The sequence below is a fragment of the Gordonia sp. (in: high G+C Gram-positive bacteria) genome, from assembly GCF_052106715.1.
GTDB lineage: Bacteria > Actinomycetota > Actinomycetes > Mycobacteriales > Mycobacteriaceae > Gordonia.
Window position 1 is genome coordinate 57,672 of record NZ_JBQEDL010000001.1, and the last position, 43,244, is coordinate 100,915.

Genomic DNA, 43,244 nt, shown 5'->3' on the forward strand with positions numbered 1-43,244 from the left:
AAGATTCAACGTCGCTGTCCGCATTTGAAGGCTGATCTGAGCGCGTTCGGGGTCGTCGAGGGCGAGAAGCTGACGTGCAACCTGCACGGATGGCAGTGGGACCTGGCGAGCGGACGATGCCTGACGTCCAAAGGCCACGAATTGCGCTCGGAGCGTATCGAGTCTTGAGGTGATGAAAGCGCCCCACACCGACCGAAACGCGGAGCCCGGTTGGGCGCCCGGTGAGGCGCCCGACCGGTCGTACGGCGGCCGGTCGCTCCCGGATCGGCGTGCCGACCGTCGCAAGAGGTTCCGTGACGCCGGCCTCGAATTGTTCGGCACGGTCGGCTTCGCGCGGACGACGATCTCTGCGCTGTGCGCCGAAGCGGGTCTGTCGCGCCGTCAGTTCTATGAGGAGTACTCGGGCAGCGAAGAACTGATGGTCGAGATCTACGACGAGATCCAGTCGACCACACGCGACCGTGTCGACCAGGCCGTACTCGCCGCAGATCACGCCGATCTCGACGTCGTAGCCTATGCGGCGATGAGCGCGTACATCGACAGCGTCGCCACCGATCCGCGGTCTGTCCGATGCCTGTTCGTCGAGGCGGGCGGGATCTCCGAGACCATGGAGAAGCATCGGATCGCGGGACGCGACGACTGGTCGAAGTACCTGGTGAGCGCGATCGGGATGTTGCCGGGCACGAGACGCTGGACGATCGACTACCGTGCGACGGCCTTCATCGGCTCCACGACCGCGGTGATCCATCGGTGGGCGACGTCTGACGAGCGACCCGACCGGGCCGAGATCGTCGCCCTGCTCGCGCATCTGTTGGTGCAGTTCGCTACCGATGATGACCCCGCCTGAGCCGATGGCCCGACCGTCTGGTGATAGGGGTTACCGCATGATACATTTACGCGCGTGTGAGACGCGGCAGTCTCACACGCGCCGGTCGCCGTGCCTTTCACCGGCGACCCGTCGGACTCGGTCCGGGTGGAATTGGGGCTCTTGGGAGGGAGCCACTCGGATCGTCAGAGCGCGGCACGGATGGGGGTACGTCCCGCCACCGTGTCGCGCCCCCTCGATTCGGGGCCCCGTCACAGACCCAACCAGCCGAGATGATCACTGAGCAGCGCGTAGCCCACGAACGCGACGATGTCGATCACCGAGTGCGCGACGATCAACGGCCACAACCGGTTCGTCTTCTGAAACCAGCGGCCGAACACCAGCCCCATCACGACGTTGCCGAGCCCGCCGCCGACCCCTTGGTACAGGTGGTATCCGCCTCGTAGGAGCGACGATGCGATGAGGCTTGTACCGTCCCGCACCCCCAACTGCTTGAGCCGAACCATCAGGTAGCCGACGACGATCACCTCTTCGGCGACTGCGTTGCCGACCGCGACGAGACACAGCATCAGCAGCCGCCACCACGTGGTGTCATCCGACGCAGGCGACAGTTGTGCGTTGACACCGAAGGCGGACGCTGCCGCGACGAGCGCGAGACCAGGGAGCCCGATGAGGGCCGCCAGACCGAGACCGGGCGGCACATCGCGCGCGGTCAACCTGCCCACACCGACCGCGGACGGCCGGAAACCACTGCGCCACAACAAGTAGACGCCGAGCGCACCGGTCGCGAACAGTTTCACGATCCGCATCGACTGACGAAGCACGTCGATCACGACGTTGGACGACGTCTCCGGATTGAGCGCGACCGTCGTCTGTGAGACGCCTGCTCCGAGCTGCATCTCGATCAGCGACAGAAGAGCGTAGAGCGCCGAGAACCCGAAGGTGAAGATCCCAACGAGCACCATCTCCACGATGATCGCCCGCCGCTCGGCCGGATCGTCGACTCGGGTCAGCTGCACCCTGTCACATTACGGCGGGGTGGTCTGTGGGCGCTCAGCAGAAGGACTGGTGATCGAGTTCAGGATGCAGGGCCAGCGCCTGGAGCGCAGCCGAAAGATCGGCGATACGACTGACGGGGCGGCTGAACGGGAGACGGACATCGGAGTCCGAATCGGCGGACTCGATGCGGAAGGTCAGGCCGAATCGGTCCAGCCGAAGGGGGCGGACGCGCCCGCACCGCATTGCGGGCGGAATCCGACGTGCCAGCTGATGAATGAGGTCGGCGTGGTCGCTCTCCAGGTGTGCAAGCCAGTCGTTCTCGTACGCCCAGAACATGTCGGGTTCGGCGCAGGCCAGGTCGTCGATGTCCACTGCCCCGGCACCGACCGCCGTAGCGATGACCGCCGTCTCCAACGCCATGCGGACCATCGAACACCCATGTCCGACATCGAGAAGCCGCTCATCGGGATGATCACCCGCGATCTCGACCGCGAGCTCGCGCTGCAGATCCGTCGGCACCTCGTGCAACGACCCGGTCAGCCACACCAATGACCGCACACGTTCACGCAATGGCAGCGGGGCGCAGTCGATCACCTCGACGACGGCCGACGACTCGTCGGTGTCGACCGCGACGGCCAGAGCGGGCGCATCGTCGGCGACCAGCAGAAATGCATCGCCCTCGAAGAGATGGATCATCGCGACGGTGTCCGGCGCGCCAGAGCCGTCCACAGAGAGCGTTCCGCCCTGCGCCCGACGGCAGGCCGTCTGGATCATCTCGGCGTCGCATGGGGCAACGATCGTGGCCATAGGATCCTCCAGCATCTTCCGGGTCACCGAATCAATTCCGATATAGGCAACCCTAACTTACGTATGCCTAACCTAGTTCGCAGTCGGCGCTGCGTCAACGCTTCGGCTCACGGCGAGCGCATCCACTCCGGTGCTCGACTACTGTGGAGCCGTGCCAGTCTTCGCTTACTTCGGTCCCGCGGGCACCTTCACCGAGATGGCTCTCGACGCGATCCTCGCCACCCGTTCTGACGCCGACGTCGACAAGCGTGCACTGTCGAGTCCGCTCGCGGTGATCGCCGCCGTCCGGGCGGGCGATGCCGACTTCGGTTGCGTGCCGATCGAGAGTTCGTTGGAGGGCGCCGTCCCGGCCACCATGGACGCGCTCGTCCCCCACGACGGGCAGCGCCGCGTCCAGGCGTATGCCGAGGTCGCGCTCGACATCGCGTTCACCGTCGCCGCCCGCGAGCCGATGGCCGCCGACGCGGTGGCGACGGTCGCCGCCTATCCGGTCGCCTCCGCGCAGGTCCGCCGCAGCGTCGCCGAACGGTTCGGTAACGCCGAGTTCGTGATCGCGACGTCGAACGCCGCCGCAGCAGCCGACGTCGCAGCCGGCCGCGCCGACGCCGCCGTGACCACGGCCGCAGCTGCGCGCCTTCACGGACTCGTAGCGTTGGCCGACGGGGTCGCCGACGCCGACGACGCCGTGACGCGCTTCCTGCTGCTCGGCCGACCCGGACCGCCGACCCCCGCAACCGGCGCCGACCGCACCAGCGTCATCCTCGACCTCCCGAACACTCCGGGGAGTCTGGTGGCGGCGATGAGCGAGTTCGCGATGCGCGACATCGACCTGACCCGGATCGAATCGCGCCCGCGCGGATCCGGAGCACCCGGCCAGTACCGCTTCTACCTCGACGCTCGCGGACACGCGAGCGACGCGGCAGTCGGCGAGGCGCTGCGTGCGCTGCACCGAACCGCAGAGAACGTCGTCTACCTCGGGTCGTGGCCGATCGACCGGGGCGCTGCGTCCCTGCCGCCCGACCACCGTGAATCTCACGAATGGTTCACCCGTCTGCTGGAAGGAAACGACTGAGATGGCCCGCCTCCACCTGGTCCGACACGGGGAGACGACCTCGAACGTGATGCGGATCCTCGACACCGCCCTGCCCGGCGCATCGCTCACCGACTTCGGCGCACGCCAAGGCGTCCGCTTCGGTCTGGAGCACCCCGACGGGAAGCCTGCCGTCCTGGTCCACTCTGCCGCCAACCGCGCCCGGCAGACCGCTGAGATGATCGCCTCGGTCTGGGAGGCCGACGCTCGCGAAGTGGACGGTGTGCACGAAGTCCAGGTCGGCGACCTCGAGGGGCTCAGTGACAAAGAGTCGCACGAGAAGTTCCACGACGTGGTCACCCGCTGGCACCACGGGGAACTCGACGCGCGGATCCCGGGCGGCGAGTCGCTGGAGATGCTGCACGAACGCTATCTGCCGGTCGTCGACGAACTCACCACGAAGTATGTGACCGGGGAGGGGCGCGATGTGTATCTCGTCTCGCACGGCGCCGCGATCCGGTTGATCGCCGCACACCTGTCCGGGATCGACTCGGAGTTCGCGCTCAAGAACTATCTGCCCAACACCGGATCCGTCGTCCTCGAACCCAGCGACACCGGATGGACCGTCGCGCGCTGGGGCGTCGCCGATCTGGCTGACGGTGACGGGAGCCCCGCAGACCCGATGGGTTGAGCAGCACCCGATTCGATCCGACGCGACGGCTGCAGGGCAGCCTGTTCGGCGTGGACGAACTCCCGTTCAGCCCCACCCGTTCTCGTGCAGCCACCGGTCGTCGATGCCGAAGTGGTGTCCGACCTCGTGCAGCACGGTGACGGCCACCTCGTGGCGCACCTGGTCGGGAGTCGAGCAGACCGCCAGGAGCGGTTCGCGGAAGATCTCGATCGTGTCGGGAAGAAACCCCGAGTAGTCGTTGGTGCGCTCGGTGAGCGAGACGCCCGTGTACAGCCCGAGGATCGACGGATCCTCGGGGTGCTGGTCGCGTACGAGGACCACCACGTTCGACATCGCGTCGGTCAGTTCGTCGGGCAACAGGTCGAGGGCATCACCGACGAGCTCTTCGAATACTCGATTCGACATCGATACGGGCATGCCCGACATCATCCCCCAGGAGCGGGGATCTCCCGACTGTCGGGGTTGTACCCGGGCGGCAACGGCACCGGCGAACCGACCGAGCGACCGGGTGGGCCCTTCTCCGGCGGCTCCGGGAGACGACCGTTGATCAGCACCTGTTCACGTGCGTCGCCCACGAGAGTCGCGAAACCACCGCGGTTGGGCAGCGCCGTGTAGCAGACCACTCGGCGGCTGCCAGTGAGCCAACTGACCTCGGAGATCACCGACCACTGCACGTTGAGGGTCGTCTCCTCGAACTTCGACGCTCCGCCGAAGAACTTGTTGGTCTGGTTCGGGCAGATCTTCGTCAGATACTCGTTCTGATCGCGCACACTCGGCCACGTTTTGCCGGAGGTGCGTCCGCCGAAACGCTGGGAGAGGTCGACGACGCCCGTCGTCTGGAAGGCGTGCGGCTCCGAGCAGTCGACGACGGCGCTCGTTGCCTTCCGCGTGCTCTTGTCGATGCCGATACAGGTGCCTGCGGGCCACGTGAACGACTGGTCGATGTCGGCGACGAGCCCGGTGAACTGCTCCTGAACGCCCTTTGCCCCCGGCTGCTCGATACCGCAGCGCAGGACACGGGCACCCTTCTCCCACTGGACCTTCGACGGGAACATCAGTCCGGACGCGAAGCGGCCCTGTGGATCGAGGCCGCCACCGAGGTAGCGGTCGACTATCGCCGGGCAGTTCTCGTCGCGGATGGATCCGAAGCGTTCGGGCCCCGGCCACGGGGCCGCCGCCGAGAACTCGGACGTCGGGAAGGTCTCCGTGTCGAGTGCGCCGGCCACCTCGAACCGGTGCGGTTTGGCGCAGTCGGTGAGGCTCGGTTCCCCGGGCTTCGCATCGTCCCACTGGAGGCAGTCGCCCGGCTCGGAGCGCGTGAAGTCGTTCTCGACGAGTGCGTTGCCCTCGCCGATCACCGTCGATCCGACGCTTCCGTGATCGGAGAAACCCCCTCTGGCCAAGAGCACGCCACCCGCAGCGACACCACCGATGAGGATCGCGGCCAACAAGGTCAGGAGCCGCCCGCGGGACCGGTGGCGACCGGTGCGGCCGCTGTCGGCGACGGCGGGTGTTGGCCCGTCGGTGGCCGCCCCTTCGGCGTCCTCGCCCGCCCCGTCCCAATCAGCCTCGTCCCAATCCGCGCCGTCCCAATCCGCGCCGTCCCAATCCGCGCCGTCCCACTCACTGTCGTCCCAGCCGGCCTCGCCCCAATCAGCCTCGCCCCAATCAGCGCCGCCCCGATCAGCGCCGCCCCGATCAGCGCCGCCCCAATCAGCCTCGTCCCGATCAGCGTCGTCCAACTGGTTGTCGGCGGCTGCGTCCGCCCAGTCGTCGGAGTCGTGGTCGGCGTCTGTGCCGGGCAAGTACTCGGTGTCCGGTGAGTGCGCCCCACCAGGTGAGTGAGCCGCAGGCGCATAGGCACCGTCGTCTGAGACCACGGTGTCCTCGACCGCGTCGTCGGCGGCGTCGGACGCCGTGGCGGCGTCGGCATCCTGCGGCGACAGGTCGTCGCCGTCTCCCGGTCGGTGGCTGTCAGAACTCATCTCCTCCATCATGCCTGGTCGCCCTCGACGATGTCGTCCCCTGGGGCACGAACACGCCCAGGTAGGGTTCTAAGAGTGATCGACCTGAAGATCCTGCGTGAAGATCCCGACCTCGTCCGCGCGTCGCAGCGCACCCGTGGCGAAGACCCCGAACTCGTCGACCGGCTACTCCAAGCGGACGCCGATCGACGCGAGGCGATCGCCGACGCCGACGCGCTGCGCACCGAGCAGAAAGCGCTCGGCAAGCAGGTGGGCGCGTCGTCCGGTGACGAGAAGGCCGCACTCCTGGCTCGCGGCAAAGAGCTCGCCGACCAGGTGAAAGCCGCTGTCGCCCGCCAGAAGGAGGCCGAGGAGACGGCCACCACCTGTCAGCGCGCCATCTCGAACATCGTGGCCGAACAGACCCCATCGGGCGGCGAGGACGACTACATCGTTCTCGAACACGTCGGCGAGCCGCGGCCCATCGAGAACCCGAAGGACCACCTCGAGATCGGCGAGCACCTCGGGCTCATCGACATGGAGCGCGGCGCGAAAGTTTCCGGTTCACGCTTCTACTTCCTGACCGGCCTCGGCGCGCAGTTGCAACTCGCCATGTTGAATATGGCCGCAGCCAAAGCGACCGCCAACGGGTTCACCCTGATGATTCCGCCGGTACTGGTCCGGCCGGAGGTCATGCAGGGCACCGGATTCCTCGGCTCGCACGCCGACGAGGTGTACCGCCTCGAGGCAGACGACCTCTACCTCGTCGGCACGTCGGAGGTGCCGCTGGCCGGCTACCACTCCGACGAGATCCTCGACCTGTCCGACGGTCCGAAGCGCTATGCGGGCTGGTCGACGTGCTTTCGTCGCGAAGCCGGCTCATACGGCAAGGACACCCGCGGCATCATCCGCGTCCACCAGTTCGACAAGGTGGAGGGCTTCATCTACTGCAAGCCCGAAGACGCCGACGCCGAGCACCAGAAGATCCTCGGCTGGGAGAAGGACATGCTCGCGGCGATCGCCGTCCCGTACCGCGTGATCGACGTGGCGGGCGGCGACCTCGGCAGTTCCGCGGCCCGCAAGTTCGACTGCGAGGCGTGGGTTCCGACGCAGGGCACCTATCGCGAACTCACGTCGACGTCGAACTGCACCACATTCCAGGCGCGCCGCCTGCAGGTGCGGTACCGCGACGAGAACGGCAAGGCGCAGACCGCCGCGACGCTGAACGGGACACTCGCGACGACACGCTGGCTGGTGGCCATTCTGGAGAACCATCAGCAGCCCGACGGCACGGTCCGACTCCCCGACGAACTCGCCCGGTTCGTCGGCGTCGATGTCCTCACGCCACGCTGATCCGAGACTGGGCTGATCCGAGACTTGGCTGATCCGAGACTTGGCTGATCCGGGACTTGATCGGGTCGTTCGAGGAATCGACGGACGGCGTCGACACCCAGGCCTCTTTCAGGTGCCATCGGTAACGTGGCGAGGATGAACGACCAGCCCGAGCCGCCGAGGAAGCGACGCCCTCCTCCCGGCGGGGAGCCCTATCGACCGCCGCAGGCCTGGTCGGCCGAACCCGGACCGCAACGGCGCTACATGCCTCCGCCCGGCGAGGAGCCGTTGCGGGGCCGCCCCGGATACGCACCGCGGCAGGAGCCGCAGCCGATCCCTCCGCAGGAACGGCATCGTCGGCCGGCGGGTCCGCAGCCCGGACCACCTCCGGGTCCGCCGCCGCCGCGACCTCGCCCCCGCCCCGAGTCGGGAGCCCCGCCACCGCCGCGACGACCCGCGGCCCCACGCCGCAAGCGCAAGCCGCGACGCATCCTGCGCATCGTCCTGGTGATCGTGCTGTTGCTGCTGATCACACCGGTCGCGCTGATGTTCTACTACGACACCAAGCTGCATCGTGTCGACGCTCTGTCGAACTATGCCGGCCGGGTCAGCGACACCCCTGGCACCACCTGGCTCGTCGTCGGTACGGATTCGCGTGCCGATCTCAGCCAAGAGGACAAGGATAAGCTCGCGACCGGCGACAGCGATGGGGCCCGCACGGACACGATCATGCTCGCGCACATCCCCACCACGGGTAAGCCGATGCTGATCAGCGTTCCGCGCGATCTGTACGTCCCGGTTCCCGGTCAGGGCAGCCACAAGATCAACTCGGCGTTCAACACCGGCGGTCCCGGACTACTGGTGCAGACCATCGAGCAGTTCTCGGGCGTCCATGTCGACCACTACATCGAGATCGGGTTCGGCGGATTCGACAAGGTCGTCGACGCAGTCGGCGGCGTCGAGATGTGTCTGGACAGACCACTGCGCGACCCGAAGGCCGGGCTCCGTCTGCCCAAGGGCTGTCAGACGTTGGACGGTGCGCAGTCACTGGGTCTGGTGCGCACTCGCGCATTCCCGAACGCCGACCTCGAACGCGTCGTCAATCAGCGCAAGTTCTTCTCTGCGCTCATGTCGAAGACCACGAGTCCGTCCGTGCTGTTGAATCCGTTCAAGTTGATCCCGTTCGCGAACGGCGCGGTGAACGCGGTGACCGTCGGCCAAGGCGACCACCTGTGGAATCTGGCGTGGCTCGCGTTCCGTCTGCGCAACCCCGTCACGACGACGGTCCCCGCCGCAGGCGACGAGATCACCGACGACGGCGATGCGTTGATCCCGGGCGACGACACCGCTAAGTTCTTCGAATACGTCAGCCGCGGCGTCGAGGTCCCCGAAGAATTGTTGAGCGGATCGAGCGGTTCGACCATCGGCGGCTAGGCCGAACGTCCTCTATTCTGAGCGTATGAGCCCGAGTCCGAGTCCGACTGAGTTTCAGGAACTACTCCACGAGCAGATCAGCAACGAGTTCTCGGCGTCGCAGCAGTACATCGCGCTCGGGGTCTGGTACGACGCGCACGATATGCCGCAGATGGCGCGTCACTTCTATGCGCAGGCGGTCGAAGAACGCAACCACGCCATGATGATCATCCAGTACTTCTTGGACCGCGACATCGATGTGCGGGTTCCCTCCGCTGCCGCCCCGACCACCGAGTTCGACGACTACGAGGACCCGATCGCGTTGGCTCTCGCCCAAGAGAAGATCGTGACCGAGCAGATCGTCGCATTGGCGAGTTCGGCACGCGACAACGGCGACTACCTGGGCGAGCAGTTCATGCAGTGGTTCCTCAAGGAGCAAGTCGAGGAAGTAGCTCAAATGACGACACTGCAGACCATCGCCCGCCGCGCCGACGGCAACCTGTTCGACCTTGAGAACTTCGTCGAGCGCGAACTGAACACCGCCGGAGCGGCTCCGGACGCGGCCGCTCCGCCCGCAGCAGGCGGCAACCTGTAGTAGGCCCGACCCGCCCGACACGCTTGTGCCTAGCGGATCGTCACCTGACGCGCGATGATGCCCGCCTTGGACGCGCGCTGTGCGGCGGTCAGGTCGGAGGTGTCGGCGAGGGCTTCGGTGAGCGCTTTGTCGAAGGCGTCGAGGCCGTCGTTCCATTCGGCGTGGTGGGCTTCGACATCGAGGTCGAAGACCGGGACGAGAAGCCCGTGGGTGCGGAACGACCCGGCGAACCGGGAGCCGACGCCGAGCGTCAACGCGCCCGCATCGTGGACACGCGCCAACGCGTTCATCAGTGAGTCCTCGCCTTCGGGTCGCACCCAGCGGAGATGCGCCTTCTCGCCCGCATCCACCCACCATGGCGCCCCGACGCCACTCGCGGGTGTCAGTCGCGCAGTCGGCAGGATGGTGTCGTTGGCGCGCTCGAGCATCGACGTGATCTGCGGATCGAGGTCGGCGTCGTCGGCGAACCACCAGGCGAAGTCGTCGTGGACCGCCACGTCGATCGACGCCGTCGCGTCGACGATGTCGGCGAGGTCGAGTTCGGTCGCCGAACCGTCGTACTCGCTTCCACTCGTCGCGGCAGCCGCCCAGGCGAGCGCACTCGCCACCGAGGTGCGGAGGTCGTCGGGGTCCGGGTCGGTCTGGAGGGCCGCGTGGCCGTGGGCCGGTGTGCCGCCGCTGACATCGGCGAACACGGCGCCGGGCAAGACCGTCGCGAATTCGACGGTCTGCTTCGCGTCGAAGTCGGCGGCGAACGGGACCGTGGCGGTCGCCGAGGCGATGAACGTGCGCATGGCGACGAGGTCGCATTCGGCGGCCAGACCCTCGAACGGGCGCACCGGCCCGGCGAGCGATGCGGCCTGCCGTGCCTTGCGTGCGGCTACTCGCTCGGCGCGATTGCTTCCCGGGCGCGGACCACTGCCGCGCTTGCTCTTCTTACCCATGCGTCCAATATCTCATGGACCTCGCCCCGGCCCGATCAGCAGGCGGCCCGATCAGCAGGCGGCCCGATCAGCAGGCGGCCCGATCAGTAGGCGGTGACCAGCCAGTCCCGTACGCGAGCCGGGTGATTGGTCGCCACCCAGCGCACACCTAGATCGGCACACAGTTGGACGTCGGGTTGCTCGTCGACGGTCCAACAGTAGGTGACGCGACCGGACGCCGCAGCACGGTCGACCAGTTCCGGGTGCGTGCGAAGCGTGGCGATGGACGGGCCGACCCCGGTCGCGCCGACGGCGGTGGCCGCGGTGCCGCCGATGATGCGAGCGCTGTCGCCGAGGAGGATGGTCGGGAGCATCGGCGCACTGCGGCGGATACGCCACACGCCGGCCGATGAGAACGAGATGACGACGGCGCGGCTGTGGTCGGCCGACGGTGGCGTGGCCACCCCGAACTCGTGGAGCGTTTCGAGGAGTTCCGTCTCGACGAGCGACCCGTAGCGGACGGGATGTTTGGTCTCGATGAACAGTCGGACCGGGCGATGCCAGTCGAGGGTCAGCGTGAGGAGTTCGCGCAGCGTCAACACCTGGGCGGGCGTGCCGCTGTGCCAAGACCCGAAGTCGTGCTCCCGGAGTTGGTCCAGGGTCATCTCACTGACCGCGCCGACCCCGTCGGAGACTCGTTCGATGGTCCGGTCGTGAATACAGACGAGTTGATGGTCGGCGGTCAGCCGAATATCGCATTCGAGCCCGTCTGCCCCTTGCTCGAGTGCCAGTTCGTACGCGCCGATCGTGTGCTCAGCGACCTCGCCAGACGCTCCTCGATGTGCGACGACGGCCGGCTTGCCCGACCGGGACACTCCAGGCCGAGTCACACTGCGACCAGTCGTCGTGCCGGTCGCTCGACCTCGACGTCGAGCGTCCCCGCGATGATCTCTATCCGGCGCACTGCCCAGTGTGCGAACACCGCGGATACCCCGAACACCAGTGCCACGAGGAACAACGCGTCCGCGTCGAGCTGCAGCGACGTCGTGCTCCACGCCGCGATTCGATAACCGACGGCTACCACCGCGAGCACGTTCACCAGCACCCACGCGATTGCCAGCCGCACGCGGACTCGGTCGGCGCGCGGATCGCGCCGACCGGCGACCGCTGCCTCGTGGAGAAGCCACGGCGCGCCGACCACGTTGACGAGCGGGACCATCGACAGCAGATACACGATCACGGTGGGCCGCGGGTCGACGAACCCGGCAGCCGCGTACTGCCGCTCCCGCAGCTGCCGCACCCATCGCCCGAAGGCGAGGACGGCCATGACGACCGCGACGAGCGCCATCAGGCCGAATACGAGCACGGCGATACTGCTGAGCCAGTCGATCCACATCAGGATCGGGCGTGTCCGGTTGACGACCGCCACGATGTACCGGACCGCGTGGACGACGCCCGCAGCAGCCAGGATCAATGCAGTCAACCGCAACGCCCGGGTCAACGCATCCGTCGTCACCGGGACCGGATCGACATCGTCAGCCTCCGGACGCGGAATGTCGACGAGTCCCCAGTGCGGCGTACTCGCGTAGGTCGGTGTCGGCCGACGCCCCGCCACGCGAGGCCCCCGGGGCGCTGGCATGGCCTTACGCGGTCGATGCGCCGCCCACCGGAGCGGGCGGCGAGCAGGCTGGACTCTGGGCTGCTGGGGAACGGGTTGTTGGGGAACGGGACCGCCCCGAGACACGACGACCGCACCCTGTTCATCGGTCTGAACGAGCGGCCCTCCGCAGCGCGGGCAGACGGTGCGGCCATCACGGTGCGGCGCTTGGATACGGCACGCCGGGCAGACGTCGAGGTTCACGCGTCTGCCGATCCGGTCACCACGGGCTTACCCGCGTTCTGCCACGCCACCATGCCGCCGGTGACGACTGCTCCGTCGATTCCGCGCATCAGCAGGTACTCCATGATCCGATACGAGCGGCCGCTGGTGCGACAGACGACGAGCAGTTCGCGGTCGAGGTCGATCTCCTCGACGCGGGCCGGGACGTCGGCCAGCGGGATGTGCAGAGCGCCTCGTATATGCGCCTGCGCCCATTCGTCGTCCTCACGGACGTCGAGCAGGATCCGGTCGCCGTCGCCGGTGAAGTCGTCAGGGAGGTCGGTCACCGCCACGGTCTCGATGTCGCCCATACTCACGCCATCCAGTTTTCCACACGTGAGGGACGGGGGTGGACCGTCGAACCGACAAGGGCTCAGCCGCCACTGTGAGTGTCGCCTTCAGCCGTCACTCAGAAATCGCCTGGATGCAACTATGCGACCCTGCATAGTTCTATCCACAAAGGCTGTCTTCACTGTCCTAAACCAGCCCCCCGCGATCTGTTCACAGGATCTCCGAAGCTGTGCATAACCCTGTGGAAATGTGGATAGACCTAGGTAGGAGGCGGTGCAAGTGTGTTACAGGTCTCGTTTTCGTGCCCGATTGGTCTGATCTCTACCCTCCGGACATCTGCCAGACATCCGCTCCTCATTAAAGTTATCCACATCCACAGGTGTGGATAACTTGGGGATAACACGCCGAGCGAAACTCTCAAGAAGAGGTTTGGAGTTGCCGGGACGGCACATCGCAGCACAACCACAGCGCCTAGAATTGACGGCGTGCATGTGGAATGGCTGACCGCGTATCTCGACTTCCCGGCCGCCCAATTCGGTGCCGAAGTCACCTTCTGGCGGGCGATCTCGGGCAGTACCGTGTCGCCGCCACGTGGCGACCACAAGGAGTTCGCGACTCTCGAACCGTTCAACGGCGATGCACACCTGCGCGTCCAACGGGTGGGCGACGACTCCGGCGGCACACATCTGGACATTCACGTGGCCGATCCCGTGTCCGCCTCGTTGGAGGCAGCCTCGCTGGGGGCGTCGCTGATCGCCGACTACGGCACCCATCGCGTGATGTCTTCGCCCGGCGGCGGCGTGTTCTGCCTCGTCCCACATCAGGGTGAGAGCGAACGAGCGCGTCCGATCCGTTGGCCGGGCGGCACCATCAGCATCATCGACCAGGTGTGCTTCGACGTGCCGACCGACCTGTTCGACGCCGAGGTCGCGTTCTGGGAAGCGCTCACCGGACATCCGACTCCGGGTCGGCACGACCCGGACCGCGTCGGCCTCACCCGGAATCCGAAACTAGCCCTCCAGGTGCTCCTCATCCGGTCCGACGTCACCGAGCCTGCGACGTACCTCGAGGTGGCTGCGACCGACATCGGCGACGAGGTCGAACGGCACGAGGGCTGGGGCGCATCAGTGGTGAAACAGTGCACCGGCCGTGTGATGATGGCCGATCCAGGCGGTCGGCGCTACTTCATCTCGGTACGAAATCCCCGAACAGGTTCGTAACAGCCAGGTTCGTAACAGAACGGGTTCGGGCCCCGTCAGGCCCGCATCTCGCGCACGGTCGCCACTTCACGCTCGACGTCGGTGCGTTCGGCTGTGGTCAGGTCACGGAGTTCGACCAGATCGATGCCGTCGCGCGTCGGCGTCCAGGTGGCGGCGAGTCTCCCGTCCACCAGAACGAATCCGGGGAAGCGTCCGTTCGGGGTGACGAGCGCAGCGTACAGGTCCGGGTCGGCGACACGGACGCGGTCGGCGTTGGCGACGAGGAGATTGTCGTAGGGAGCGACGAGGCGGACCGGAGCCGGTTCGTCGCCGGACGCGATCGGCAGCCCCTCCAGGTCGTAGAGTCGCTGCCCGGTCGGGCCGACGAGTTCCTGGAGTTCCCAGTCGGCCTCCATCGCCGCCATGACCGGCCCGAGACCGGTCAGTCCCGACCACGTCTGGACGGCTGCGACGGTCGCGGGCCCGAATCCGCGCAGGTAGAGCCGGACCAGATCCTTGCGAGCTTCGTCGCCGGTCACGGCGGGGACGCCGGGGCCGATCCAGTCGTCGAGATGCCGATATGCGGGCGCACCGGACGCCCGCCACAGGCCGCGCGGCGGTGTCTGGACCAGTGGGAGGCCCCACCTCGCGACGGCCGCGAGATCGGCGGGCGGCTCATCGGGCCACCGTCGTGCCAGCCCGTCCCGCAGCTCGGCTCCGGGCACGGGATCGTCTGTGGCGCCGAGGAGTTCGGCGGCGTAGGCGGTGACGTCGTCCACGGTGACGCCACGGAGTCGCTTGCCGTGGTTGGTGGCGGCCGCCGTAGCGATCGACGGTTGTACGAGCTCCCTGATCCACCGGGCGTCGAGTCCGTCCATCAAGAAGACGGTGCCGCGCTGCAGGGTCATCCGGACGAGTTCGCGGCCGGTGAGGAGGGCGTCGACATCGGCGGGATCGAAGTCGTGCACGCGGCACGCCAGCCCGTAGAACGCGGCCTGCGGGTCCTGCGACTGCATCCCGACGAGACGGTCGACGACCTCGACGACGTCGTCGTCGACCCGTTCGAGCAGATGTTGCCGCTCGAGCAGGGTGCGATTCCACTGCTCGAGCGTCAGGGTGCGCGCCATCAGGCGGGGAACGCCAGCCCGGTGCTCACGTGACAGCGGTATCCGTTCGGGTTCTTGAACAGGTATTGCTGATGGACGTCTTCGGCGTAGTAGAAGTGACCGTCGCCTGCGTCGGCGAGGGAGAGGACCTCCGTGGTGATCGGGCCGTATCCGGCATCGGCCAGCGTCGGACCGTACCGCTGCGCGGTCTCGACTGCTAGACGCGTCGCCTCGTCGTCGAGTCCGTATACGGCGGAGCGGTACTGGGTGCCGACGTCGTTGCCCTGACGCATCTCCTGCGTCGGATCATGCGAGGTGAAGAACACCTCGATGAGGCGTTTGAGCGACGTCTCCTCCGGATCGAAGACGACGAGGACCGCCTCGGTGTGTCCGGTCTGCGCGGTGCACACCTCCTCGTACGTCGGGTTCGGCGTGTAACCGCCCGCGTAGCCGACTGCCGTCGTGTAGACGCCCGGCTGCTGCCAGAAGATCTCTTCGATGCCCCAGAAGCAACCGCCCGCAAGGACGACTGCCTGTCGATCCGGTCCCCAGTCGCCGATCCCATTCGGTCCGAATCCTCCTGCGGCGTCGGACTGTCCGCGCATCGGGTGACCGGTGACAAGGTTCTTCTCACGCAGCGGCATCAGCGTGTCACGGCCGGGCAGAGCATTCTCACGCGCAACCATCGCGGTCTTGACTGCGGACGCGGCGAAGATACGGTCGAAGATGCTCATGCGTCCAGGCTACGGCGTGCCGGTGAAATCCAGTCGACGGGAATAGACCGGTGAGCGGATCTGTTGCAATAAGCATCCGTGTGGGGAAATGTTGTTGACTGGACCCAGTACGGATCTGGAATCAATTTGTAGAGAGGATCATCGTGGCTGAATACACCCTGCCCGAACTCGATTACGACTACGGCGCTCTCGAGCCGCACATCTCCGGCAAGATCATGGAGCTGCACCACAGCAAGCACCACGCGACCTACGTCAAGGGCGCGAACACCGCCCTCGAGAACCTGGCAGCCGCACGCGACGACGACAGCATCGCAGGCAAGGTCTTCGGTCTCTCCGCCAACCTGGCGTTTCACCTCGGTGGTCACACCAACCACTCGATCTTCTGGAAGAACTTGTCGCCCAACGGCGGCGGCGAGCCGACCGGCGATCTCGCCGAGCAGATCGGCACCGACTTCGGTGGCTTCGAGAAGTTCAAGGCTCACTTCACCGCGGCAGCCACCACCCTGCAGGGCAGCGGCTGGGCCATCCTGGGCTACGACACCATCGGCCAGCGCCTGGTGATCGAGCAGTTGACGGACCAGAGCGGCAACACGTCCGCCGCCCTCATCCCGGTCGTCATGCTCGACATGTGGGAGCACGCCTTCTACCTCGACTACCAGAACGTCAAGCCGGACTACGTCAAGGCTTGGTGGAACGTCGTGAACTGGGAGGACGCTTCCGAGCGCCTCGCCCGCGCGAAGACCCAGTATTCGGGCCTGATCGTTCCCGCCTGATTTTCTACTGACGCCGACGGCGGTCGCCCCTCACCGGGGCGACCGCCGTTCGTGTTTCTCGGGAGTCTCAGTCGCGCGGGCCGACGACGCGGTACCGGCCAATGAGGAACGCCTTGTTGCGGGCCGTCTCCAGCAACTCGAAGCCGAAGGCACGCGGGAACAGCGGCCGCCCGGAGCCGGCCGTCGCAGGCGCATAGGAGACGGTCATCTCGTCGAGCATCGACGCCTCGGCGAACTGTGCGGCCAGATCGCCGCCACCGACCACCCACACGTCCTTCTCCCCTGCGGCCGCCTCCAGCTTCGGGCGATGCTCGGCTGGCGGGCCGGAGAGCACAGTGACCGACGGGGCGACGACATCGACGTCACGGTGCGTGAACACGAACGTCTGGTAGTCGCCGTACGGCCACGGTTCACCGCTCTCGGCGATGTGGTCGACAACCCACAGATAGGTGGTCGCTCCCATGACGATCACGCCGGTCGCCGCCATCAATTCGTCGATGTTGAACGGCCCGTCGTCGTCGATCGGCTGAGTGAGAAGCCATGCGAGCGAATCGTTCTCGTCGGCGAGGAAGCCGTCGAGCGTGCAGGCGGTGTAGTAGACGTACGAGGTCATGCGAGCTCTCCTTGGTTGCGGCGTTGCCACACGATGGGGTCTGGGTCGAGGTCCGGCGCACTGACGTCGATGCCCGCGTCGGCGAGCATCCACCGTGCAAGCAGCCGACGGTGGGCCGAGAACGTCAGTTCGTGGACGACGATCTGGGCCAGCCGAAAGGACTCCGGTGGGTCGCACAACGCGTCGACGATCCAGTCGGCCCATCGGTTACAGCGGTCGATATCGCGGACTGTCGCGAGCCACCTCCCGCTGACGTCGTCGTGACGCGACTGCAACGCCGCGATATCGCGGACCGGCGTCATATCGGGCATCCGAGCTCCAGCGATGGTGGCGAGCCACGGCTCCTTACTGACCACCAGGTGCCAGAGGACCTCCGCGAGGGTCTCGTCGGGTCCGTCCCAGTGGCGGGGTGCACTGCCCGGCAAACGGACCGCCGTGAGCTCGGTGCTCGACAGGTCGGCGCACGCGCCGAGAACCGACGCGATATCGGCGACGTCATGGCGCACCTGCAAAGAGAGCACGTCGCCCGCGGACTCCTCGTTCCGCGAGTCGCCGCGCCCCGAGTCGACGTACAACACGGTCGGCGAGTGGAAGTGGATTCCGTTCGGCGCGGGCAACCAGTGTCCGCCGCGGCCGGCGGCCGGCATCCCCGTCGGCGGGTGCCCGTACGCCCGAGAGAAGGCCCTACTGAATCCTTCGACGCTCTCGTAGCCCGCGGCGAATGCCGTATCGGTGACGTTCGCGCCGTGCTGCAGTTCCCACGCCGCCCGCTCGAGAATCACTCGGCGCCGCAATGCGACCGGCGACTCCCCCGCGCCCACACGCACCGATCGGGCGAAATGGAACGGTGACGTGTATGCGGCGGCAGCCATCTCGCGTAGTCCGTCGCGCGACTCGTCGAGAACCGCATCGAGCAGGCGTCGCAGTGGATCACTCATCTATCCAGTATCTGCTCGCGACGGCGGCGAACGCTTGACCGTTCTTGCTCAGCGAGCAGCCCGGGTCACAAGAACACGATCGCGGCCGCGGCGACCCCGGCGGACACGACGAAGAACACGACGAGGACGACGGCGTCGAGGCGGCCAGGCCGCGACGGGTACGCCGTGAGGCGACCGGTACCGCCGCGGGCGGTGATCGCCTCGGACATCTCGGCGCTGCGACGCATGGCCGACGACATGGCGGCGACGATGATGTCGATGACCCCCAGCTCGGCGGACGGGTGCCCGGACGCCGCCTTCGACTTCGGGCGCAGCTTGTGCGCGGCCCACAGCAGACGCATCTCGTCGATCAGCAGCGGCAGTCCGCGTAACGACAACGCGATCGTGACCGCCCACTCGTCGACCGGCAGGCGCAGCCAGCGCAGCGGCCGCATCAGGACGGCGATCGCCGGCGCCAGCTCGGCCACCGGCGTCGTCCACACCACCAGCACGGACATCGCGACCACGACCAACCCGAGGAGCACCGCACGCAATGCGGTGAGCCCGCCGTCCGAACCGCGCGCCACCCACGACCACGCGACGCCGACCACCATCAACGCCCAGAACCACCACGGCGGACGCGGCAGAGCCCCCACCGGGATCCCGGCGATCAGCGCGAACACGATCAGGCAGACGGCGACGAAGCCGAGCGCGGGCCACGACGGCAGTATCCACGTCATGAGCCCGAGGACCAGGATGACGATCAGTTTGGTGCCTGCCCACAACCGGTGGATCGGCGAGTCACCCGGGATCTGACGCAACATCGGGATCTGCATGTCAGACACCGCCTTCCAGGACGCCTGCGACGAGTTCGACGCGGCGGTTGCAGACTCGGTCGAGCGACTCGAGGTCGTGGGAGATGATGACGATCGTCGCCCCGTGATCACGCAGGGACGCCAGCACGGTCAGCACCTCTTCGCGCGCTTGCGGGTCGAGGCCAGCGAGTGGCTCGTCCAACACCAGGACTTCCGGTTCGGACGCAATCAACGATGCGAGGACCACCCGACGCATCTGCCCGCCGGACAACGAGTCGACGCGTTTGGCCGCGAACTCGCGCGGCAGCGATACGAGGTCGAGCACCCGCCCCACCTCGGTGGTGCCGACCTTCTCGCCGCCGACCGCCATGATCTCGTCGCCGACGCTCACCTTCTGCAGTTGCAGACGGGCATGCTGGAATCCGAGGCCGACCCGTCCGACGTTGTCGGCGACCGACTCGCCACCGAGCAGCACCTGCCCGGACGTCGGCTCGGTCAGCCCGGCGAGGATCCACGCCAATGTCGACTTACCCGAACCGTTTCCGCCGACGATCAGCATGCCGTCGCCGCGATCGACGCGCAGGTTCACGCTGTGCAGCGCGGTCACCTCCCACGGCGACCCCTGAAGGTATGTGTGCGCAACACCGTCGACCGCGAGCAGCGGCTGGCCGCCGATCGGTGCGGACGCCAGGGCGGGCGCCGCGCTCTCGGGTCGCATCCACTCCGGGTGATGGTCGACGACTCGCCCGTCCGTAAGGTGGATGATCCGATCGGCGGCCCGCGCCTCGGAGTCACGATGCGTGATGAGGACCACGGTGATGCCGTGACGTCTGGGCAGTTCGGCGAGGATCGAGATGAGATCGTGGCGGCCCTGCGGGTCGACCATCGATGTCACCTCGTCGGCGATGACCAGACGTGGACCCCGCGCGAGTGCCGCCGCCACGGCGAGCCGCTGCTGCTGACCGCCCGACAGGTCGGAGGTGTCGCGATCGCCGAGCCCGGCCAGACCTACCTCCGCGAGCAGACCGTCGATGTCGACGGCCGTGTCGTCGGGCAGGCCCCATACGAGGTCGTCTGCCACCCGCGAGCCGAGCATCTGCGCCTCCGGTCGCTGTAGGACCAGTGCGGTTCCGCCCGCACGCCCCAGCCCCGGCGATCCGGGGCGGTCGACGACGCCGATCGTCGGGTCGACGCCGGAGAGGATCTTCGCGAGCGTCGACTTGCCCGATCCGTTGGCGCCGACGACGGCGACGAACTCGCCCGGATGCAATTCCAGGTCGATGCCGGTCAGCACGTCGCGCGTCGTGCCGGGATAGCGGTAGCCGACGCCGACCGCGCGCATCGGCAACGGAGCGGGCTGCTCGTCGGCGACGGTAGTGTGCGCGGCTTCGAGAGTGTCGTCAAGTCGCACGTCGGCGAGCCGGTCGAGGACCTTGCCGAGCATCCAGCCTGCAACGAGGATCGTCAGGAATGTGCCGACGGTGCCGGGAATCCAGATCCACAGCCACCAGTGGTCGACGACGTTGCCGGAAAAGCTCTCGATTGCATCGCCCACCCCGTCGAGACCTAATACTCGCACCGTCTTGGCCAGACCGGTCAGGATATTGTCGAAGACTTCCAGAGCCAGGCGACGCAGCGGGACGAGAACCCACATCAGCGCGACGGAGATGCCGGCGATGAGCGGCGACGTGATCAGCGCGGCGAGTGTCAGGACTGCGGCTCCACCGCCGCGGCGGCGAACTTCGCCGACGATTCCACCGACCACCGCCGTCGCCGCGACCGCGAACGCGGTCCCGAGCCCGGCCACCGCGAACGTGACTGCGACCGTCGTGACGAAGGCCGCGATGACCGCACGCAGCCGCGTGCGGGCGGCGAGCAATGCGATCGGGACCGGAGCGGCGAAGCCGAGGGCGGCCGCCATCGGGACCACCGCGACGATGACGGCGGGGACGACGGTGAGACCGCTGAAGATCGCGATCGACGCGATCTCGATCGGTCGGAGTGGTCCGGTCGGGGCGCTCCGGACGTCGACTGCAGGGGAGATCACCGCACCATTGTGCCTGCCGAGACGTGGCTCGATATCCAGCGAGGGCTGCCTCACCCGAGATTGAGGTGGCCCGAAGAGCCGCATGCGGCCTCCCGACCTGCGAATTCACGGATTCACCGAGTGTTGAATGAGGGATGCGGGTCACCTTAGCCTGGCATTATGTTCGCTGCCCTGGCGTTGAGTTTCGCCGTCATCTTCGTCGCCGAGCTAGGCGACAAGTCCCAGCTGATGGCGATGACCTTCGCACTCCGCTACCGCTGGTGGATAGTCCTCACCGCGATCCTGACCGCGACGACGCTGGTACACGCGGCATCGGTGTTCTTCGGACACTTCCTCGGCCTGTCGATCCCGACCGAACTCCTCTCGATCGCCGGCGGGCTCTCGATGCTGGTGTTCGGGTTCTGGACGCTGCGCGGCGACGAACTCGACGACGACGAGGCCGCCCGAGCCGGTCGGGTCGGCCGATCGGTGTTCTTCGCCGTCATGTCGTCCTTCCTGCTCGCCGAACTCGGCGACAAGACGATGCTGGCGACCATCACCCTCGCGGCGGACAACGACTGGCTCGGTGTCTGGATCGGTTCGACGATCGGAATGGTGGCCGCCGACGCGTTGGCGATCGTCGTCGGACGGCTCCTCGGCCGCCACCTACCCGAACGCTCCATCGCGCTCGGCGCGGCCGTCGGGTTCTTCGTGTTCGCGACCTGGCTCGTGGTCGACGGCCTGACCGGGGCGTCTGCCGTTGTCATCGCGTCGACCGTCGCCGCGACCGTCGTCATCGTGGTGGGCGGAATCTGGTGGATCGTCGCCACGCGACGCCGTCGCGCAGCCGAGGCCGCGGCCACAGATACCGAGCTACCGATCGATCGCTCGGCCTCCGTGCGTTAGAGTCTCCTCGACCGGGCCTACCGAGGCCGTGGACCGAAGAAAAGGACTCTCGAATGGACGTCACCGGCTCCGCCGTCATCGTCACCGGCGCCGCCTCCGGGCTCGGCGCCGCCACCGCCAAGCGTTTCGCCGCCGAAGGCGCCACCGTCTTCGGCATCGACCTGCAGCCCTCCATCGACAAGGCCGAGAAGGTCGACGGCGTCCAACTCGTCGCCGCCGACGTCACCAGCGAGACCGAGGTCCAGGCCGTCATCGACCAGATCGCCGAAGCCGGCATCCCGCTGCGCGTCACGGTCAACTGCGCGGGCGTCGGCTGGGCCTCACGCATCCTCGGCAAGGAGGGCCCGCACGATCTCGACCTGTTCCGCAAGGTCATCGAGATCAACCTGATCGGCACGTTCAACGTGATGCGGCTGGCCGCCAACCGCATGCAGGCCGAGAGCGTCGTCAACGACGACAACGCGCGCGGAGTGATCATCAACACCGCGTCGGTCGCCGCATTCGAGGGCCAGATCGGCCAGATCGCGTACACCGCGTCGAAGGGCGGCGTGCACGCTATGACGATCTCCGCGGCTCGCGACCTCGCTCGCGCAGGAGTCCGAGTCTGCACCATCGCGCCGGGCACCATCAACACCCCGATGCTCGCGGGCGTCACTCCGGAGATCAAGAAGACCCTCGAGGCAGGCATCCCCTTCCCGGCGCGCCTGGGCGAGCCCTCCGAGTACGCCGACCTCGCCGCGCTCATCGTCGGCCACGACTACCTCAACGGCGAGACCATCCGCATGGACGGTGCGCTCCGCATGGCGCCGCGCTAGCAAATCGGCGCGAGACTCGCGCGAGAGTCCGTCAGCCCACTGCTTCGTCGACCAGATGCAATGCCTGGTCGTCCAGGGCGACGGACTCTCGCCGTTTATGCAGCACGTCGACGAGTTCGTCGACGACGGCCACCGTCTCCTTCGGAAGCCCCGCGAGCCGCTGCGCCACACGATGCACTTCGGGGTCGGCCATCGCCCGGAACTGCTCGATCTCCATCCGGCTGCGCCGCTCGTTGTCGTCGGACAGGAAGTGCCGGATGTCGACGTTGAACGCCGCTGCGAGCCCCTCGACGGTGCGGAACGAGGGCGATTTCGCTTTGCCGGAACGCAATTGGCTCAGATACGACTCCCCGATTCGATACCCGCGGTCCGCGGCCCGCTGCGCGATGGTCTTCGCGCTGTACGGCCGCCCGTCCGGCCCCGGCAGACTCCGGAACAACTCGTCCAGCCGCAAGGCGAACACGCCCGCCTCCCCGTCCGACATATTCTCCTCGCCCCTTCTCACGCCCCCCGGCTACTAGCCGTCTCCGACTCAGTCGCAGACATTCAATACTGTTCGCAAGCGGTTTGGCAATTCGCGAGCGAACATTTCAGCTCGGCAGGAGGTCCAAGCTCCGCGGGAGGTCGAGGACCGCATCGGACGATATCCATTCGCGTAAGACCTTGGTCGCGCGAACGTCGTCCTCGTTGTAGGTCAGGAGCCGAGCGCGCTGCGACAGGTCCTGCGCAGCGCCGTCGAGGGCGACTGCTGCGGCATACCACTCCATCGACGCCTCGCCGCTCGCCTCGTCGTCGCGCCAATTGAAGCCGGCCACCGGGGCGATTCGCTTGAGTCCCTTGCCTCGTGGGCACACGAAGTTCCGTCCGACCGCCTCGAAGACGTCGACCCACTCCGAGGATCCGATGAAGGCATCGACCTCGGCCCGCGAGGGCACTCCGGAGACTCTTCCGTGGAAGCGATCGGCGCTGCCTCGTAGCCACCGGTTCTCGGCCTGCTGCGAATAGCAGTAGGCGGCGAACGTCTTGCCCGCGGCGTGCGCGGCGTCGCGCTCGGCGCTCAGCCACGTCCAGAACTCGGCGAACGACCGGCCCTCGTCGAGCGTGGGCAACGGATCCCAGGTGACGAAGGCGCGGTAGCGCACCTCACGGTCGGGGTTCGTCGTGTCGGTGAGGAGAGTGCCCCACATGTACGCGCCGCGCTCGGAGTAGCTCTCCATGTCGACGTCCACCTCGACGTCGGCACGCTGCACACTCGGGCGGTCGGCGCGCCGCGCCAACCCGATCCCGTCCACCCAGCATCGCGCCGACACCACAGCATCGGCGAACGAGACCGCGCCAGGCCACTCGGCGGGCGGGTCGCCGCGGTGGGTCGCCAGTTCGTCGACGGTCCCGATGCCCGCATCCTGCAGGATCAACGATTGGCTGCCGCCGACGACGAGGCTCACATCGCGCCGCTGCGTGAGTTCGGCCTCGCATCGCGGCCACCAGTGGCAGCTGCGGCATTCGGCGACGCGCCGCGGTCCGGTCCGGACCTGCCCGTCGACCACCGCGCGGCGGCGCTCGAACACGCCGACGTACCCGGCCATCGCGGCGGCGAGCGGCACGGCGACGATGCAGTCTGCGTCCAGTCCGATCAGTCCGCCCCACCGTTCGGGTCCGCCAGTCGGGCCCCCGCTGTTCGCACTCCACCCGAGGTCGTCGAGCATTGCCGTCAGATGTGTCAACCGCAGCACGTCGCGGCGCTGGGAACGCAGCGAGCGGAACGCATCGATCTCGGGCGACCACCCCCATAACGGACTGGTCAGCAGCGTCGGCGGGGGCGCGTCGGCTGGCCGGGCCGGGCTGACGGGAGTGGTGACCCGGTGATTGACGATGACGATCGGCAGGTACCCGCCGTCGTGCCGGACCAGCACCTCGGCGTGTCCGCGCCGACCGCGCTCGGTGTCGGTCGGCAGCGTCGCTCGGAAGATCCAGGTCGCACCCGATTCGACGGCGCGTCGAGTCTGCTCGACACGCTCGCGGTGGGGGCCGTCGTCGACCGTGACGACGGTGCCGGTGGGTTGCCCGCTCTGCAGTCCGTGCAGAGTGGCGATCACCGCGGCTCGGTGCGATTGGGCGGCTTCGATGCGACGACGGGCCTCCGGCGACACGTCGGACGCCGACGCATCACCGCGCTCGGTGAAGTCGAGAGCCAGCCGATGCTCGCATCCGCTGAGGTTCCGTGCCCCCAGGACCGCAGGACTCACGTGCGGCGCCCCCACTTCATCTCGTCGACTCGAACGTCGGCCCACACCGGACCGCGTGATTCACTACCCCACGAGACTATGCAAAGCTGGAGACAGCCATTCGCAGGTGTCGATATTCCGACGGAGAGGTTAGAGCATGGGACTGCTCTCATCCGTGCGCTCGAAGCGTACTGATCGCAAGGCGGGCAAAGCGATCCGCAAGGCTGAGGAGAAGGCGATCAAGTACCGCGCCAAAGCCAAGGCCAAGGCCGAGACCGCCCTGGACCGTAAGAAGCACAAGCAGAAGCTGCAGGCAGAGAACAAATTCCACAAGCGCGCGCAGAGAACTGAGCGCAAGACGGCCAAGGCTTCGGCCAAGGCGCAGAGCAAGGTCGCGGCCTCCGAGGCCAAGGTCGTCGCCGAGAAGGCAAAGGCCGATGCCGAGAAGGCGCTGTTCACGCCGACCAAGATGAAGCGCTACCTCGCGGTCGGAAGGATGGCGGCACCCGTCCTCGTTCCGATCGTGTACCGGGGCGCCGTCGCGGCCAGGGCGCAGCTCACCGAGGTCCAGGCCCGCCGCGCAGGCGTCCCGGCCAAGGTACTGACCCAGTACGGCGGACCGAGCGCCACGCTGCGCGCACGCATCGCCACCTCGCGAGAATCGGCGGCGAAGGTCGCATCGCACGAGCAGACCGCCGAAGGCAAGACGTTCGTCGACGCGATGAGCGACCGGTTGACCAACCTCGAGGTCGCCGCCGACGCAGCCGACGCGATGCCGCCTTCGCAGCGCAAGTCGGCGCAGCGCGCCATCGACAACGAGCTGGCCGCGATCGACAACGACCTGCTCGCGCGATTGAACGTGCACGTCGGCTGAGGGCACCACGACGTCGACAGCGACCTCGGGTTCCGCCGCCGTGCGGCGGGCCTGAGGTCGCTGCGTTCTGCCCGATTAATGCGATATTGGGCGCGGTCTGACGTGTGAACTGGCACGTCGAAGTCACACGCGACCGGATTCCATGATTAGCTGTACCCCATGGTGAAGCGTCTCCTCGTTCTTGTGTCCGGTGTAGTCGTCGCACTCAGCGGGATTCTGGCGCTGCAGGCGCCGGTCGCGTCCGCGGCGCCGAAGTGCGCGGACGTCCACGTACTCTTCGCCCGCGGAACAGCCGAGACCGCTCCCCCGCTCGGGGTCACCGGGATCGCATTCGAGAACTCGTTGCGCAACCGCATCAAGGGCGAGTCCGTCCGCGTCGAGCCGGTGCACTATTCCGCGAGCGCCGATTTCGGCAACAAACTGGAATTCGCCGAGACTTTTGTAACCGGCGTGAAGTCCACCCAGAACCGGGTGCGGCAGATCGCAAAGGCGTGCCCGAAGACCGACATCGTCATCGGCGGTTACTCGCAGGGCGGCGCCCTCGCCGCGTACACGGTGGCCGACTCGTACGACATCCCGGCCAACTACGCGCGCTACCGCCAGTACGCTCCGAAGCCGATGGCCGCCGACCTCGCCGACCACATCGCAGCCGTCGTGCTGATCGCTCCGCCGTCGGCGCGCTTCCTGAAGGACGCCGGTGCACCGACTATGCGCGTCGGCAAGGCCTACCAGGGCAAGACGGTCCGCTACTGCGCCCAGGGCGACAACATCTGCAACGGTGCGCCCCTCGCCGGACCGAACGCCGTACACCTGCTGTACCCGGCGAACGGGACGACCGATCGTGCGGCGGCCTACGTCGCACGCCGCGTCTGACGTAGGGCGAGTGTCATCCGAACAAGCTAACGAACCGGACGCATGTGTCGACAGTCACAGTAGACCGAATTCGTAGACCTCGGTGCGGGAGACCGTGCCACCGAAGCCGATGACACACTTCACTCGCACACGCACGCTGCTCGCCGCGTCCTTCGTCGCGGTCGCCGCCACCACCGCGGTGACTCCCGTCGCCGATGCCGCTCCCCCGCCGCTGACCCGAACGTTGAGCTTCCACATTCCCGCGATCGGCGGCCTGGAACTCCCACCGCCTGCGGTGCCGGGCGGGTCCTTTCAGCGGACAACGGTCACCGCCCGGCCAGGCATGCGGCCGATGATCTTCCCGCCAACACCCGCGACGGTCCAGTTCACCGTCGCGCACGTCGCGCCGTACCACTTCGAGTACCCCAACCGCTTCCTCACCGTGAACTGGCGCAATCTGCGGACCGGAAAGGCCGGTCATCTGGACCTTCGCTACTGGGAGAAGGGCCCGACCACGACCGGATACCCGGTGTCGTTGCCGACATCACGCATCGCGCAGACCGGATCGGGCCCGGTCGTCGCAACCATCTCGGTGCGGCGGACACGCTACGAAGGACCGGCGGCCGTGACCAGTCTGATCCCTGGCGTGGCGGCCCTGGACGTGCCCAGCTAGCCCCTACCGACCCGGCAGGTACTTGAGCGACTTGATGATGGCGGGCGTGAGCTTCAAGTAGAGGCTCTGCGGGATGCCCTTGATGCCGTCGAGACCGATCACCCGCTGGGTGGCGATGGTCTGCGGCTCGGTGTACTTGAGCAGACCGTCGGCGCCATGGCGACGGCCGACGCCGGAGATGCCCATGCCGCCCATCGGAGCCGCCGTCGACCCCCATGCTGCGGCGTAGCCCTCGTTGATGTTGACGGTGCCCGCGTGCAGGCGTTCGGCGATCTCCTGCGCCTGCCCGGTGCTGCCTGCGAAAACGCTCGCGTTGAGGCCGTACTCGGTGTCGTTGGCGCGCTCGATCGCCTCGTCGACGGTGTCGACCGGGTAGATCGACACAAGCGGTCCGAACGTCTCGTCGCCGAAGCAGGTCATCTCGTCGGTCACGTCGGTGAGCACGGTCGGCTCGAAGAAGAACGGGCCGAGGTCCGCGCGCTTGCGTCCACCCGCGAGAACCTTCGCGCCCTTGGCGACCGCGTCGTCGAGATGTGCCTGCACCGTCTCGACCTGTTGGGCGGACGCGAGCGATCCCATGTCCGCAGTGAAGTCGTACGACGCCGACAAGGTCATATCCGTCACGTGCTCAGCGAAGCGTCGGCGGAACTCGTCGGCGATGGACCGCTCTACGTAGATCCGCTCGATCGAGATGCACAACTGGCCGGAGTTGGAGAAGCAGGCGCGGGCGGCGCCGGACACCGCGTCGCCGATGTTCACGCCGTCGGTGACGATCATCGGGTTCTTGCCGCCGAGCTCGGCGGAGAATCCGATCAGTCGCTTACCCGCCTGCGACGCGAGCGTCGCACCCGTCGTCGACGAGCCGGTGAACATGACGTAATCGGTGGTGGCGACGATCGCCTGCCCGACGACCGAACCCGGACCCGGAACGACGGCGAACAGCTCGCGCGGCAGACCGGCCTTGTAAAGGAGTTCAGCGAGCGCCAATGCACAGTACGGAGTGTTGCTGTCGGGCTTGATGACGACGGCGTTGCCGGCGATGAGTGCGGCCACCGCATCCGAGACGGCGAGGGTCAGCGGGTAGTTCCACGGGCTGATGACGCCGACCACGCCTTTGGGCTGGTACCGAACGCGGGCGTGCGTCGCTCCCGGCAGCATCCCCTGCACGGTGTGCTCGGCGAGCATGCCCGGCCCTTGCTGCGAGTAGTAGCGGGCGGTCATCGCGACGTCGATGACCTCCTCCTGCGCGTAGATGCGCGCCTTGCCCGTCTCCGCCTGCGCGATGTCCATGAGATCGTCAGCCGCGTCGTGGACGAGGTCGGAGAACACGGCGATCACCTTGGCGCGCTGCGCCGGGGTGCGGGCCGCCCAGTCGACCTGCGCGGTGCGTGCACGGGCGACGGCGCGCTCGAGGTCGTCGGCGGTGGCGACGGGGACGGTTGCCATCTCGGCTCCGCTGAACGCTTCGAGGACTGGTTTGGACGGACGTTGCTCGTCGATCGCGGCGAGCGCGGCCAGTCGAGTGAAGTAGGCGGGCGACGGCTTCGGCATGTGAACTCCTGGAGCGGGGACGGACGGTCGGGCGGATGTGATCAGAATTCTGGTCAGGCAGGTGAGGCGACGAGGACGATGCCGTCGTCGTCGGAGTACGCGATGTCGCCGGGAGTGAAGGTGACGCCGCCGAGTTCGACGGGAACGTCACGGTCGCCCGCGCCGGTCTTCGACGACTTACGCGGGTTGGTGCCCAACGCTTTCACGCCGATCCCCATGCCGCCGATGGTCTTGGCGTCGCGGATGGCTCCGTTGGCGATGATCCCGACCCAACCGTTGGAGCGGCCCAGTTCAGCGATGATATCGCCGACGAGTGCGGTGTGCACCGATGCGTCACCGTCGATGACGAGGACGCCGCCTTCGTTCGGCTCGGACAGAATCGACTTGAGCAGAGCGTTGTCCTGGAAGCACCGCACGGTCGTCACGGTGCCGACGAACTCGCGCTCGCCGCCGTACTGAGTGAACTGGGTGTCGCAACTGCGGACGTCGGCACCGATCTCGTCGACGAGGTCTGCGGTCGGGGTGAAGGTGAGCGAAGCCATGTGCACAGTCTATTCGCTCACCCTACTGTCGGGTAACCCTCGGTAACAGTCATCACGCTCGCCAGGCACACTCCGGCCCGGTCCAGCAACGGCAGTGCAACAATGATCGACGTGGACGATATCGAGATCCGGGACGATTCCATCCGACTCGGCCAGTTCTTGAAGCTGGCGAATCTGATCGAGACGGGCGCAGACGCAAAGATCGTCGTCGGCGACGGGCTCGTCGAGGTGAACGGCGAGACTGAGACGCGGCGCGGCCGTCAGTTGACCGACGGCGACGTCGTGGAAGTCGGGGGGATCAGCGTGCGAGTCGCAGTTCGCTGAGCTCTGCCGTGGTGGCCAGCCGCTCCCGCTGCTCAGCGAGCGCTGCCGGTGTGCGGCGTCGGCCTGAGAACAGGCGAACGAAGCTCACGATCGACATACGGCGTCGCTGATGTCCTGACTGCATGGTTGGTCCCCTCCCCGAGACGTGACTTGATGTCTCACCTGATCATCGTCGGATAGACGCCGAATCGTTACCCCACACGCCGATTAAGAGGGTCATTTCACAGTTGCTACCGGCTAGTGACGGTTTCTGCGTAACGCGCGCCCGCGCGCTACCGTGAGGACGTCACACCGGCCACAGTCGCCCGAGAACGATTACACAGACCACAACGAGAGGGGTCTCGCGCATGCCACCTGTCCCGTCAGCAGGCCTCGCGGTCGCCGGACTCACCAAGACCTTCGGTGCTGTGTCAGCACTCGACGACGTCACCTTCGAGGTCGGTGCTGGCGAGATCTTCGGCTTCGTCGGATCCAACGGTGCGGGCAAGTCCACGACGATGCGGATCATTCTGGGCGTCCTCGCCGCCGACTCCGGAACCACGACACTCGGCGAGCGCCCGATCGACGCCGACGTCCGACGCCGTATCGGGTACATGCCCGAAGAGCGCGGTCTATACCCGAAGATGAAGGTCGGCGACCAACTCGTCTACTTGGCGCGGCTGCACGGTCTGTCGGCGGCCGATGCCGCCGAGCGCACCGAGTACTGGACCCGTCGGCTCGGCATCCATGGCCGAATCGGGGATAACGTGGCCGATCTGTCACTCGGCAACCAGCAGCGTGTCCAACTCGCCGCAGCCCTGGTCTTCGACCCCGACGTCCTCGTGCTCGACGAGCCGTTCTCCGGCCTCGACCCGGTCGCCGTCGACGTGATGAGCGAAGTCCTCTCCGAGAAGGCGGCGTCCGGAGTACCGGTGATCTTCTCCAGCCATCAACTCGACCTCGTCCAACGCCTGTGCGATCGCGTCGGAATCATCGGCAAGGGGCGGATGCGGGCGTCCGGCACCGTCGACGAGTTGCGCGCCCGCGGCGGTGTCCGGCTCCGCGTCGACGCGCCCGCGGCCCCTCCCGGCTGGGCCGACGGCCTGCCCGGCGTCGTCCGCGCCGAATACGGCGGCGCGAGCACCGTCTACGTCGACGGCTCGCACGACGATCAGCAGATCCTCACCGCCGCTCTGGCCACCGGCCCCGTCCACACCTTCGTCTCCGCCACCCCCGATCTGACCGAGATGTTCCGAGAGGTCGTGACCGCCGAATGAGCACCCCAGAACCAGCTTCCGGTTGGACTCGTAACACCACTGCGCCAACCTCCGGCTGGGTATCCATCCGGCTGATCGCGGCACGCGAGATCATCACTCGGGTCAAGACGCGATCGTTCATCGTCACCAACATCATCATGCTGCTCGTCGCGATCGTGGGCTGCATCGTCGCAGCGCAGTTCGTCGACGACGGGCCGTCGACCGAATCTGTCGCAACGCAGGGCGTCGACGCCGCGACGACCTCGGCGATCAAGGCGACCGGCGACCGGCTCGGCGTCTCACTGTCGTTCTCGGAGTCTCCGGACGCGAAGGCCGCGGCCGCCGACGGATCGGTGACCGCGGCGATCGTCGCCGCGCCGAACGGTGGCTACACCGTCTACTCCGACGACGACCTCGACGCCGACATCGAAGCCGCGATCAAGAACGGCGTCTCTTCGGCAGTCGTCGACGGCGCACTCACGAAGGCGGGTGTCGACCCGGCAGGCTTGCAGCGCGACGCGAGGGTGACCGTGGAGCGGACCAAGCAGGTCGCAGACGCCGAAGGCGAACGCCTCGCGCTGTCGTACGTCGGATCGATTCTGATGTTCATGATGATCTTCGGTGGCGGGATGGCCGTCGCGGTCGGTGTCGTCGAGGAGAAGGTGTCACGGATCGTAGAGATCCTCCTCGCCACCGTGAAGCCCGGACATCTGTTGTGGGGCAAGATTATCGGTATCGGCGTCGTCCAGATGGCGTCCACTCTGCTGTTCGCGGCAGCCGCACTGATCACCGCGAGCGCCACTGGACTCCTCACCGTCCCGGATGTCGCGGCGGCGATGCTCGGGGTGTCGGCGATCTGGCTGCTGCTCGGCTTCCTGTTCTTCGCCGCCCTCTACGCGGCGACCGGCGCGATGGTGTCCCGACAGGAGGAGATCAACAGCGCGTCGTGGCCGTTGATGGTCCTGGCGATGGGCGCCCTGTACGCCGGGATCTTCGGCATCGGCTCCCCCGACTCGACGGCGATCCGGATTCTCGCATGGATCCCGCCGTTCTCGTCGACCGTCGTGCCGATGCGCGTCGCAACGGGATACGCCACCTGGATGGAAGTGGTCGGCTCGTGCATCATCATGGCGGCGGTCACCGCTGTCGCGGTCTGGGTCGCGGGACGGATCTACCGGCGATCGGTTCTGCTTACAGGCTCGCGCGTGCCGTGGAAGACCGCGTTGGGCGCGTGAGAACCGGCGCAGGATGGCCTGCCGGATCACGCCCCGGCCCTCACTTGATCGGCGAGTATCCGCGCGAACGCGCGTTCCCCGGCCGCCGTCGAATGGAACGCGCCGGAGAAGTCGCGCGCGTTCAGGATCGGTTGAGCCGCGTTCGACCGCATGACGTCGGCGTAGTTCGTGTAACTGGTGACCAGTAGGCGAGCCTTCGGCGCACGCGAAACGATCGCTCGGATCACACGTCGCAGATCCACACCGACCGCCTCCACAGGGCGACGTACTCGGCGATCCGAGGTGCCGCGGAATCGGCTCGCGCATTCGCGGCCGGCGAGGTCAGTGCCATCATCGACAGCACCACCAGCGCCGACAGTCCGATGACTCCTCGGCGACTGGCACGTGGCCGGGATCTCGTACGCGTTGCGACTCCACTCTCGCTCGGTGACAGTCCCGCAGCACCGCCGGGCTCCGTCACGAGTCGCGCCGTGCAGGAGCCCACCGATGAGAGCAGGCACACGTATCGAGAGGTTGCATTGTGTAAGTTACAGCGTGCAATTCTGGTTGCTGTCGACATGACAGAGCGGCCGTCGCGATAGCCGGCACGCCCGGGCAACGGGCTACGGTTCGCGACGGCCGCTCGTGGATGTCAGCGCTGCGCCATCTGGGTCGGGACGATCGGTGCGGGCAGGAGTGTCGCCCCGGTCAGGTAGCGGTCGGCGGCCGCAGCTGCCGACCGGCCTTCCGCGATCGCCCACACGATGAGCGACTGCCCGCGGCCCGCATCGCCCGCGACGAACACGCCCGGCAGTCCGACAGCGCCGAAGTCGTCGTCGCGCGCGACGTTGCCGCGAGCGTCGTAGGTCGCACCCAACTCGTCGAGCAGGTCACCGCGTTCCGGGCCGACGAAGCCCATCGCCAGGAGAACGAGGTCGGCCGCCAACTCGAAGTCGCTGCCCTCAACCTTCTCGAAGCGACCGTTGACCATCGCCACTTCGTGGGCCTTCAGGCTCGTGACTCGACCGTTCTCGCCGGTGAACTCCTCGGTGTTCACGCTGTACACGCGTTCGCCGCCCTCCTCGTGGGCGGACGACACGCGATACATCAGCGGGTACGTCGGCCACGGGGTCGACTCCGCACGCTCGGCAGGCGGCTTCGGCATGATCTCAAACTGGTGGACCACCGCGGCGCCCTGACGCAGCGACGTACCGAGGCAGTCGGCCCCAGTGTCTCCGCCACCGATGATCACGACGTTCTTACCGGTGGCCGTGATCTGGTTCTCGACCTCGTCGCCGTGCTGAATCTTGTTAGCCTGCGGCAGGAACTCCATCGCCTGGTGGATGCCGTCCAGCTCCCGGCCCGGAATCGGCAGATCACGGCCGATCGTCGAACCGTTCGCCAGGACGACAGCGTCGTAGTCACCGCGCAACTGTTCGACCGTGATGTCGACACCGACGTTGACTCCCGCACGGAAGACGGTGCCCTCGGCCTCCATCTGCTCCAGACGACGATCGATGAAGCGCTTCTCCATCTTGAACTCGGGGATGCCGTAGCGCATCAGCCCGCCGATGCGGTCGGCCCGCTCGAACACCGTGACGTCGTGTCCTGCACGGGTCAGCTGCTGCGCGGCCGCCAGACCGGACGGGCCCGAACCGACGACCGCGACCTTCTTGCCCGACTTACGGTCGGGCAGGACGGGATCGACCGAACCCGAGTCCCAGGCCTTCTCGATGAGCTCGACCTCGACCTGCTTGATCGTGACGGCGGGTTGATTGATGCCGAGTACGCACGACGCCTCACACGGGGCGGGGCACAACCGACCGGTGAACTCCGGGAAGTTGTTGGTCGCGTGCAGGCGGTCGATACCCGCATCCCACCGATCCCGGTACACCAGATCGTTCCACTCGGGGATCAGGTTCCCGAGAGGACAACCGTTGTGGCAGAAGGGAACCCCGCAGTCCATGCAGCGGCTCGCCTGTGTCTTCAGGGTGGACTCCTCGAAGTCGTTGTAGACCTCTCGCCAATCCATCAGTCGCAGGTCGACCGGACGCCTGCTCGGCGTCTCTCGTTCGGTGTGCTTGAGAAAACCTCTGGTGTCAGCCACGAGCCGCCTCCATGATCGCGTCGTTCACATCTCGTCCGGTTCGCTCGGCGACGTCGATGGCGACGAGAACCTTCTTGTAGTCACGGGGCATCACCTTGGCGAAGTGCCCCTGCTGCTTCGACCAGTCCGCGAGGACGGCCGCAGCCACCGTCGAACCGGTCTCGTCACGGTGTTCGGTCAACGCGCCCTCGAGGAACAGCACGTCGTCTGCGTCGAGTTCTTCCAGGTCGACGAGTTCGGCGTTCAGGTTCGCCTCGAAGGTGCCGTTCGGATCGTAGGCGTACGCGATGCCCCCGGACATGCCTGCGGCGAAGTTACGGCCGGTCTCACCGAGGATGACCACGCTGCCGCCCGTCATGTACTCGCAGGCGTGGTCGCCAACGCCCTCGACGACCGCCGCGACACCGGAGTTGCGGACGCAGAAGCGCTCGCCTGCCACACCGCGCAAGAAGATCTTGCCCGCGGTGGCGCCGAACCCGATCACGTTGCCTGCGATGATGTTGTCTTCGGCGACGAAATCGGCCGGCGCCTTCCGCGACGGGCGGACGACGAGCTTACCGCCCGAGAGCCCCTTGCCGACGAAGTCGTTCGCGTCGCCTTCGAGCCGCATCGTGATGCCGCGCGGGACGAACGCGCCGAAGCTGTTGCCCGCCGACCCGGTGAAGTCGATCGAGATGGTGCCGTCGGGCAGCCCCTGTGCGCCGTACACCTTGGTGACCTCGTGGCCGAGCATGGTGCCGACCGTCCGGTTCACGTTGGTGATCGCACTGGTCAGGTTGACACGAGTCCCCGAATCAATTGCGGCGCGGGCCTTCTCGATCAACTCGTTGTCCAATGCCTTGTCGAGTCCGTGATCCTGGGCACCCGTGCGGTACAGGTCCTGGTTCATGAACGGCGACTCCGGGCTCGTCAGGATCGGCGACAGGTCGAGCTTGCCTGCCTTGGAGCCCTTCCACCGGGCGGTCGCCGCAGTGGTGTCGAGCGCGTCGAACCGGCCGATGGCCTCGTTCAGCGTACGGAAACCGAGGCGAGCCAACAGCTCTCGCACCTCTTCGGCGATGTACAGCATGAAGTTCTCGACGAACTCCGGCTTGCCGGTGAAGCGCTCGCGCAACAGCGGATTCTGCGTCGCGACGCCCACCGGGCACGTGTCGAGGTGACAGACGCGCATCATGACGCAGCCGGATACGACGAGCGGCGCAGTCGCGAAACCGAACTCCTCACCGCCGAGCAGCGCCGCGATCATCACGTCGCGGCCGGTCTTCAACTGACCGTCAACCTGGACGACGATGCGATCACGCAACCCGTTGAGCAGCAGCGTCTGCTGAGTCTCGGCGAGCCCGATCTCCCAGGGGGCGCCCGCGTGCTTGAGCGAAGTCAACGGGCTCGCGCCGGTGCCGCCGTCGTGTCCGGAGATCAGGACGACATCGGCATGCGCCTTCGACACACCGGCGGCGACGGTTCCGACACCGACCTCGGAGACGAGCTTGACGTGGATGCGCGCGGCCGGGTTGGCGTTCTTCAGGTCGTGGATCAGCTGTGCGAGATCCTCGATCGAATAGATGTCGTGGTGCGGCGGCGGGGAGATCAGCCCGACGCCCGGCGTGCTGCCGCGGACCTCGGCGATCCACGGGTATACCTTGTGCGGCGGCAGCTGACCACCCTCGCCCGGCTTCGCGCCCTGTGCCATCTTGATCTGGATGTCGGTGCAGTTGCTCAAGTAGTGGCTGGTCACACCGAATCGTCCCGATGCAACCTGCTTGATCGCGCTGCGCCGCCAGTCGCCGTTCTCGTCGTGGCTGAATCGACGCGGATCCTCGCCGCCCTCACCGGAATTGGAGCGTCCGCCCAACCGGTTCATAGCGACGGCCAGCGTCTCGTGCGCTTCGGCCGAGATCGAGCCGTAGCTCATCGCACCCGTGGAGAACCGTTTGACGATCTCGCTGGCCGGCTCGACCTTCTCGATCGGGATCGGGTCCCGGTCGCCGAAGTTGAAGTCGAACAGGCCGCGCAGAGTGCCCAGCCGCGTCGCCTGATCGTCGACGAGCTTCGTGTACTCCTTGAATACGCTGTACTGACCGGTGCGGGTCGCGTGCTGGAGTTTGAACACCGTGTCCGGGTTGAACAGGTGATATTCGCCTTCTCGACGCCACTGGTACTCGCCGCCGACCTCGAGCTCGCGGTAGGCGCGCTCGTTCGGGCGGTCGGTGAACGCGACGGCGTGGCGGCGGGCCACCTCGTCGGCCAACTCGTCGAGGCCGATGCCGTCCAGTTGGCTGTTGAGGCCGGTGAAGAACTCGTCGACGACGTCCTGTGCGATGCCGATCACCTGGAACAACTGGGCGCCGTTGTACGACGGGACCGTGGAGATGCCCATCTTGCTCATCACCTTGAGCACGCCCTTGCTGGCTGCCTTGATGTAGTTCGCGCGCGCTTTCGCAAAGCGTGCGTCGTGATCGAGATCGTCGGTGCCCGGGACGACGAGCGCGCCCGAGAGCAGCATGTCCTCGATGGTCTCGAACGCCATGTACGGGTTGATGCCGCTGGCGCCGAACGCGATCAGCAACGCCATGTGGTGGACCTCGCGGGCGTCACCGGACTCGACCACGATGCTGGCGCGGGTACGGGTGCGCTCACGCACCAGGTGGTGGTGAACGGCCGCGGTCAACAGCAGGGACGGGATCGGCGCCAGCGTCTCGTCCGACTCGCGGTCGGACAGCACGATGATGCGCGCCCCGTCTGCGATGGCAGCCGACGCCTTGGCCCGCACCTCGTCGAGCGCCTTGCGGAGTCCTTCGCCTCCCTCGGCCACCGGGTACAGACCGTGGAGGTGGACCGACGCGAAACCGGTTGCGTCACCGTCGATGTCGACGAGACGAGCGAGGTCGCCGTTGTCGAGGATCGGCGCACTCAACACGATCTGTTTGGCCGAGTCGGCTCCCGGGTTCAACAAGTCGCGCTCACCGCCGATGCGATGGCGGACGCTGGTGACGATCTCCTCTCGGATCGCGTCCAACGGCGGGTTGGTCACCTGCGCGAACATCTGCTGGAAGTAGTCGAACAGCATGCGCGGACGCGCCGACAGGACTGCCACCGGAGTGTCAGTTCCCATGGAACCGATCGCTTCGGCCCCGGTCGCGGCCATCGGCGAGACCAACAGGTTCAGGTCTTCGTCCGTATACCCGAACACCTGCTGGCGCAGGGTCACGCGGTCGTGCGTCATGTGGACGTGCGGCGGCGCGGGCAGATCCTCGATGAAGACCTGGTTGGCGTCGAGCCACTCGCGGTACGGGTGCTCGGCGGCGAGAGAGTCTTTGACCTCCTCGTCGGCGACGATGCGGCCCTGCGCGGTGTCGACGAGGAACATCCGACCCGGCTGCAGGCGGGTCCGCGTGACGATGTCGGCGGGATCGATGTCGAGGACGCCGACCTCCGAGCCGAGGACGACGAGGCCGTCCTTGGTGACCCAGATGCGGGACGGTCGCAGGCCGTTGCGGTCGAGAACCGCGCCGATCACCGTGCCGTCGGTGAAGCACACCGATGCCGGTCCGTCCCACGCCTCCATGAGCGCCGAGTGGTACTCGTAGAACGCGCGGTGCTCGGGCTTCATGGCCTCGCTGCGCTCCCACGCCTCGGGGACCATCATCAGGATCGAGTGCGGCAGGCTGCGACCACCGAGGTGCAGAAGTTCGAGAACCTCGTCGAACCGCGCGGTGTCGGAGGCCCCCGGGCTGCAGACCGGGAAGACCTTCTCGAGCGAGTCGCCGAACACGTCGGTGTCGATGAGCGCTTCGCGGGCCCGCATCCAGTTCTCGTTACCGGTGACGGTGTTGATCTCGCCGTTGTGCGCGACGCGGCGGAAGGGGTGCGCGAGCGGCCACGACGGGAATGTGTTGGTGGAGAAGCGCGAGTGGACCATTCCGAGTGCACTCTCGACGCGCTCGTCCTGCAGGTCGAGGTAGAACTCACGCAGCTGCGGCGTGGTCAGCATGCCCTTGTAGACGAACGTCTGCCCGGACAGGCTCGGGAAGTACACGGTCTCGCGACCCGGGCCGTCCTGGCCTGCGCCCTTCTCGCCGAGCTCGAACTGGACACGTTTGCGCACGACGTACGCCTTGCGCTCGAGGTCCATGACCGACGCGCTGTCGGGCGTGCCCGGGCTCGCGTCGAGCGCAAGGAACAGCTGCCGGAACGTCGGCATGGCGTCGCGGGCGAGGGCGCCGAGCGACGACTCGTCGACGGGCACGTCGCGCCAGCCGAGCAGTTCGAGTCCCTCTTCGCGGACGATCGCCTCGACGCCTGCGACGGCATCACGGACGTCCTGCGCCGACTGCGGGAGAAACGCGATGCCGGTGGCGTAGGCGCCTTCGGCAGGCAACTCGAAGTCGACGACCTCCCGAAGGAAGCGGTCCGGGACCTGAATCATGATGCCTGCGCCGTCGCCGGTGTTGGGCTCGGCGCCCGCGGCGCCACGGTGTTCGAGGTTGACCAGCGCGGTGATCGCCTTCTCGACGATGTCGCGGCTGCGTCGTCCGTGCATGTCGACGACGAACGCGACACCACAGGCGTCGTGCTCGTTCCGCGGATCATAGAGGCCAGTGGGCCCCGGCAAGTGCTTCATGGAATCTGCCATTCCTGCACGCGACGCTGCGTACTGGTTCGTACTTCGAACCCGGATCGGATCGACGCGAGCTGCGCGTCGCCGGGGATTCAGCGTCTTTGCTGGGAGTGCTCGGGCACGGAGCCCGAGTGCAGTGACCACGATTCTGCCACGTCAGCGCACTCCACGGCAAAATCGGTAGGACATGCGATCGAAACGGCGTTGTAATGGGGCAGATCCGTCGTATCGTCTCAACTGTGCACCCTATAACCGCGAGTAACGCAGAAGTCGCGTCCGGCCTGGAGGCGCCCGGGGCGAAGCGTGCCCGCGCCCTCAACGCGTACGTCTGGCGGGCGACTCGTCCGATGATGGGCGTGCTCGGGAACGTGCCGGTGATCGGTCAGACGGCCATCCCGATTCTCCGTCCCGCGCTCAACGCCTCACTGTCGGCGGCGAGTCCGGTTCCACGTGGAACACGAACGACCGCGGTGAAGGTGCGCGTCGACGGCGGCCAGGTGCGCGGCGAATGGACACATGAGGCCGAGCAGTTCGGTGGCGACGTCCCGTCACCGTCGAACGGGCGGAGCATCCTCTATTACCTGCACGGCAGCGGCTATCTCGTCTGTTCAGCTCGGACGCATCGCGGTCTCGTCGCCCGCCTGGTGCGACGCGCAGGCATCGGCGCGTTCAGTCTCGACTACCGCCTCGGCCCCGAGCACCAGTTCCCATCCGGCGGCGACGACGCGATCCGCGGCTACCGCTGGCTCCTCGACCAGGGGTTCTCGGCCGAGCAGATCATCGTCGGCGGCGACTCCGCCGGCGGGCACCTGGCGCAGGACCTGCTGGCCGCGAACCACCGCGACGACGTGCCGCAGCCGCGGGCGATGGTCCTGTTCTCGCCGCTCTACGATCCGGTGTTCGACGTCGCCCGTGCCCTGGAACGCACCGGCGTCCACGATCCGTTCATCCACGCCGCGAGCGCGCAGCGCCTGATGGGCTGCTACCGCGGTGATGCGTCGCCCGACGATCCGCGGATGCGAGTCGCGTTGACCTCCGACATGGACCTGCCCGACACGCTGATCCAGTTCGGCTCCCGCGAAGTCATGGCCAACGACGCCCGCACCATCCACCAGAACCTCCTGGACGCCGACGGAACGTCGACGTTGCAGGAATGGCCGGGTCAAGGGCACGTCTTCCAGATGTTCCCCTACTTCTCCTCGGACTCACGCAGGGCGATCCGGGAGGCGAAGGACTTCATCGATCGGCACCTCACCTGACGACCACACCGCAGCCTCGGTTCGCGCTTCGCACCCTCAGATCCGCCATCGCATGCTCATTGCGTCTTAGCAGCCTGGGCGGAGGCTGCTAAGACGCAATGAGGGTGCGGTCAGGTAGATGAGCGTGCGTCGAAGCCGCGATCGGCAACGGCGCGTCGTTCATCACGGCAGCAACTCCGTCGTCCGCGCATCGACCTCGGCCCGCAACGCGGCGTGGATCGCTTGCACCGTCGGACTCGTCAGACGTTCCCGTCGCGCAGCGAACGAGAAGTCCATCCGGATCTCGACGTCGTCGCCGAGCACCCGCTTCAAGTCGGGATGACGGGTGGCGACGAACGCCGGGAGCAGACCGATCCCGCCGCCCGCGCGCGTCGCCTCCACCTGCGCGAACACGTTGGTCGACATCAATCGAGACGTCAGAGCAGGCAGGTGGTGCTCCAGGTCGAGGTCGCCAACCTGAAGCAGGGAGTCGACGTACCAGATCAACGAATGCTCGATCAGGTCTGCGGTCGTCCGCGGCACCGGGTGCGCTCGGAAGTAGTCGTCGGTCGCATACAGGCCGAGCGCATATTCGGTGAGCGGTGCCGTCACGAGTTTGCCGCTCATCGGCACACCGACGGCGATCGCGACGTCGAAACCCGACTGATGCAAGTTGAGTTGCCTTGTGGCCGTGAGGACTTCGACAGTAAGGTCCGGGTTGGCATTGCGGAGCCGCGCCATCGCCGGGGCGACGAAGTAGGCGCCGAACGCATCCGGCGCGGTGATCCGCACATTGCCTCGCAAGGAGTTCGTCCGGGCGCCCGCCACCACATCGATCGCGCTCTCCACCGCCGACTCGATCGGCGCCGCGCGCTCGGCGACGTCCCGGCCGATCTCCGTCAGCTCCCAGCCGTCCACGCCCTGCTCCACCAGACGCACGCCGAGTAGCTGCTCCAACGCGCGCATCCGACGCGTCACCGTGCTCGAGTCGACGCCGAGATCGGTCGCCGCGACCGCCCGGCTCCCCGCCCGCGCCACCGCCAACAGGTAGCGCAGATCATCGGCGCGAACGCTCCGTGCATCGATACTGTCCGGCATTGCACGATTGTAATCACCAGGGAGGTCACGCCCGGCATTTCTGCACCCCTACCATGCGCAAATGTGCGTTGACGCACACCCGAGCCCCTGGCGAGGATGGGTGTCGGCGGACACACGTCCGACGTCGACCCGAGGAGACCACACCGATGCCAGCAGACACCGACTCGCCCGCGGTCGTCACGACGGTCACCGGACGCGCAGGTGTGATCACGTTGAACCGGCCGCGCTCGATCAACGCCCTCGACCACGAGATGGTGCAGTCGATGGACGCGGCACTGGTGGCCTGGGCCGACGACGATGCGATCGACGTCGTCGTCGTACGCGGCGCAGGAGACCGCGGACTCTGCGCGGGCGGCGACATCGTCGCCATCCACCGGGATGCGAAGGCACTGACCGGAGCGGGCGACGAGGCCGCTGCCGGGTCCGATTCGGCGGCGTTCTGGCGCGACGAGTACGTGATGAATGCGCGCATCGGCGACTACCCGAAGCCCTATGTCGCGCTGATGGACGGCATCGTGATGGGCGGCGGCGTCGGCGTCTCCGGTCACGCGAGTCACCGCATCGTCACCGAGAAGACCCGGTTCGCGATGCCCGAAGTCGGTATCGGTCTGGTGCCCGACGTCGGCGGCACCTGGCTCCTCTCCCACGTCGCCGACGAACTCGGCACCTACGCCGCACTCACGACGACGCATCTGCGTGGCGGCGATGTGATCGCTCTCGGCCTGGCCGATCACTTCGTCCCCTCCGAAGACCTCGACGCGCTCGTCGATGCTCTCGCCGAGCGGCCCATCGACGACGTCATCGCCGAGTTCGGGCAGACCCCGCCGGACTCGGAGGTCGCGGCCGGGCGCGATTGGATCAAGTCCGCTTTCGCCGCCGACACCGTCGCGCAGATCCTCGAGAACTGCGTCGCCACGGCCACGCCGGAAGGCTTCGCGACAGCCGAGGCCATCGAAGGGAAGTCGCCCACGGCGCTCGCCGCGACCCTCTCGGCGCTGCGCGCCGCAGCGAGCGACGGATCGCTGCGCGAGTCGTTGGTCCGCGAGTACCGGTCATCACTGCGGTGTCTGCAGCACCCCGACCTCGCGGAAGGCATCCGCGCGCAAGTCATCGACAAAGACCGAAAGCCCGCCTGGCAGACCGGCCCGATCGACGCGGACGCACTCGCGGCGCCGCTGCCAGATCACCTCGAACTGAAGCTGTAAAGAAGGAGACCCCATGGCGAATACCCCCGAGTACGAGACGATCAAGGTCGATACCCAGGGTCGCGTCGGCGTGATCACCCTCGACCGTCCGAAGGCGCTCAATGCCCTGAACACCCAGTTGATGAACGAAGTCGTCGGCGCCGCAACCGTATTCGACGACGACCCGGCGATCGGCGCCATCGTGATCACCGGTTCGGACCGTGCGTTCGCGGCCGGAGCCGACATCAAGGAGATGTCGTCCAAGTCGTTCAGCGACGTGCAGTCCGAGCGCTTCTTCGGCGACTGGGACCGTCTCGCCGGCCTGAGCACCCCGACGATCGCAGCGGTGAACGGCTTCGCGCTCGGCGGCGGCTGTGAACTCGCGATGCTGTGCGACATTCTGATCGCGGGCGACACCGCGAAGTTCGGGCAGCCGGAGATCAACCTGGGCGTCATTCCCGGCATCGGCGGATCGCAGCGCCTGACGCGCGCGATCGGTAAGGCCAAGGCGATGGACCTGATCCTCACCGGCCGCCAGATGAAGGTCGACGAAGCCGAGCGTCTCGGCCTCGTCTCTCGCGTCGTCCCGGCCGAGGAGACGCTGCAGACCGCGCTCGAGATCGCAGGCGAGATCGCCGATAAGTCGGCCATTGCGACCTCACTGGCAAAGGAGGCCGTCAACCGCGCCTTCGAGTCGGGGCTCACCGAGGGGGTCCGCACCGAACGCTCCCTCTTCTACTCGACGTTCGCCACCGACGACCAGACCGAGGGAATGGCCGCCTTCGTCGAGAAGCGCACTCCGAACTTCCAGCACCGCTGACCCCGGCCGCCCGCTGATCGAGCGGAGTCGAGATA

The 43,244-nt window shown here is 67.1% G+C and carries 43 protein-coding genes and 1 pseudogene (1 of these 44 only partly in view); 20 read left to right on the forward strand and 24 right to left on the reverse strand.

Going from position 1 to position 43,244, the window contains the following annotated elements; translation table 11 throughout:
* Together ACTIMF_RS00205 and ACTIMF_RS00210 are read left to right on the forward strand one after the other, a co-directional pair.
* On the forward strand, window positions 1–168 hold the final stretch of the coding sequence (locus tag ACTIMF_RS00205; protein WP_442348256.1) for a Rieske 2Fe-2S domain-containing protein. 1,410 nt of this gene lie to the left of the window's left edge; only the last 168 of its 1,578 coding nucleotides appear in the window; its start codon lies beyond the left edge, outside the window; its stop codon occupies window positions 166–168.
* A gap of 4 nt (window positions 169–172) precedes the next feature.
* On the forward strand, window positions 173–847 hold the full coding sequence (locus ACTIMF_RS00210) for a TetR/AcrR family transcriptional regulator (protein ID WP_442348257.1): 675 nt from the start codon (window positions 173–175) through the stop codon (window positions 845–847).
* A gap of 230 nt (window positions 848–1,077) precedes the next feature.
* On the opposite strand, the gene ACTIMF_RS00215 is transcribed toward ACTIMF_RS00210, so the two are convergent.
* Entirely contained in the window at window positions 1,078–1,791 is a 714-nt protein-coding gene (locus ACTIMF_RS00215; RefSeq protein WP_442348378.1) for a CPBP family intramembrane glutamic endopeptidase, read from the reverse strand.
* A gap of 88 nt (window positions 1,792–1,879) precedes the next feature.
* Window positions 1,880–2,632 carry a DUF2470 domain-containing protein gene (locus ACTIMF_RS00220; protein ID WP_442348258.1) on the reverse strand — a complete coding sequence of 251 codons (753 nt, stop codon included), beginning with the start codon at window positions 2,630–2,632 and terminating at the stop codon, window positions 1,880–1,882.
* 151 nt (window positions 2,633–2,783) lie between these two features.
* Here ACTIMF_RS00220 and pheA point away from each other — a divergent pair, with 151 nt between their 5' ends.
* Both pheA and ACTIMF_RS00230 read left to right on the forward strand, forming a co-directional pair.
* Window positions 2,784–3,704, forward strand: a complete 921-nt coding sequence (gene pheA, locus ACTIMF_RS00225; RefSeq protein WP_442348259.1) for a prephenate dehydratase — start codon at window positions 2,784–2,786, stop codon at window positions 3,702–3,704.
* A gap of 1 nt (window position 3,705) precedes the next feature.
* On the forward strand, window positions 3,706–4,353 hold the full coding sequence (locus ACTIMF_RS00230) for a histidine phosphatase family protein (RefSeq protein ID WP_442348260.1): 648 nt from the start codon (window positions 3,706–3,708) through the stop codon (window positions 4,351–4,353).
* 66 nt (window positions 4,354–4,419) lie between these two features.
* On the opposite strand, the gene ACTIMF_RS00235 is transcribed toward ACTIMF_RS00230, so the two are convergent.
* The 3 genes and pseudogenes from ACTIMF_RS00235 to ACTIMF_RS00245 all read right to left on the reverse strand — a co-directional run.
* A complete protein-coding gene (locus tag ACTIMF_RS00235) occupies window positions 4,420–4,770 on the reverse strand; it encodes a metallopeptidase family protein (protein ID WP_442348261.1) in 351 nt (116 codons plus the stop codon).
* Window positions 4,771–4,778: 8 nt separating this feature from the next.
* Window positions 4,779–6,158, reverse strand: a complete 1,380-nt coding sequence (locus ACTIMF_RS00240; protein WP_442348379.1) for a septum formation family protein — start codon at window positions 6,156–6,158, stop codon at window positions 4,779–4,781.
* Window positions 6,044–6,286, reverse strand: a pseudogene (locus ACTIMF_RS00245) (hypothetical protein); the annotation flags it as partial. The pseudogene ACTIMF_RS00245 and the gene ACTIMF_RS00240, both read right to left, overlap by 115 nt.
* A 127-nt stretch (window positions 6,287–6,413) precedes the next feature.
* Here ACTIMF_RS00245 and serS point away from each other — a divergent pair.
* The 3 genes from serS to ACTIMF_RS00260 all read left to right on the forward strand — a co-directional run bounded on the left by serS (window position 6,414) and on the right by ACTIMF_RS00260 (window position 9,657).
* Window positions 6,414–7,670, forward strand: a complete 1,257-nt coding sequence (serS, locus tag ACTIMF_RS00250; RefSeq protein ID WP_442348262.1) for a serine--tRNA ligase — start codon at window positions 6,414–6,416, stop codon at window positions 7,668–7,670.
* A gap of 135 nt (window positions 7,671–7,805) precedes the next feature.
* The gene (locus tag ACTIMF_RS00255; protein WP_442348263.1) at window positions 7,806–9,083 is read left to right on the forward strand and encodes an LCP family protein; all 1,278 of its coding nucleotides are present in this window, start codon (window positions 7,806–7,808) and stop codon (window positions 9,081–9,083) included.
* A gap of 25 nt (window positions 9,084–9,108) precedes the next feature.
* The gene (locus tag ACTIMF_RS00260) at window positions 9,109–9,657 is read left to right on the forward strand and encodes a ferritin (protein ID WP_442348264.1); all 549 of its coding nucleotides are present in this window, start codon (window positions 9,109–9,111) and stop codon (window positions 9,655–9,657) included.
* A 29-nt stretch (window positions 9,658–9,686) separates the two neighbouring features.
* Here the strand turns inward: ACTIMF_RS00260 and ACTIMF_RS00265 are convergent, their stop codons facing one another.
* From ACTIMF_RS00265 to ACTIMF_RS00280, 4 genes are all read right to left on the reverse strand, one after another.
* On the reverse strand, window positions 9,687–10,601 hold the full coding sequence (locus ACTIMF_RS00265) for a DUF5926 family protein (RefSeq protein WP_442348265.1): 915 nt from the start codon (window positions 10,599–10,601) through the stop codon (window positions 9,687–9,689).
* 83 nt (window positions 10,602–10,684) lie between these two features.
* Window positions 10,685–11,470: a glycerophosphodiester phosphodiesterase family protein gene (locus tag ACTIMF_RS00270; RefSeq protein ID WP_442348266.1), complete on the reverse strand. Its 786-nt coding sequence runs from the start codon at window positions 11,468–11,470 to the stop codon at window positions 10,685–10,687.
* Window positions 11,467–12,219, reverse strand: a complete 753-nt coding sequence (locus ACTIMF_RS00275) for a DUF4328 domain-containing protein (RefSeq protein WP_442348267.1) — start codon at window positions 12,217–12,219, stop codon at window positions 11,467–11,469. The genes ACTIMF_RS00270 and ACTIMF_RS00275 overlap by 4 nt, the downstream gene beginning before the upstream one ends.
* Window positions 12,220–12,437: 218 nt before the next feature.
* Window positions 12,438–12,770 carry a rhodanese-like domain-containing protein gene (locus ACTIMF_RS00280; RefSeq protein WP_442348380.1) on the reverse strand — a complete coding sequence of 111 codons (333 nt, stop codon included), beginning with the start codon at window positions 12,768–12,770 and terminating at the stop codon, window positions 12,438–12,440.
* 465 nt (window positions 12,771–13,235) lie between these two features.
* Here ACTIMF_RS00280 and ACTIMF_RS00285 point away from each other — a divergent pair, with 465 nt between their 5' ends.
* Window positions 13,236–13,970, forward strand: a complete 735-nt coding sequence (locus ACTIMF_RS00285) for a VOC family protein (RefSeq protein ID WP_442348268.1) — start codon at window positions 13,236–13,238, stop codon at window positions 13,968–13,970.
* A 35-nt stretch (window positions 13,971–14,005) separates the two neighbouring features.
* On the opposite strand, the gene ACTIMF_RS00290 is transcribed toward ACTIMF_RS00285, so the two are convergent.
* Together ACTIMF_RS00290 and msrA are read right to left on the reverse strand one after the other, a co-directional pair.
* Complete coding sequence (locus tag ACTIMF_RS00290) at window positions 14,006–15,076, reverse strand: winged helix DNA-binding domain-containing protein (RefSeq protein WP_442348269.1); 1,071 nt, start codon at window positions 15,074–15,076, stop codon at window positions 14,006–14,008.
* Window positions 15,076–15,789, reverse strand: a complete 714-nt coding sequence (gene msrA, locus ACTIMF_RS00295; protein WP_442348270.1) for a peptide-methionine (S)-S-oxide reductase MsrA — start codon at window positions 15,787–15,789, stop codon at window positions 15,076–15,078. Before msrA ends, ACTIMF_RS00290 begins: the two co-directional genes overlap by 1 nt.
* Before the next feature lie 143 nt (window positions 15,790–15,932).
* Here msrA and ACTIMF_RS00300 point away from each other — a divergent pair, with 143 nt between their 5' ends.
* Entirely contained in the window at window positions 15,933–16,562 is a 630-nt protein-coding gene (locus ACTIMF_RS00300; protein WP_442348271.1) for a superoxide dismutase, read from the forward strand.
* A gap of 67 nt (window positions 16,563–16,629) precedes the next feature.
* Here the strand turns inward: ACTIMF_RS00300 and ACTIMF_RS00305 are convergent, their stop codons facing one another.
* The 4 genes from ACTIMF_RS00305 to ACTIMF_RS00320 all read right to left on the reverse strand — a co-directional run bounded on the left by ACTIMF_RS00305 (window position 16,630) and on the right by ACTIMF_RS00320 (window position 20,954).
* Window positions 16,630–17,175: a dihydrofolate reductase family protein gene (locus tag ACTIMF_RS00305; RefSeq protein WP_442348272.1), complete on the reverse strand. Its 546-nt coding sequence runs from the start codon at window positions 17,173–17,175 to the stop codon at window positions 16,630–16,632.
* A complete protein-coding gene (locus ACTIMF_RS00310; protein WP_442348273.1) occupies window positions 17,172–18,113 on the reverse strand; it encodes a helix-turn-helix domain-containing protein in 942 nt (313 codons plus the stop codon). Before ACTIMF_RS00310 ends, ACTIMF_RS00305 begins: the two co-directional genes overlap by 4 nt.
* Before the next feature lie 65 nt (window positions 18,114–18,178).
* A complete protein-coding gene (locus ACTIMF_RS00315; protein WP_442348381.1) occupies window positions 18,179–18,928 on the reverse strand; it encodes an energy-coupling factor transporter transmembrane component T family protein in 750 nt (249 codons plus the stop codon).
* A gap of 1 nt (window position 18,929) precedes the next feature.
* Window positions 18,930–20,954 (reverse strand): ABC transporter ATP-binding protein, encoded by a 2,025-nt coding sequence (locus ACTIMF_RS00320; RefSeq protein ID WP_442348274.1) that lies wholly within the window; start codon window positions 20,952–20,954, stop codon window positions 18,930–18,932.
* A gap of 159 nt (window positions 20,955–21,113) precedes the next feature.
* On the opposite strand from ACTIMF_RS00320, the gene ACTIMF_RS00325 reads away from it, so the two are divergent.
* Together ACTIMF_RS00325 and ACTIMF_RS00330 are read left to right on the forward strand one after the other, a co-directional pair.
* On the forward strand, window positions 21,114–21,839 hold the full coding sequence (locus ACTIMF_RS00325; RefSeq protein ID WP_442348275.1) for a TMEM165/GDT1 family protein: 726 nt from the start codon (window positions 21,114–21,116) through the stop codon (window positions 21,837–21,839).
* Between the two features lie 53 nt (window positions 21,840–21,892).
* A complete protein-coding gene (locus ACTIMF_RS00330; protein WP_442348276.1) occupies window positions 21,893–22,654 on the forward strand; it encodes an SDR family NAD(P)-dependent oxidoreductase in 762 nt (253 codons plus the stop codon).
* Between the two features lie 31 nt (window positions 22,655–22,685).
* Here the strand turns inward: ACTIMF_RS00330 and ACTIMF_RS00335 are convergent, their stop codons facing one another.
* Window positions 22,686–23,138, reverse strand: a complete 453-nt coding sequence (locus ACTIMF_RS00335; RefSeq protein ID WP_442348277.1) for an XRE family transcriptional regulator — start codon at window positions 23,136–23,138, stop codon at window positions 22,686–22,688.
* 106 nt (window positions 23,139–23,244) lie between these two features.
* The gene (locus tag ACTIMF_RS00340; RefSeq protein ID WP_442348278.1) at window positions 23,245–24,900 is read right to left on the reverse strand and encodes a TM0106 family RecB-like putative nuclease; all 1,656 of its coding nucleotides are present in this window, start codon (window positions 24,898–24,900) and stop codon (window positions 23,245–23,247) included.
* A 136-nt stretch (window positions 24,901–25,036) separates the two neighbouring features.
* On the opposite strand from ACTIMF_RS00340, the gene ACTIMF_RS00345 reads away from it, so the two are divergent.
* The 3 genes from ACTIMF_RS00345 to ACTIMF_RS00355 all read left to right on the forward strand — a co-directional run bounded on the left by ACTIMF_RS00345 (window position 25,037) and on the right by ACTIMF_RS00355 (window position 27,278).
* Entirely contained in the window at window positions 25,037–25,753 is a 717-nt protein-coding gene (locus tag ACTIMF_RS00345) for a DUF6474 family protein (protein ID WP_442348279.1), read from the forward strand.
* A 159-nt stretch (window positions 25,754–25,912) separates the two neighbouring features.
* Window positions 25,913–26,626: a cutinase family protein gene (locus tag ACTIMF_RS00350; RefSeq protein ID WP_442348280.1), complete on the forward strand. Its 714-nt coding sequence runs from the start codon at window positions 25,913–25,915 to the stop codon at window positions 26,624–26,626.
* 109 nt (window positions 26,627–26,735) lie between these two features.
* Window positions 26,736–27,278, forward strand: coding sequence for a hypothetical protein (locus ACTIMF_RS00355; protein WP_442348281.1), 543 nt, complete (start codon window positions 26,736–26,738; stop codon window positions 27,276–27,278).
* A gap of 3 nt (window positions 27,279–27,281) precedes the next feature.
* Here ACTIMF_RS00355 and ACTIMF_RS00360 read toward each other — a convergent pair whose 3' ends face one another.
* Window positions 27,282–28,829 (reverse strand): succinic semialdehyde dehydrogenase, encoded by a 1,548-nt coding sequence (locus ACTIMF_RS00360; RefSeq protein ID WP_442348282.1) that lies wholly within the window; start codon window positions 28,827–28,829, stop codon window positions 27,282–27,284.
* A gap of 53 nt (window positions 28,830–28,882) precedes the next feature.
* Window positions 28,883–29,371, reverse strand: a complete 489-nt coding sequence (gene rraA, locus ACTIMF_RS00365) for a ribonuclease E activity regulator RraA (protein WP_442348283.1) — start codon at window positions 29,369–29,371, stop codon at window positions 28,883–28,885.
* Between the two features lie 102 nt (window positions 29,372–29,473).
* Here rraA and ACTIMF_RS00370 point away from each other — a divergent pair, with 102 nt between their 5' ends.
* Window positions 29,474–29,695 (forward strand): RNA-binding S4 domain-containing protein, encoded by a 222-nt coding sequence (locus ACTIMF_RS00370; RefSeq protein WP_442348284.1) that lies wholly within the window; start codon window positions 29,474–29,476, stop codon window positions 29,693–29,695.
* Here ACTIMF_RS00370 and ACTIMF_RS00375 read toward each other — a convergent pair.
* A complete protein-coding gene (locus ACTIMF_RS00375; protein ID WP_442348285.1) occupies window positions 29,670–29,819 on the reverse strand; it encodes a hypothetical protein in 150 nt (49 codons plus the stop codon). The genes ACTIMF_RS00370 and ACTIMF_RS00375 overlap by 26 nt on opposite strands.
* A 223-nt stretch (window positions 29,820–30,042) precedes the next feature.
* On the opposite strand from ACTIMF_RS00375, the gene ACTIMF_RS00380 reads away from it, so the two are divergent.
* Together ACTIMF_RS00380 and ACTIMF_RS00385 are read left to right on the forward strand one after the other, a co-directional pair.
* Complete coding sequence (locus ACTIMF_RS00380; RefSeq protein ID WP_442348286.1) at window positions 30,043–30,951, forward strand: ABC transporter ATP-binding protein; 909 nt, start codon at window positions 30,043–30,045, stop codon at window positions 30,949–30,951.
* Entirely contained in the window at window positions 30,948–32,165 is a 1,218-nt protein-coding gene (locus ACTIMF_RS00385; RefSeq protein ID WP_442348287.1) for an ABC transporter permease, read from the forward strand. Before ACTIMF_RS00380 ends, ACTIMF_RS00385 begins: the two co-directional genes overlap by 4 nt.
* A 26-nt stretch (window positions 32,166–32,191) precedes the next feature.
* Here ACTIMF_RS00385 and ACTIMF_RS00390 read toward each other — a convergent pair whose 3' ends face one another.
* From ACTIMF_RS00390 to gltB, 3 genes are all read right to left on the reverse strand, one after another.
* A complete protein-coding gene (locus ACTIMF_RS00390) occupies window positions 32,192–32,407 on the reverse strand; it encodes a hypothetical protein (RefSeq protein ID WP_442348288.1) in 216 nt (71 codons plus the stop codon).
* A 389-nt stretch (window positions 32,408–32,796) separates the two neighbouring features.
* On the reverse strand, window positions 32,797–34,251 hold the full coding sequence (locus ACTIMF_RS00395; protein WP_442348289.1) for a glutamate synthase subunit beta: 1,455 nt from the start codon (window positions 34,249–34,251) through the stop codon (window positions 32,797–32,799).
* Window positions 34,244–38,872, reverse strand: a complete 4,629-nt coding sequence (gltB, locus tag ACTIMF_RS00400; protein WP_442348382.1) for a glutamate synthase large subunit — start codon at window positions 38,870–38,872, stop codon at window positions 34,244–34,246. Before gltB ends, ACTIMF_RS00395 begins: the two co-directional genes overlap by 8 nt.
* Before the next feature lie 236 nt (window positions 38,873–39,108).
* Between gltB and ACTIMF_RS00405 the strand changes: the two genes are divergently transcribed.
* Complete coding sequence (locus ACTIMF_RS00405) at window positions 39,109–40,128, forward strand: alpha/beta hydrolase (protein ID WP_442348290.1); 1,020 nt, start codon at window positions 39,109–39,111, stop codon at window positions 40,126–40,128.
* Window positions 40,129–40,290: 162 nt separating this feature from the next.
* On the opposite strand, the gene ACTIMF_RS00410 is transcribed toward ACTIMF_RS00405, so the two are convergent.
* Complete coding sequence (locus tag ACTIMF_RS00410; RefSeq protein ID WP_442348291.1) at window positions 40,291–41,205, reverse strand: LysR family transcriptional regulator; 915 nt, start codon at window positions 41,203–41,205, stop codon at window positions 40,291–40,293.
* A 146-nt stretch (window positions 41,206–41,351) separates the two neighbouring features.
* Between ACTIMF_RS00410 and ACTIMF_RS00415 the strand changes: the two genes are divergently transcribed.
* Both ACTIMF_RS00415 and ACTIMF_RS00420 read left to right on the forward strand, forming a co-directional pair.
* Window positions 41,352–42,410 (forward strand): enoyl-CoA hydratase/isomerase family protein, encoded by a 1,059-nt coding sequence (locus ACTIMF_RS00415; protein WP_442348292.1) that lies wholly within the window; start codon window positions 41,352–41,354, stop codon window positions 42,408–42,410.
* Between the two features lie 13 nt (window positions 42,411–42,423).
* The gene (locus ACTIMF_RS00420) at window positions 42,424–43,209 is read left to right on the forward strand and encodes an enoyl-CoA hydratase (RefSeq protein WP_442348293.1); all 786 of its coding nucleotides are present in this window, start codon (window positions 42,424–42,426) and stop codon (window positions 43,207–43,209) included.
* Window positions 43,210–43,244: the final 35 nt, after the last annotated feature.

What these genes read in the sequence shown, in the direction of transcription:
- ACTIMF_RS00210 (WP_442348257.1), top strand. Translation starts at nt 173, where the DNA reads ATGAAAGCGCCCCACACCGACCGAAACGCGGAGCCCGGTTGGGCGCCC.
- ACTIMF_RS00215 (WP_442348378.1), bottom strand. Translation starts at nt 1,791, where the DNA reads ATGGTGCTCGTTGGGATCTTCACCTTCGGGTTCTCGGCGCTCTACGCT.
- ACTIMF_RS00220 (WP_442348258.1), bottom strand. Translation starts at nt 2,632, where the DNA reads ATGGCCACGATCGTTGCCCCATGCGACGCCGAGATGATCCAGACGGCC.
- ACTIMF_RS00230 (WP_442348260.1), top strand. Translation starts at nt 3,706, where the DNA reads ATGGCCCGCCTCCACCTGGTCCGACACGGGGAGACGACCTCGAACGTG.
- ACTIMF_RS00235 (WP_442348261.1), bottom strand. Translation starts at nt 4,770, where the DNA reads ATGCCCGTATCGATGTCGAATCGAGTATTCGAAGAGCTCGTCGGTGAT.
- ACTIMF_RS00255 (WP_442348263.1), top strand. Translation starts at nt 7,806, where the DNA reads ATGAACGACCAGCCCGAGCCGCCGAGGAAGCGACGCCCTCCTCCCGGC.
- ACTIMF_RS00260 (WP_442348264.1), top strand. Translation starts at nt 9,109, where the DNA reads ATGAGCCCGAGTCCGAGTCCGACTGAGTTTCAGGAACTACTCCACGAG.
- ACTIMF_RS00265 (WP_442348265.1), bottom strand. Translation starts at nt 10,601, where the DNA reads ATGGGTAAGAAGAGCAAGCGCGGCAGTGGTCCGCGCCCGGGAAGCAAT.
- ACTIMF_RS00275 (WP_442348267.1), bottom strand. Translation starts at nt 12,219, where the DNA reads ATGCCAGCGCCCCGGGGGCCTCGCGTGGCGGGGCGTCGGCCGACACCG.
- ACTIMF_RS00280 (WP_442348380.1), bottom strand. Translation starts at nt 12,770, where the DNA reads ATGGGCGACATCGAGACCGTGGCGGTGACCGACCTCCCTGACGACTTC.
- ACTIMF_RS00290 (WP_442348269.1), bottom strand. Translation starts at nt 15,076, where the DNA reads ATGGCGCGCACCCTGACGCTCGAGCAGTGGAATCGCACCCTGCTCGAG.
- msrA (WP_442348270.1), bottom strand. Translation starts at nt 15,789, where the DNA reads ATGAGCATCTTCGACCGTATCTTCGCCGCGTCCGCAGTCAAGACCGCG.
- ACTIMF_RS00305 (WP_442348272.1), bottom strand. Translation starts at nt 17,175, where the DNA reads ATGACCTCGTACGTCTACTACACCGCCTGCACGCTCGACGGCTTCCTC.
- ACTIMF_RS00310 (WP_442348273.1), bottom strand. Translation starts at nt 18,113, where the DNA reads ATGAGTGATCCACTGCGACGCCTGCTCGATGCGGTTCTCGACGAGTCG.
- ACTIMF_RS00315 (WP_442348381.1), bottom strand. Translation starts at nt 18,928, where the DNA reads ATGCAGATCCCGATGTTGCGTCAGATCCCGGGTGACTCGCCGATCCAC.
- ACTIMF_RS00325 (WP_442348275.1), top strand. Translation starts at nt 21,114, where the DNA reads ATGTTCGCTGCCCTGGCGTTGAGTTTCGCCGTCATCTTCGTCGCCGAG.
- ACTIMF_RS00330 (WP_442348276.1), top strand. Translation starts at nt 21,893, where the DNA reads ATGGACGTCACCGGCTCCGCCGTCATCGTCACCGGCGCCGCCTCCGGG.
- ACTIMF_RS00335 (WP_442348277.1), bottom strand. Translation starts at nt 23,138, where the DNA reads ATGTCGGACGGGGAGGCGGGCGTGTTCGCCTTGCGGCTGGACGAGTTG.
- ACTIMF_RS00345 (WP_442348279.1), top strand. Translation starts at nt 25,037, where the DNA reads ATGGGACTGCTCTCATCCGTGCGCTCGAAGCGTACTGATCGCAAGGCG.
- ACTIMF_RS00350 (WP_442348280.1), top strand. Translation starts at nt 25,913, where the DNA reads ATGGTGAAGCGTCTCCTCGTTCTTGTGTCCGGTGTAGTCGTCGCACTC.
- ACTIMF_RS00355 (WP_442348281.1), top strand. Translation starts at nt 26,736, where the DNA reads ATGACACACTTCACTCGCACACGCACGCTGCTCGCCGCGTCCTTCGTC.
- ACTIMF_RS00360 (WP_442348282.1), bottom strand. Translation starts at nt 28,829, where the DNA reads ATGCCGAAGCCGTCGCCCGCCTACTTCACTCGACTGGCCGCGCTCGCC.
- rraA (WP_442348283.1), bottom strand. Translation starts at nt 29,371, where the DNA reads ATGGCTTCGCTCACCTTCACCCCGACCGCAGACCTCGTCGACGAGATC.
- ACTIMF_RS00370 (WP_442348284.1), top strand. Translation starts at nt 29,474, where the DNA reads ATGATCGACGTGGACGATATCGAGATCCGGGACGATTCCATCCGACTC.
- ACTIMF_RS00375 (WP_442348285.1), bottom strand. Translation starts at nt 29,819, where the DNA reads ATGCAGTCAGGACATCAGCGACGCCGTATGTCGATCGTGAGCTTCGTT.
- ACTIMF_RS00380 (WP_442348286.1), top strand. Translation starts at nt 30,043, where the DNA reads ATGCCACCTGTCCCGTCAGCAGGCCTCGCGGTCGCCGGACTCACCAAG.
- ACTIMF_RS00385 (WP_442348287.1), top strand. Translation starts at nt 30,948, where the DNA reads ATGAGCACCCCAGAACCAGCTTCCGGTTGGACTCGTAACACCACTGCG.
- gltB (WP_442348382.1), bottom strand. Translation starts at nt 38,872, where the DNA reads ATGAAGCACTTGCCGGGGCCCACTGGCCTCTATGATCCGCGGAACGAG.
- ACTIMF_RS00410 (WP_442348291.1), bottom strand. Translation starts at nt 41,205, where the DNA reads ATGCCGGACAGTATCGATGCACGGAGCGTTCGCGCCGATGATCTGCGC.
- ACTIMF_RS00415 (WP_442348292.1), top strand. Translation starts at nt 41,352, where the DNA reads ATGCCAGCAGACACCGACTCGCCCGCGGTCGTCACGACGGTCACCGGA.
- ACTIMF_RS00420 (WP_442348293.1), top strand. Translation starts at nt 42,424, where the DNA reads ATGGCGAATACCCCCGAGTACGAGACGATCAAGGTCGATACCCAGGGT.